This window comes from Chryseobacterium sp. MMS23-Vi53, from assembly GCF_047651245.1.
Lineage (GTDB): Bacteria > Bacteroidota > Bacteroidia > Flavobacteriales > Weeksellaceae > Chryseobacterium.
This window is the reverse complement of record NZ_CP180265.1, coordinates 2,939,333-2,997,003: the sequence shown is the minus strand read 5'-3', so window position 1 is coordinate 2,997,003 and position 57,671 is coordinate 2,939,333. Positions and strand designations below refer to the sequence as shown.

Sequence of the window (57,671 nt, the reverse complement as noted above, 5' to 3'; positions counted from 1 at the left end):
TCACTCTAACGCCTGCAGACTCTCCTGCAAGAGCTTGACTTACTGAAGAAACGTTTTTAGAGTCAATAGCCTTAGCATCTACTTTAGAAGCTGTTCCAACATATGCTTCTTTCGGAACAGAGCTATATCCTACAAGTACGACTTCTTCAATACTCTGTTCTTTCGCTACAGTATCATTTTTTGACTTTTGCGCAAAAGCAGATTGTCCCATGAAGAATAGTACACCTACACTTAATACACTTAATTTCACATTCATATTAACAAATTTTAATATTTAAGAAAGCAAATATGTTAATTAATTTTAACATTAACAAATTTTTAACTATACCAAAGAAATTATTAAAATGAATAAGCTTTTATTATAAAAAAACAATTTGATATAATATTACTTATCGCAAATATAAACCACGAAATTATAACTATAAATTTACATTTAACATTTTTTTAATAGATATTAAAAATTTATTTAGAACAATTATAAATTTCAATAAATAAAAAAAAATAACCCCCGCTTTTTAAGTGGGGGTCTAATTTTATATCAAAAAAGTAGAGTTATTTCAATTTCTTTTTAACAGCTACCTCTTCGTAAACTTCTAGAATATCACCAACTTCGATGTCGTTGTAACCTTTAAGGTTCAATCCACATTCGTAGCCTTTGGTAACTTCTTTTACGTCGTCTTTGAAACGTTTTAAACTTTCAAGTTCTCCGTCGAATTTCACGATACCATCTCTTAATAGACGTACTTTCGATTGTCTCGTAACCTTTCCGGTAAGAACCATACAACCTGCAATTGTTCCTACTTTAGAAATCTTGAATACCTCACGGATCTCAACGTTACCGATTACCTGTTCCTGAATTTCCGGAGAAAGCATTCCCTCCATCGCTTCCTTAACCTCATCGATAGCTTTATAAATTACAGAATATGTTCTGATCTCAATTTCCTCACGATCCGCAAGATCTTTCGCATTTGCTCCTGCTCTTACGTTGAATCCAATGATAATTGCATCAGATGCAGCCGCTAAGTTAATATCAGATTCAGTGATCTGTCCAACACCTGAGTGAAGGATTTTCACGCTAATTTCTTCTGTTGATAATCTCTGTAGCTGATCAGAAAGTGCTTCCACAGAACCATCCACGTCACCTTTAAGGATAATATTCAATTCTTTGAATTCTCCTAAAGCAATACGTCTACCCAATTCTTCAAGGGTCGTATGCTTCTTGGTTCTGATCGACAATTCTCTCTGTAATTGCTCTCTCTTATTAGCAATAGCTTTACCTTCACTTTCGTCAGCATATACACGGAATTTATCCCCTGCTGTAGGCGCTCCGTCTAATCCTAAGATTGTTGCCGGAATTGAAGGACCTGCTTCTTTAAGATTTTTACCTCTTTCATCAAGCAAAGCTTTAACCTTACCATGGTTTTTACCTGCCACAACATAATCTCCAACTCTTAAAGTTCCGGTTTGTACCAACATGGTTGCAACGTATCCTCTACCTTTATCTAAAGATGCTTCAATAACAACACCATTTGCAGCACGGTTAGGATTAGCTTTTAATTCAAGCATTTCTGCCTGCAATAATACTTTTTCTAATAAAAGATCCATATTATTACCCATTTTGGCTGAAATTTCCTGAGCCTGTACATTACCTCCCCATTCTTCTACTAGAATATTCATTCCGGAAAGTTGCTGACGGATGTTATCAGGATTTGCATTCGGCTTATCAACCTTATTGATTGCGATAATCATTGGAACTCCTGCAGCTTGTGCGTGAGAAATTGCTTCTTTAGTTTGAGGCATAACATCATCATCGGCAGCGATTACGATAATTGCAATATCTGTAACCTGTGCTCCTCTCGCTCTCATCGCTGTAAAGGCTTCGTGACCTGGTGTATCTAAGAATGTAATTCTCTGACCGTTTTCCAATTTCACGTTATAAGCTCCGATGTGCTGTGTAATCCCTCCGGATTCACCGGCAATTACGTTAGTTTTTCTGATGTAATCTAGCAATGAGGTCTTACCGTGGTCAACGTGACCCATTACCGTTACAATCGGCGCTCTTGGAAGAAGATCTTCTTCGTTATCGATTTCGTCTTCTGAATCTGTATCTTCAAGATCAGCATCAGAGAATTCAATTTTATAACCAAATTCATCAGCAACCAATAATAATGTATCAGCTTCCAATCTTTGGTTCATGGTAACCATTACACCAAGTGAGAAACAAGCAGAAATTACTTCTGTTGGCGAAACGTTCATTAAACTTGCCAATTCACCAACAGTGATGAATTCTGTTACCTTTAATGTTCTGTCTGCTGCATCAATTTCCTGCTGACGCTCGTCTTGCTCTCTACGGAAGTTTCTCTTATCTTTTCTGTGTTTAGCCGATTTAGACTTACCTCCTTTATTTGTTAATTTCTCAAGTGTTTCCTTGATCTGGTTTTTAACTTGCTCGTCTGTTAATTCAACAGGCATCGTTCTTTGCCCAGGTCTGTTGTTGTTACCAAAACGGTTTCCACCACCTTGTCCACCCGGACGGTTTCCACCTTGACCTTGAGGACGGTTTCCTTGGTTATTGTTACCAAAACGGTTTCCACCACCTTGTCCACCTTGACCCTGAGGGCGGTTTCCTCCCTGCCCTTGAGGACGATTCCCTTGGTTGTTGTTTCCACCTTGTCCGCCGTTGTTCTGACGGTTTCCTTGGTATCCTCCACCTTGGTTGTTATTATTGTTATTTCCGCCTTGCTGATTATTGTTTCCACCTTGTTGGTTGTTATTACCTCCAGGTTTCTCAATTCTCTTTCTTTTCTTTTTAGCACCAGGACCTTTAGATTTATCAGCAAATTGGCTTAAGTCAATTTTTTCACCTACGATCTTAGGACCGTCAAGCTTTTGATAAACTGTTTCAATTTTTTGAGGCTCTTGTAACTCTTCTTCAGTTTTTGCAGGCTCTGCAGCTTTTGCCTCAACAGGCTTAGCCGGAGTTTCCACAACTGGTTTTGGAGTTTCTTTCACAGTCTCTATTGGTTTTTCTACAGGTTTTTCCTCTGCTTTTTTCTCCTCCACTTTAGGTTTATCTTTTTTAGTTGGTCTATTTCTAGATTCTATTTGAGATAAATCTATTTTATCCAGAACTTTAAATTCCTGCTTTTCAGGAGTTGCTTTCACTTCAGGTTCAGACACTACTACTTCTTCTTTTTTCTCTTCAACAACAGGTGCTACAGGAACTACCGGAGTTTCTTCCACTTCAGGTTTTTTAGGCTCCAAGTCTATTTTACCTAAAATTTTAGTTTCTGGTTTATTAGCTTTAGCTCTTATTACTTCAGGGGTTTTCTTTTCTTCAATTTCCAGCTTTTCTTCCGGAACTTTTGTGATCACCACCTCATGGGAAGCCTTACGTTGCTCGCCATCCTTGGCAAACTCAGCTTCCAATGCAGAATATGCCGCTTCTTCTAATTGAGCGTTAGGATTGCTTTCAACCTCAATACCCTTAGCTTGTAAAAATTCTACTAACCTGGACATCGAAATGTTGAATTCCTTAACCGCTTTATTTAATCTAATTTTTGGCATCTATATTATTTACTGTTTTTTAATTCTTAAAATTAAAGTATTTCTTTTTTTACTGTTTATTAAAATTTATTTAAAATCTTAATCTTCGAATTCTTCTCTCAGAATACGTTTCACATCTTCAATAGTCTCCTCTTCAAGGTCAACCATATTCAATAAACTCTCAGTTTCTTTATCCAGTACTGATTTTGCAGTAGTAAGACCTACTTTCTTAAATTCATCCAAAATCCATTGCTCGATATCATCATTAAATTCTCTTAATTCAACGTCATCATCTTCGCTGGATTCTCTGTGTACATCAATCTCATAACCTGTCAACCAAGAAGCAAGTCTGATATTCTGACCTTGTTTTCCGATCACTTTAGAAATCTCTTCAACCGGAGTGTACACTAATGCGTAAGTACTGTCCTCGTTGATGTCAATTTTATTGATGGTAACATTACCTAAAGCTCTCTTCACCAAAATCTCAGGGTTTTTCGACCACTGAATAACATCGATGTTCTCATTTCTCAACTCTCTTACCACGCCGTGAATTCTTGAACCTTTCACACCCACACAAGCTCCTACAGGATCTATTCTGTCGTCGTAAGCATCTACTGCAATCTTCGCCTTCTCACCAGGAATTCTCACTACCTTTTTCAACATGATAGTTCCATCCTGAATTTCAGGGATTTCCAGCTCTAATAATTTCTCTAAGAATTTAGGTGCAGTTCTGGAAATAATAATCTGCGGTTTTGAACCTTTGAAGTCTACTGTCTCCACAATAGCTCTGATATTCTCACCCTTTTTAAAGAAATCGGATGGGATCTGATTTTCTTTAGGCAAAATGAATTCGTTTCCTTCATCATCCAACAAGATTACATGCTTGTGACGGATGTGGTGGATTTCTCCTACTACAATCTCCCCGATTTTATCTTTAAACTGCTCGTACAACATTGCGTTGTTATGTTCCTGCAATTTAGTCGCCAAAATCTGTTTCAAAGTAAGAATATTTCTTCTTCCTAACTGTGCAACAGGAATTTCCATTGTAAAATCTTCACCCACTTCGAAAGTAGGGTCGATTTTCTTAGCCTCAGAGATCTCGATTTCCAAATCATCATCTTCAGACATCTCGTCCTCCACGATTGTTTTATTTAAAAATATCTGAAAATCTCCTTTATCAGGGTTTACAATCACATCAAAATGATCATCCGAATCGTATCTTTTTCTCAAAAGAGTCTTCAGTGAATCTTCAATAATTGCCATAAGATCAATCTTACTGATCCCTTTTTCGTCTTTAAAATCACCAAAGGATTCAATCAACGCTATATTGTCCATTTATTCTTTTTTCTTTTTAAAATTTAATTGTTACTAATGCTTTCTTAATCTCAGAGTACGGAATTTCTTTTTCCTCCTCCACATCTACTTTTCCTTTACCGATATCTTTCGGTTTGCGATAACGCAGGATAAGAGTGATCTTTTCTTCATCTACTTTTGCCAATTCACCTTCAATTTTCGTAGAGTCATTTAGTAAAACCTCAATTTCTCTTCCGATATTCTTAGCAAACTGTCTTGGAGTTGCCAGAGGTTCGCTTAATCCCGCAGACATTACCTGTAAGCTGAAATCATGCTCCTCACGATCCATATTGAATTCTATTGCACGGCTTGCATCAAGGCAGTCCTGCAAAGAAACTCCGTTGTCACCATCCAAAATCACTGTGATGTCATCCCCTGCAGAAAATTTTAATTCAATAAGAAATAAATCTTTTCTGGTTTCAAGGAATTCATTTAATAATTCTTCAATTCTTTTTCTAAACTCCATAAATTGTATAAAATCTTGATTTACTGTACGAAAAAAGGCTTTCTTCCGAAGGCCTTCCCATGTTTTTCCGTAAATCCATTGCAAATATACAAAATTTTATTAAAAATGCAAAACATCTTATTATCAAGTGAATAAGTTAATTTTTATTTACATTAAATTAAAAGTGGTAGTGATAGTATTTTTATTATTTTTGTCATTGAATTTTTAAAAACATACATTTTGAATATTACCATTGTAGGAACAGGTTATGTAGGATTGGTAACAGGTACTACCCTAGCAGAACTTGGAAATTCAGTATACTGTGTAGATATTGATGAGAAAAAAGTAGAAGGTATGAAAAACGGCATAGTTCCCATCTATGAGCCGAATCTTGAAGAAATGTTTCTGAGAAACATCCAAGCGGAGAGATTATTTTTCACAACCAATTTAAAGGAAGCATTAGATAAAAGTGAAGTTATCTATTTGGCTTTGCCTACTCCGCCGGGAGAAGATGGATCTGCGGATCTTTCTTATGTTTTAAAGGTGGCCAACGATATCGGAGAAATGATGACTGGATATAAAGTTGTCGTTAACAAAAGTACCGTTCCTGTAGGTACAGCCGACAGAGTAAGTGAGGTGATTGCATCCAAAACTCAGATTCCTTTTGATGTTGTTTCTAATCCTGAATTTTTAAGAGAAGGTTTTGCCGTTGAAGATTCTATGAATCCTGCAAGAGTAGTTGTAGGATCGAGTTCTGATAAGGCTAAAGATATTATGGCTAAAATTTATCAGCCATTTACCAACACCGGAACTCCGATCATTTTCATGGACGAAAAGTCTTCTGAACTCACAAAATATGCAGCCAATTCATTTTTAGCTGTAAAAATTACGTTTATGAATGAAATCGCCAACTATTGCGAAAAAGTAGGCGCAGATGTAGACAAAGTAAGACTTGGAATGGGTAGTGATGACAGAATCGGTCACCGATTTTTATTCCCAGGAATCGGATACGGAGGAAGCTGTTTCCCGAAAGATGTGAAAGCATTAATAAAATCTGGAAAGCAGGAAGATTTTAATTTCCAGATCTTAGAGGCTACAGAAAATGTGAATGTTGCTCAGAAAGTGATCCTTGTTTCAGAAATTGAAAAATATTTCGGAGGAAGTATAGCAGGAAAAACAATCGCGATGTGGGGATTAGCCTTCAAAGCAAATACAGATGACATTCGTGAAGCCTCTTCATTAGACAATATCGCATTACTTTTAGAAAAAGGCGCGAAAATTGTAGCGTATGATGCCATTGCAGAAAATAATGTACAAAAACTTTTAGGAGATAAGATTCAGTACGCGAAAAGTATGTATGAAGCATTGGAAGATGCAGACGCATTATTCGTCGCTACAGAATGGCCGGAATTTAAAAATCCGAACTTCGAATTGATGGCTCAGAAAATGAAAAATAAAGCTATTTTTGATGGAAGAAATATGTATCCATTGGAAATTCCTGAGCAAAATGGATTCTATTATAAAAGTATCGGACGTAAAACAATTGTAAATTAATCAGATGAAAAATATAATTATTACGGGAGGAGCAGGTTTCATTGGTTCCCACGTTGTTAGGGAGTTTGTAAAAAACAATCCAACTACAACAATCATTAACCTAGATGCTCTTACCTACGCAGGAAATCTTGAAAACTTAAAGGACATCGAAAATGAGCCTAATTATGTTTTTGAAAAAGCGGACATCACAAAGCCGGAAGAATTAAGAAAGGTATTTGAAAAATACAATCCGGATGCTGTGGTACATTTGGCAGCTGAAAGTCACGTGGACAGAAGCATTACAGATCCGATGGCATTTATCAATACCAATGTAAACGGAACTGCAAATCTTTTAAATTTATGTAAAGAATTCTGGACGCTAAACCCAGATCATACGCACGGAAGATTTCCGGATGAAAAGAGAACAAACCTTTTCTATCATGTTTCAACAGACGAAGTTTACGGAAGCTTAGGAGAAACAGGATTCTTTTTAGAAACAACCTCTTACGATCCACAATCTCCATATTCAGCTTCAAAAGCAGCATCTGATCACTTAGTGAGAGCTTATGGAAATACTTATGGAATGCCATTTATCGTTTCCAACTGTTCAAACAACTATGGGCCAAATCATTTCCCTGAAAAATTGATTCCTCTTTGCATTTCAAATATCATTAATGAAAGACCTTTGCCAATTTACGGTGACGGAAAATATACAAGAGACTGGTTATTTGTAATCGATCATGCAAAAGGAATTCATCAGATTTTCAATGAAGCTAAAACTGGTGAAACTTATAACATTGGAGGTTTCAACGAGTGGCAGAATATTGACTTGGTGAAAGAACTAATTAAGCAAATGGATGCAAAATTAGGAAGAGAGGAAGGCTACTCTGAGAAATTGATCACATTCGTAAAAGACAGACCAGGTCACGACAAACGTTACGCAATCGACGCTACAAAACTAAATTCAGATCTTGGATGGAAACCATCAGTAACTTTCGAAGAAGGTTTAGGAAAAACCATCGACTGGTATCTTGAAAACAAAGAATGGCTGGAAAACGTAACAAGCGGTGATTACCAGAAATACTACGAAAATCAATACAATTAATATTAAAACACAAATTTATAGATGAAAGGTATCATTTTAGCCGGAGGTTCCGGTACAAGACTTTACCCTCTTACGATCGCAGTGAGCAAGCAATTGATGCCTGTTTACGACAAACCAATGATTTATTATCCGCTGTCAACATTGTTGTTGGCTGGAATTAAAGACATTTTAATTATCACAACTCCGCATGACCAAGCCGGATTCGTTAAGCTTTTAGGAGACGGATCTCAAATTGGTTGTAATATTGAGTATGTGGTTCAGCCAAGTCCGGACGGATTGGCACAAGCATTTATTTTAGGAGACAAATTTATCGGAGACGATGCTGCCGCATTAGTTTTAGGTGATAATATTTTCTATGGTTCGGAAATGGGAACTTTGCTTCAAAATAAAACAAATCCAAATGGAGGTGTTGTTTTTGCTTACCATGTTTCAGATCCTGAAAGATATGGTGTTGTAGAATTTGATGATAATTTCAAAGCAGTTTCTATTGAAGAAAAACCCGCAAAACCAAAATCAAATTATGCGGTTCCAGGGTTGTATTTTTATGATAATGATGTTGTGGAAATTGCAAAAAACATCAAACCGTCTCACAGGGGTGAACTTGAAATCACCGATGTGAATAATGTTTATCTTCAAAACGGAAAACTGGAAGTTGGTGTTCTAGACAGAGGTACAGCATGGCTGGATACAGGAACATTCGATTCCCTTAACGACGCTTCTGAATTTGTAAGAGTAATTGAAAAAAGACAAGGTTTCAAAATTGGATGTATCGAGGAAATTGCTTTCCGAAACAAATTCATCAATGAAGAAAAATTGTTGGAAACAGCCACCAAATATGGCAAAAGCGGTTACGGTGAATACTTAAAACAATTAGTTAACAAGTAATCAAACTTAAATTAATAAAATTCAAAACTATTGGCTTTATGGCTAATAGTTTTTGTTTATAATAACAATTATTAATATATTAGTTGTTAATTTTCCGCTTTATATGAATAATAATTCACAAAGCAGAAAATACGAAATAAATTAAATATTATAAATTTGCAATAAAATTTTTACACAGATGAATGAACCACAACAAAAGTGGACTGAAACGATTGAAGCCAACCATTCTTTATTAGACTTAAAGCTAAAAGAAGTATGGAGATATAAAGATCTTGTTTACATGTTTGTGAAAAGAGACTTCATATCCAGTTTTAAACAGACGATCTTAGGACCAATCTGGTTTTTTATTAATCCCATTTTGACGACCATTACCTATCTTATTGTCTTTGGAAAAATAGCCAAACTATCTACAGATGGTGTTCCTCCTGTACTCTTTTATCTTGCCGGAGTTACTTTGTGGAATTATTTTTCAACTTGTTTACTAGGAACATCATCCACGTTTGTAGGAAATGCAAGTATTTTCGGAAAAGTATATTTCCCAAGATTGGTGACACCATTATCCATTGTAATTTCCAATCTGATGCGATTTGGTGTGCAGTTTTTATTATTTATAATAGGATGGGCATATTTTTTAGCAAAAGGAGAAATTCACCCTAATATCTGGATTTTAGCAACACCATTCCTTATTATTCTGATGGCATTATTTGCTTTGGGAGTCGGCATGATTTTCTCGGCACTAACAACGAAGTACAAAGATCTAAGTATGCTATTGGGATTTGGTGTTACCCTTTATATGTATGCTACTCCGGTTATTTACCCAACCTCTGCCTTACCAGGCTTTGTTAAAAAATTGGCATACTATAATCCTTTGACAGGTATTTTTGAGTGTTTTAAATACTCTTGGCTGGGCGCGGGAGATTTTTCTCCGGTAATGCTGCTGATAAGTACCGGCATTATCCTTTTACTCTTAGCAATCGGAACAGTGGTTTTCAACAAGGTTGAAAAGACTTTCATGGACACAGTTTAAAAAAAATTTATAACTTCCCTTAAATTTAATTAAAAAATGCTGGCTTTAAAAGCAGAAAATATATCAAAACAATACCGCTTAGGACAAGTGGGAACAGGAACTTTATCTCATGATCTCAACAGATTCTGGCATAAAGTGAGAGGTAAAGAAGATCCATATCTTAAAGTAGGAGAAGCAAATGACAGAACCCAAAAAGGAGACTCCGAATACGTGTGGTCTCTTCGTGATATCAACTTTGAAATTGAGCAAGGAGATGCTGTCGGAATCATCGGAAGAAACGGAGCTGGAAAATCCACACTTTTAAAACTTTTGAGTAAGGTAACAAAACCTACAACCGGACAAATATTAACCAACGGAAGAATTGCTTCTCTATTAGAAGTTGGAACAGGTTTTCACCCTGAAATGACAGGTCGCGAAAACGTTTTCCTAAACGGAGCTATTCTTGGAATGACAAGAAAAGAAATCAAACGAAAATTCGATGAAATTGTAGCTTTTTCAGGCGTTGAAAGATATATTGACACACCTGTAAAAAGATATTCTTCGGGAATGTATGTGCGTCTTGCCTTTGCCGTTGCAGCACACTTAGAATCTGAGATTCTTATCGTTGATGAGGTTTTGGCTGTTGGAGATGCAGACTTTCAGAAAAAATGCCTTGGAAAAATGGGCGATGTTACGAAAGGCGAAGGAAGAACAATCCTTTTTGTAAGTCACAATATGGCCGCTATAAAAGAACTTTGCACAAAAGGAATTTTAATGCAGCAGGGAGAGATTATTCATCAGGGAAACATCATCGATACTGTAAAAAAATATCAAAGTACATTCAGCTTTACAAGAAATTATTTTTGGCAGGAAAATAAAACTTCTTTTATCGGAAATGATAACATTCAGATGATAAAGTTTGAAGCACAGCCTTTACACGGGGAAATTCTTACGATTTCATCAGGAGTAAAAATCTCAATTGCATTTAAAAATAACGTTGTAAACGAAAATATCGACATTTCTTATATTTTGAAAAATGCAGAAGACGTAGAAATTTTTGCATCCGGAATTATCATAACAAGCAATAAAGATTCGGAAAATAAAACTTATAATCTTGAATTTGAAATTCCGCAAAACTTATTAAATGAGGGGGATTATTATTTTAAATTAATTTTCGGAAAGAATGGTAAAGATCTTCTCTTCCATCACGACGATTTCGGTTTTGAAATCGAAGGCGAAATGATGAATGGAATTTTCCAAAGAAACCCAGGAATTATAAGACCTCAATTAAGCTATAAAATTTATTAAAAATGTCTGTAAGTATAATAATACCATTTTATAATGCTGAAAAGTTTGTAAATGAAACGGTCGGCTCTATCGTTTCCCAAACACATCAGGATTTGGAAGTGGTTTGTGTAAATGACGGCTCTTCAGACAATACAATAAATTTATTACAAAACTGGGCAGAAAAAGATTCTCGAATAAAAATCGTAGATAAAGAGAATGGTGGGATAGAAACCGCATTGAAAAGCGGTCTTTCTTATCTTACAAAAAAATATACTTTTTTGATTGGTCATGATGACACATTAAGTCCTGATGCCATAGAAAAAGCAGTAAAAGAAATTGAATCTGATGAAGATATCGACGCTGTAAGAATGAAGCTCGTCATTATTGATGAGAATAAAAATGTGAGCAGCGTAATGGATGATACCAGAATTCTTACCGGTATTGAAGCCATAAAAGACACCATCATTCAATGGAAAATTCACACTTTTTGTTTGTGGAAAACTGCGATATTCAAAAAAATAAATAATATCACAACCGGCGGATTGATGAATTTTGACGAAGTTGCTACAAGATATTTATTTACGCAATGTAGAAAAGTAAGTTTTTGTGATGGTGAATATCTTTATTTACAACACTCACAGTCGGTTACTCATAAAATTTCTCCAAGATTACTGGATAACTTTGCCGTAGATTTTTATATTAAAAAATTACTGATCGACTCCAAAATATATCCCGAATTCAAAGCTGCTTTCGAGCGATATATGCTTGAAAGACTAAAAAAAATGACAACACTTTATTTTGACTTAAAATCAAAAGATCATAAATTGTCTGAAAAAGATTTAAACAAAGTAAAGATGTTGTACGAAACAATTGATTTCAAATTTTTAAAACATAAAGCTTCATTGCTTGATAGTTTTAAGTATGATTTGATGCATCAGTTTTTCCCAATTTATTATTATTCTAAAAAACGTTTGTATGACAGGTCCACAAATAATAACATATAACAAAATAGGCTCTTCCGAACTTGGCTATATCACGATTGCTGAGGCTCAAAAAAATGTGCCTTTTGATATCCAGCGTGTCTATTGGACGTACTATACTCCGCAAGATGTAATCCGAGGTGGACATGCCCATAAAGTACTTCAACAGGTTATTTTTGCGGTTTCCGGAACAATTACTTTCAACACGGAAGATAAAGACGGAAACAAAGAAACTTTTGTTTTGGATCATCCTACAAAAGGATTATATATCCCGAAATTGATCTGGAGAGATATTCAGTTTTCGCACAGTGCTGTTTTGCTTTGTTTAGCATCGGAATTATATGATGAGAACGACTATTTCAGAGATTTTGAAGAATTTAAAAACTATTAATAAATGATACACCCTCTTGCGGACGTGCAGTCTTCCAATATCGGTGAAGGCACCAATATATGGCAGTTTTGTGTAGTTTTAAAAAATGCTCAAATAGGCAATGATTGTAATATTAATTGTCAGGTTTTAATAGAAAATCAGGCAATTATCGGAGACAACGTTACCATAAAACCCGGAGTACAAATCTGGGATGGTATCACGATCGAAGATGATGTCTTCATCGGTCCAAATGTTACATTTACCAACGATTTATTTCCAAAATCTAAAAATAAAGATTTTAAACTCGAAAAAACAATCGTAAAAAAAGGAGCTTCAATCGGAGCAAATGCAACTATTTTGGCAGGAATTACCATTGGAGAAAATGCACTTGTCGGCGCAGGAAGTGTTGTAACCAAAAATATTCCCGAAAATGAAATCTGGGTTGGGAATCCCGCAAAATTTTTAAAGAAGAAACAGTGATGATAAAATTTCTTGACTTACAAAAAGTAAATCTTACACATCAGCAGGAAATCGAAAATGCTTTGTTGCAGACATTTCGTTCCGGATGGTATTTATTAGGCGAAAAAGTAAAAACTTTTGAACAACAATTATCCACATATTGCAATGTTCCTCATGCAATAGGAGTTGCGAATGGTCTTGACGCTTTAAGATTAATTTTCAGAGCTTACATAGAGCTGGGAATTATGAAAGAAGGTGATGAAGTTTTGGTTCCTGCCAATACTTATATTGCTTCTGTTCTTGCTATTACGGATAATAAATTGGTTCCCGTTTTGGTAGAACCGGATCTTGAGACTTATAATATTGATATTGCTAAAATTGAAGAGAAAATTACTCCTAAAACTAAAGCGATCCTTGTCGTGCATCTATACGGAAGCATTGTTTTCTCCGAAGAACTTCAAAAGCTTTCAGAAAAGCACAATTTAAAAATTGTCGAAGATAATGCTCAGGCAATCGGCGCTGTATGGAATGACAAAAAATCAGGAAGTTTGGGAGATGCTGCAGGATTTAGTTTTTACCCTGGAAAAAACTTAGGAGCTTTAGGAGATGCAGGAGCTGTGACTTGTAAGGATGATAGTCTTGCAACTTGCATCAGAACATTGGCAAATTATGGCTCACAGAAAAAGTATGTTAACCAATATCAAGGTTATAATTCTCGTTTAGACGAAATTCAGGCTGCTGTTTTGTCTGTGAAATTGCCTCATTTAGATTCAGAGAATCAAAGAAGAAAAGATATTGCGAATCGATATTTAGCAGAAATTTCAAATACTAAAGTTATACTTCCTGGTCATAAATTGGATAAAAACAGTCATGTTTATCACCTTTTTGTCATCAGAACCGAAAATAGAGATACACTTCAAAAGCATTTGGAAGAAAATGGAATTCAAACACTTATCCACTATCCTATACCACCTCATCACCAGGAGGCATACTCGGATTTAAAGGATCTTCAACTGCCTATCACGGAGAAAATTCATAATGAAGTATTGAGCTTACCGATTTCTCCTGTAATGACGGATGATGAAGTTTCAGCGGTTATCAATTCTATAAATAACTTTTAAAAAAATTATTTTGGACAAAAAATTGGTCAGCATAATTGTTTGCAGTTACAATCATGAAAAATATATTCCGGAATGTCTGAACAGCATTAAAGCTCAGACCTATCCTAATATCCAGTTGATTGTTGCTGATGATGCGTCTCAGGACAACTCATCTCAAACTTTTGAAAACTGGCTTAAAGAAAATAATTATCCCGCTAAAACCAATTTTCATCAGAAAAACACAGGTTTATCCACTGTTCTGAACGAATGTGTGAAGCTTGTAGAAGGAGACTTTATCAAAGTAATTGCTGCAGATGATTTTTTGCATCCTGAAGCCATAGAAAAATGTGTCACTAAACTGGAAAATTCTGGTGAAGAATTTGGAATGGTTTATACAGATACATTTACCATCAATGATGCTTCGGAAATTGTAGAAGATATCGCTGATTATAATAAAACAGGAAATCTCGATCCTCATGTTTATAGAAAAGAGATTCTTAAAGGTAACCGAATTCCTGCTCTTACAGTTTTAATGCGAATCAAGGCTTTAAAAGAAACCGGAAAGTACGATTCTAAGCTAATTGTGGAAGATTATTACAGATGGTTGAAAATCAATGAAAAATATCTGATCTGTTATATTCCTGAGAAATTGGCATATTACAGAATGCATACAGAAAATATATCAAAAACCAAGGCTGAACGGGTAGATCTGGAATTTGCAATGCTTCAAACTATGTTTGATAAAGAAGGAATTGTAAGAGATAAGATTAATGGATTTATTCAGGAAAAATATTTAGCAAAAAAAGAGATTCCAAAAGAGTTTTTTGAGCTTTACAAAAATTATCCTTTTAATGTAAAAAGATTGGTTTTTTGTATTCAAAATAATATTCCGCCTTCAATTTATAAGACAGTTTGTAAATTTATTTAATAATATTTTTATAGATTTAAGCTTAAGATACAATGATGAAAGAAAGAATTAAAATTAATAATTTATGCTTCCTCCTGTAAAATATCGCGAAATACTTTGGGGCACCGGAGAAGGTACTACGGAACCTATTCCCAAAATAATATGGTCGTTCTGGGATTATCCTACAGAATCTCCTTTGGTGAATGCCTGTATTCGAAATGTAAAAAAATATCTTCCGGAGTTTGAAGTTCATGTTCTAAACAGAGAATCTGTAAAAAAATTCCTGCCGGAAGCCGAAATACAAATTCGACAAGATATTTCCTTTGTAAATTATACAGATCTTGTAAGACTAAATATACTTGACGTATATGGCGGTTTTTGGCTGGATGCAAGTATCATGCTTACTGAAAATCTTGACTGGATTTTTAAATTAAAGTCAGATTACAACACAGATCTAATTGGTTTTTATTCTGATTTAATTACCAATGATTTTGAATATCCGATCCTCGAAACATGGTTTTTGGCAACTCCTAAAAACGGTAAAATGATTCATGATTGGCACGTAGAATTCAGAAAGTGCTATTATTCTGCAGATCCTCACAATTTTTATCCTGAGATAAAAAATGATCCAGCAAAAAGACAAAATATAACAGAAGACTGGTTATTGGATTATCTTATTGCTTATCAGGCAGCAATGACCGTGATGAGAAGATCAAAAGATTATCGCCTTATGATGATATCCGCGAGTGATATGGCTCATTTTTATAATTTCAATTTGCAGATAAAAGGAAAAGATCTAAGTCGTTTATTTTTACAAGGATTAACTCCGGAACATTATCCTAAGATGATAAAATTTGAAAAAAACGGACGAAATGTAATGGATGCCGATATCGCATACGGAAGATATCATAAAAACTCATTTTTGTTTTCAATTGCCAATGACCCGCAGTATTATTTCAACAAAATAAAAAGGAGAAAAGCTTATGCATTCTTTATATTCAAGAATCTTGTAAGAAGGGTGTATAAAAGATAAATACAATAAACAAATGATTATAGGAAGCGGACTTATTGCCAATTCATTAAAAAATATAGACTCGGACGAAAATCTTTTTTTTGCTTCCGGAGTCTCCAATTCCCTCGAGACAAGAAGTGCTGAGTTTGAAAGAGAGTTCTCTCTTCTTAAAAATAGTATTGAAAAAAGCAGCAATAGTAAGCTTATCTATTTTTCTACATTAAGTGTAAATGATTTGTCTAAACAAAACAGTCATTATGTTCTTCACAAGCTGAAAATTGAAGATTATATTAAAGCCCACTGCAAAAACTATCTCATCCTGCGAATAGGAAATATTGTAGGAAATGGGGGAAATCCCAATACACTATTCAACTATCTTAAAAATCAGATTAAAAATGACAGCAGTTTTGTAGTTCATACCAAAGCAAGAAGACTATTATTGGATATTGATGATATTCCAAAATTTTTGGCTTCCAATTGTGCTTTTGTAAAAAATAAAACAATCAATTTTGCCTATCCTTATTACTATGATCTAAATGAGATAACATCTGCAATAGAAGACAAATTACAAAAAAAAGCTTTGTATGAAAATTCTGATGAGGGAGACTTTTACAGAATTTCTTTTGATGAAACCACAAACGACTTTTTCACAGGAATAAATCCTGATGAATATTTAAGAATTTTGACCCAAAAATATATTTAAAACAGAAACACAAATGCCCAAAATTTATTTTATTATCGTTACCTACAATGCCATGAAATGGGCAGAAAGATGCTTTACCAGTTTAAGGCATTCTTCCGTTCCTGTAAAATGTATCGTCGTTGATAACGGTTCCACAGATGGTTCTCAAGATTATATTAAGATAAATTTTCCGGAAGTAGACTTTATTCAATCTGAAGAAAACCTAGGCTTCGGAAAAGCGAATAATATCGGATTTGAAAAAGCGTATAAAGAAGGCGCAGATTTCTTTTATTTAATGAATCAGGATGCATGGTTGTATGAAGACAGCCTTGAAATATTATTAAATGTTTATAATTCTCATCCCAATAAAGACGAAATAGGCATTCTAAGTCCTGTACATATCGACGGTACAGAAAAAAAACTGGATATCTTTCTTGATAAATATATTTCTTACAACTGCGATAAGACAAGGCTAATTTCAGATCTATACTTTCAAACTTTGAAACCTATATATGAGCTAGATTTTATGAATGCTGCGCATTGGTTTTTACCAAAAAAAACGATAGAAATTGTAGGCGGATTCAATCCTTTTTTCTTTCACTATGGTGAAGACAATGAATATGTAAACAGACTACATTACCATAAAAAGAAAATCTTCCTTGTTCCAGAAAGTAAAGTTGTGCATGATGGCAAGCAATCTTTAGAAAAAATAGATTATAATAAATATAAGGATACAACGATAGAAACCAAAATTCTAAATCCTAATTTACCTAATTCTTTACAACAGGAAAAAAAGGCATTGCTTCAGAGTATTTTTAAAAATTTTCTTATCGGAAATATCAATCAGGCTAAAAAACATTTTAAAACTTATCAAAATATCAAGAAAAACGCTATTAAATTTTCAAAAATTAAAGAAAAAATAATAAAAGAACCACATTGCTTTCTTAATCTATAATAAAAAAATATTATTTTTATCTGCCAAAACTTGGTAGCAAAAAAAATTGAAAAAAACTTATTGTCCCTAAAAATTCATGATTAGTATCGTTAGTCCTGTTTATCGTGCAGAGAAAATATTACCTCTGCTGGTTTCTGAGATTTCTAAGGTTGCTCAGAAAATCGGTGAAGATTATGAAATCATTCTTGTTGATGATCGAAGCCCTGATAATTCATGGGAAGTAATGAAATCTTTAGCCAAAGAAAATCCTAAGTTAAAAATATACCGATTGAGCCGAAATTTTGGTCAACATCCTGCTATCATGGCAGGTTTAAGCAAAACCAAAGGCGATTGGATTGTTGTAATGGACTGTGACATGCAGGATCAACCCAAAGAAATCGAAAAAATGTATCATAAAGCTCTTGAAGGGTATGATATGGTACAAGCAAAAAGAAAAGAAAGAAAAGATAATGCAATCAAAAGGCTAACTTCACAATATTTCATTCGTACATTCAATTATCTTACTGATATGAAGGTAAATGAAGAAGTAGCCAACTTCGGGATTTACCATAGAAAAGTCATCAATAGTATTTTGGATATTAATGATTATATAAAAGCTTTTCCTCTTTTTGTCAATTGGGTCGGTTTTAATCGTTACGAAATAAGTGTTGAGCATAGCGGGAGAATGGAAGGAAAAAGTAACTATAGTTTTAGTAAACTGTTTTCATTGGCATTTAACATCATCGTATCTTTTTCTAATAAACCTCTAAAAATATGTGTAGGTTTTGGGGGAGCAATATCACTTTTATCTGTTTTTGTTGCCATATTCTTTTTAATTCAAACTCTTCGCGGAAAAATTACTGAACCGGGATATAGTTCATTAATATTATCAATTTGGTTTTTATCTGGGGTAATTATCTGCTGCATTGGTATTGTAGGATTGTACGTCGGAAAAACTTTTGACGAGGTAAAAAACAGACCTGTATACATTATCGATGAAGAAATAAAAACAGAGCAAAGATGAATAAAATACTAATACTACAATCCAATTATATTCCATGGAAAGGATATTTTGATCTCATCGAGACCAGCGATATTTTTGTGATATACGATGATATGCAATACACAAAAGGTGACTGGCGAAATAGAAATATGATAAAAACGGATAAGGGGTTGAAATGGCTCACTATTCCAGTTGAAAAAACATCTTTATCTCAAAAAATAAATGAAACGAAAGTTGTTCAGAACAAATGGAATAATTCTCATTGGGAAACGTTAAAACAAAATTATAAACACGCAAAAAACTTTGTTGATGTAAAAGATTTTGTTGAAGATCTGTATGCAAATGCTACACAGGAATATCTTACCGACGTAAACATTTATTTCATGGATCATTTGTGTAGATTTTTAGATATCGATTTTAATATTAAATCATCAAAGGAATTCTATTTGGTTGAAAATAGAACCCAGCGACTTGTAGATATCTGTACACAACTCAATGGGAATGAATATATTTCCGGTCCTGCCGCAAAAGCCTACATGGAAGAAAATATATTTAACGAAGCTGGAATCAACCTTCATTATTTCGATTATTCTGGATATCCGGAATATTCACAGCTTTATCCCCCTTTTGAACATGGGGTCACGATTTTAGATCTCATCTTTAATGAAGGAACAAATGCCAAAAACTTTTTAAAAACCAAATCATTACAAAAATGAAAACACTTGCTATAATTGGTTCAGGAGAATTGGGAATGCAGATTGCCAATTTTGCGATTCAGGACAATCATTATCAAAAAGTTGTATTTTTTGATGATTTTGAAACCAGTTCTGAAAAAAGCGGCTATGAAGTTTTAGGTGGCACTGAAAAAATAGAACAGGCTTTTGAAGACAAAAAGTTTGATGAACTTATGATCGGGATTGGCTACAATCATTTAGAAAAAAGAAAAGAAATTTATCTGAAATATAGTACAAATATTCCTTTCGGAAAAGTTGTTCATTCAACGACAATACAAGACAGTTCTTCCAAAATTCTTGATGGAACAGTCATTTACCCGGGAACAATTCTTGATAAAAATGTTGTAATTTCTGAAAATTGCCTTCTCAATCTAGGGTGTATCATTGCCCATGACAGTAAAATAGGGGGCCATTCATTTTTTGCTCCAGGAGTAAAAATCGCTGGGTTTGTAACGACAGGAGAAAAATGCTTTTTAGGCATAAACTCTACAATTATAGATAATAAAAATATAACAAATGATGTAAAACTGGGTGGAAATACTACAGTAACGAAGGATCTTGAAGAATCCGGAACATATGTAGGAAGTCCCGCAAGAAAAATTAAATAAAATGATTCCTTTTAATAAACCCTTCCTTACAGGAAAAGAAACAAAATATATAGAAGAAGCTGTTGCTACCGGAAAAATTTCAGGAAATGGTGTTTTTACACAGAAATGTCAGCAGTTTTTTGAAGAAAAATATGGGTTCAAAAAAGCCTTACTTACTACATCTTGTACGGATGCATTAGAAATGTGCGCAATTCTTGCGGATATACAATCCGGAGATGAGGTTATCGTTCCGAGCTACACTTTCGTTTCTTCAGCATTAGCTTTTGTGAGACAAAATGCACACATAGTTTTTGCCGATTCGTATGCAGATAATCCCAATATTAATGCGGATAGAATTGAGGATTTAATTACAAATAAGACCAAAGCAATCGTTATCGTACATTACGCAGGAATTGCCTGTGATATGGAAAAAATTCTTGAAGTTGCGGAAAAACACAATATCATTGTAATTGAAGATGCTGCACAAGCTATTGATAGTTATTATACCTTTAAAGATGGAACAAAAAAAGCATTGGGCAGCATTGGTCATCTAGGCGCATTTTCTTTTCATGAAACTAAAAATATTATTGCAGGAGAAGGTGGAATGTTGACTATTAATGATGAAAGATTCATAAACAGAGCAGAAATCATTTGGGAAAAAGGGACAAACCGTTCTATGTTTTTCCGTGGTGAAATCAACAAATATGGTTGGGTAGATACAGGATCTTCATTTCTTCCAAGCGAAATTATTTCAGCATTTCTTTGGGCTCAGCTGGAAAATATTGATCTTATTCAGGAGAAAAGGCTGGCAATCTGGAACAAATATCATGAAGGTTTAAAGGATAATAAAAATATTTCTTTACCGCTAATTCCTGAATATGCTACAAATAATGCACATATGTTTTATATAGTTTGCAAGGATCTAGAGTCTAGAACCCAACTTATAAAAAAGCTTAAAGAAAATGATATTTTAGCTGTATTCCACTATCTTTCTTTACATAAAAGTGAGTTTTATGCTCAAAAACATAAGAATGGAGAACTTCTAAATTCGGATCATTTTGAAGATTGTCTGCTAAGACTTCCTTTATATTATGAATTGAACGAGGAGCAACAGCAAAAGATTATTAACACAATAAATGAATTTTAAATTTATATTTTAAGATGAAAAAAATCAATACAGAATTATTTAAAGATAATTTTCACGAAAAGAATGGGAAATACATTTTTGTACCTGTTCAGGAAGAAGTTGTAACAGATTTTCTTGATAAAATTAAATATAAATTGAAAAAATTCGGGAAATTTTATAATCTGCTTATAGAATTTATCAGTCCTGTTTATCCTCAACCATTATTTGATATCAGAAAAATTATTAAAAATGAGATCAAAGGAAAAAACGTTGTTGCCCTAAATTTAGGAAGCGGAAGTTCAGATCTTGGAGAAGATCTTCTGAATGTAGATCTTTTGCCTTACGAAAATGTAGACGTCATCTGCGATATAGAAAATATTCCTTTTAAGGATAATTCTGTGGATTATATTATCAATATTGCGGTTTTGGAGCATGTTCCCAATCCACAAAAAGTAATCTCCGAAATTCATAGAATTTTAAAACCAGGAGGAAAAATTTACTGTTTTATTCCTTTTATGCAGCCTTTCCACGCTTCGCCGTATGATTTTCAAAGGTTTACTTATGAAGGGATGAAGCATCAATTCAGAGAATTTGAAATTTTAAAATTGACACCCATTGGTCCTACTTCCGGCATGCTTTGGGTAGTGCAGGAATGGTTTGCCTTGATTTTTTCTTTCGGAATTAAACCTCTCCATACGATATTATATCTTTTGTTTATGGTTCTTACCTTTCCGATAAAGTTTTTGGATGTAATATTTCAGTTTTATCCAATGAGTAAAAATGTAGCTTCCGGATTTAGTATTTGGGCTCAAAAAAAATAGTTCATGGAAAAAGTTCAATACAGATATGAAAATATAGTAAGCTGGATTTTTGTTATTGGTGCACTTTTTACTGGCTTTATTGTTTATTCAAATCTTGATAAAGGTTTCATTTTCAATGATGAAGCTTTTTATCTTTTTTTATATAAAGACCACGAAAGTTTACCCACGGTAGATTCCACCAATTTCTATCGGATTTTCAAGTTCCTTTTTACCGAGAATATTTATAAATTCAGACTCATAACGTATGGATTATTAAATATTTCTACGTTTATATTTTACTTTTTGGCAAGTAAATATTATAAATTAAAAGTCAGTCCTTTCTTTATTGGTATTCTCGGAATAACCATTAATTTTTTCACTTGGGGAATCAGTAATATTGCAATACATCAATATATTGGAAATACAATTTTAATTAATATCTCCCTTTCACTGCTGCTTATTTATCTGATTTATAGAAAATTATTTCCACTAATCATTTCAGGATTTTGTCTTGGAATATTACTATTTAACGGAATTCCTCACACAATAGTTGTTATTCCTATTGGTGCGTTTCTATTCATTAATTTTTGGAAAAAAGATAAAAGACCAGTCTTCTACATTATTGCAGGCGGCTTATTGGGAATTGTTTTTTATTTTACTTTCATTGAAAGTTTTTCAAAATTTGTTTCCCAGTTTGAATGGATTAAATACTATAAGGAATTTCACACAAAACAGCACCCAAAAAGATTTTTTATATTTTGGATTTTAAAAGTTGTAGGTTTTATATTTATTCCGGCAGGAATGCTGATTGGATATTTGCATAAATTTTCAAAAAATAAAATTCAGCAGTTAAATTATATTTTAATGATTTTAGCTGTAATTTTTGTGATTTCGACCCTTTTCTATCCGATAATTTTTATTAATTATGTTCTTTTAGCATTATTAATTTTCAGGTATTTTTTAGAAGATATTAGTCTGGAAAAGAAAACAATGCTGGTTGTATTTTCACTGATTCCTTTTGCCCTTTCATTCGGCTCAGGCGCTTATTTTGAAGCAAGAGGAAATCTGTATGACATATACTATTATATTGCTTTAGTAGCCATAATTTTATCTTTGTATAATATTCGGTTTTACTCTATTTTTATTTCACTTTTCATTTTCCAATGTCTTATTTTTCCTGATAGATTAAAGGATAAAGGCTGGAAAGATTTTGTTTTTGTAGAGCAAACTGAAAAAGTAAACGTAAATGGCTCTGATTTATACTTAGATAAAGGAAGAAAAAAAGATATCGAAGATCTGCGACCCTATTTGGAAAATCAGCCTAATGTAATTTATTCTAGTAATCACCTGATGGGTTATTTGTATATTTTAAATGCAAAACCTCCTATTTATTATTATTTTACATTAAAAAATTATATTTCATTTATTATTAAAAAAGTAGGAAAAACACCCGACGATTATATTTACATAGAAAGCAACGATTATCCTTTCTATCCAAAAGAAATTGTACCTTTAAAATTCGTAAGGAATCCGGAAAAATATAAAGTTGTAAAAACCGGAAGATTTACATTGTACCTTCCCTCAAATTTTCAAAAAAAATAAAAACAGATGTGTGGAATAGCCGGAATCATAGCTAATAATGCCCGAAACTATCATGAAGAACTGAAAAAAATGACCGATGCAATGGCGCATCGTGGTCCAGATTCTTCGGATTTTGAATTTTATGAAAATGCAGCTTTAGGTCACCGCAGACTTTCCATTATCGATCTTTCGGAAAACGGAAAACAGCCCATGTTTTCTAGTACAAAAAACGAATGTATCGTCCTGAATGGTGAAATTTATGGTTATCAAACCATCAAAGCGCAATATCCCGAATATCCATATCACGGAAGTTCCGATACGGAGGTTATTTTGGCAATGTATCAGAGAAAAAAAGGAAACCTTATCCACGACCTTCCCGGAATGTTTGCTTTTGCGATATGGGACAATGAAAAACAGGAACTTTTCTGTGCAAGAGACCGATTTGGGGAAAAACCATTTTTCTACGCCATCGGAAAAAACAATGAGTTTATTTTTGCTTCTGAAATCAAGGCTATTTTAGCATCCGGACTTATTCAGCCAAAAGTAAATCAGGAGGCTATTTCTTATTATTTACAATATGGGTATGTGAATTCTTATCACAGCATTTACGAAAATATTCATACGCTCCCTCCCGCTCATCAACTGATTTGGAAGGATGGCAAAGTACATATTTCAAGATATTACAGCTTACCGGCAAAAGACAGGGTTTTGAGTTTATCTGATGCAAAGGAAGAGTTTACTTATCTATTAAAAAATGCTGTAAAAAAACAACTCATTGCCGATGTTGAAGTTGGAAGTTTTTTAAGTGGTGGTTTAGACTCATCATCAATTGTTGCATTGGTTTCTGAGTTTTTACCGAAACAAACAACCATCAGCTTTGGATACGACCACGAACACAGCGAACTAAAATATGCTAAAGAAATTGCAGATAAATACAATACCAATCATATTGAAGTTCATGAAAAAAAGGAAGATTTAGCAACATCATTATTAAAAATTTCACCTTATTTCGATGAGCCTTTTGCTGATATTTCTTTTATTCCTCATTTTGAAATCTGTCGAAATGCAAAGAAAAATCTTACCGTTGTTCTTTCTGGAGATGTTGGAGATGAATTATTTGGTGGTTATAATTTTTATCGAGTTGAAAATCAATTAAGAAATCATTTCAGTTATAAAAATATCATTGCTAAGTTTGGTTTAAATTTATATCAAAAAATAAAACCAATTTCTTTCGTATCTCAGAAGAATTTGGCTCATGAAAATATTTTGGATTTCCATCAGAATTTTGTGAGAAATGCATTTAATTCAAAAGAAAAAAATGCATTGGGAATTACAGCAAATTATACGCAACCTTATAGTTTCGCACCAAATCCTGATTCTTTGAATGACATTATGAGAGTAGATCTGGAAGGCTATGTTCCGAGTAATATGATGGTAAAATCTGATAGAATGGCGATGGCAAACTCTTTAGAAGTAAGAACTCCTTTTCTTGATCTCGATTTTGCTGAATTTTGCATTCAACTTCCTGAACAACTGAAACTGGATAACGAAAACGATAAAATCATTCTTCGTGAAGCGATGGGATCTTATTGGACAGAAACCATCAGAAAACGCCACAAACAAGGTTTTGGAATGAGTGTAGAAAGTTGGTTTGAAGAAGAAAATCTGATCAATTTATCCAACGATTTATTGAAAGATCAGAATCAGAAAATATTTAATTATATTGATTTTAAAGCAACACAACAATTTCTTAAAAAAGACCATAAACACTGGAATCTTTTACAAATGGCGCTTTGGGCTCACAACAATCAAAACTTTTTATAATGCTTGATATTTCAGTAATTATTCCGGTTTATAATGCTTCGCAATTTCTGGAAAAATGTGTAGAATCTGCGGTTCGTTTTGATGAGGTGAAAGAGGTCATTTTGGTTGAAGATAAATCTACTGACAACTCGTTAGAAATTTGCGAAAAACTTGCTTCTGAAAATTCCAAAATAAAATTATTTCAGCATCCTGATAAAGGAAATCACGGAGCCGGAGCAACAAGAAATTTAGGTATTGAAAAAGCAACTGGAAATTTCATCACATTTTTAGATGCAGATGATTACTACCTTCCGAACCGATTCGATGCGGAAAAAGAGATTTTTAAAGATCCAAAAGTTGAAGGAGTTTTCAGCGCAATAGGTGTAGAGTATTTAACGGAAAAAGGAAGGCTAGAATATCAGAAAAAATTTAACGATGCTCCACTTACCACCGTAAATTATCCTGCAGAAGGAGAAGAGGTTTTCCGTGGTTTATTAAGTTTAACACCCCAACCTTTCGGTACATTTTTTCATTTAAATGCTTTAACAATCAGAAAATCTGCTTTGGAAAAAAACAATTTAAGATTTAATGTAAACCTTCGTGTTCATCAGGATTCGGATTTTAATATAAAACTGGCTTATCATTGTTATTTAAAATCCGGAATTATTGATAAGGCTGTCGCTATGCGAGGAATACATGATGATAACAGAATCACAAAAATTGTACAATATTCTCAACAATATAATGAAAGACAGCATATTTACTGGAAATCTTTGTACGATTGGGCAGATAAAAATCATCTTAAGAGCGAATATAAAAATAGATTTTATCTAAACTATAAATCATTCGATTTGTCTTTGAAAAAAGGATTAGATAAATATTTGAATATTGCTCTTGAAGCTCTTAAAAATCCAATTATTCTAAAGACAAAATATAGGTTTCATTACTATAAATAATCGTCTAGTTTATTCAAAATGAAGCTCAATAACTTACAAATATTAAGAGGAATTTCAGCACTATTGGTTTGTTGTTATCATTTTCGAGAATATATAAATTTTGAAAATCTAAAACTGGGTAATATTTTATTTATTAACGGAAGTATTGGGGTTCAAATTTTTTTCGTGATTAGCGGTTTTATCATGGCTTTTACGACCAAAAACTTAGATGTAAGTAAAAATATTTCCACTAAAGCTTCATCATTCTTTAAAAAGAGAATAATCAGAATTGTTCCTTTGTATTATTTACTCACCCTTGCATGGATGGTTATTGGCGGGAGTTTTTTATTTTATTTTGAAAGAGAAAATTTCTCCAGATTGTTCTATTCGGTTCTGTTTCTTCCACAAAAAAACACTTTTCCTGTTCTGTATTTAGGCTGGTCTCTCAATTATGAAATGTTTTTTTATTTTATTTTTGGGTTATCACTATTTTTTAAAGAAAAAAGATACATTTTCATTGGTTCATTTTTCTTTGTGTCTTATTTGTTTGGACTTATTTTCAACTTAGAAAATGCTTATTTACAAATGGTCACAAGCAATCTGAATCTTTTCTTTGTTGCCGGTATTTTATTATTCTTTATTTTAAATAAATATCCAATCACAAAAAAATGGGGAGCTATCATTTCCAGCATCGGAATTTTATTCTTTTGTCTCATGTTTTTTAATATAATTACAGTTACAAATCAATTGTTATTATTAATAATCATTACTCTTTTTGTTTTATCATTTTTAATGTTCGATTATACTTTTCAATTTAAGGGGAACAGAGCGCTTATTTTTTTAGGTGATATTTCCTTTTCTCTTTATCTTTCACATCCTTTTGTCGAAATATTTTTCAGACATTTTAAAATTGAGGGATATCTTAATATTCCTTATTTAATTTTTAAAATCTTTGTTGTCATTTTTGTTGCCGGAGTTTTATATTATTTTGTTGAAAAAAAACTTACCGATTATTTAAAGTTAAAATTGAAAGCATAACCTGAGTTCATTATTCATAAAAAAGATCAACTTTATTGAAATTTTTGTCGTAAATATTTCAATTTCTTTGTATCTTTCTCATCCATTTATGCATGCAGCTTTTAGAAGTTTACACCAAATTAATATTTTTATGTACCTCATTCTATTTTTAGAAACCTAGTTACTATTTTTGTAACCAGGTTTTTTAAGATATTTTACAGTTGACAATGGTAAAAAATAAAAAAATTTAAAAGCATAAAGATGAAAATTTCCGTAATCGTTCCCGTATACAATGCCGAAAAGTATGTAATTCAGGCTGTAGAATCTGCTCTTCAGTTTGAAGATGTATATGAAGTAATTTTAATTGAAGATAAATCGCCGGATAATGCGTTGGAGGTTTGTCAACAATTAACTCAAAAATACGACAGAGTAAAGCTTTTTCAACATCCAGACAAAGGAAATCATGGAGCGGGCTCAACTAGGAATTTAGGCCTTGAAAATGCTACCGGAGATTTTATTGCATTTCTTGATGCAGATGATTATTATCTTCCCAATCGGTTTGATGCCGAAAAAGAACTTTTTAAAGATCCAAAAGTAGAGGGCGTTTATGGTGCTTTAGGTGTTCATTATTATTCTGATAAAGCAAAAGAGCAATATTATCACCTTTTTCAAGATAATTTAACAACTGTTTACAAAAAACATGAGCCTAAGGAAGTTTTTCCCGGGCAAATTAATATGCGAGGAAGCTTTGGTCTTTTTAGCATCGATTGTTTGACAATAAGAAAAGATGCATTAATCAAAAAATTAAAACCTTTTTTCAAAACTCATTTAAGGCTTCATCAGGATACTGAATTTTTGTTCAGACTATCCTATTATCTAGATCTTTATCCCGGTATTTTAGATAAAGCTGTTGCAATGAGGGGAGTGCATGAAAGTAATAGAATAACTGTTATTGATACAAAAAAAGTAAAACCTGCCACAACAAAGGTTTTACTGTGGCGAGAAATTAACAATTGGGCACAAAATGAAAAAACGCTTCCGGAAGATGTAAAAATACATATCAACAGAATGCACAGAAGTTTTGAGATTGCTCTCGCACCGACGATTAAAAAGTGGAGCATGATCGCAAAATATATCATTACGGATTATCCAAGTATTCGTTCAGGTGTTTATAATATTAATTTCAGGGATTATCTTATATGAAAGTAAGCTTTTGTCTGAAAAGAAAAATCACTTATTCTACTTGAAAATTTCGCAATAAAAATAATAAAAAAAACTCCGACATTTTTTTTATATAACATGTCGGAGTTTTATCTTTTATTCTTATTATTTTTACTTTATAAAAACACCAATGTATTTACCTTCGTATTCTACAACAGTAGTTTCAATATTATTTTTTTCACAAAAATCCTGATAAGAAGAATTGTCACCAATATCATCGCTGATAAACACCCCTCCTCTATTCAGTCTCTTATAAACTTCCTCATAAGCCCATAATCTACCATTATATGCTTTATCAGAATCATAATGCAAAACATCGAAATTCGAACTTTCAGCAAAAATTTTAGGTAAAGACTCTTTGTCCGCAAAACGGAATAATTTCCAATATTTTCTAAGATTTTCGGGAACTACATACCCTACATATTGATCTCCGTCTTGCGCCAGATATGGCATATCCGAACTATACAAAGTACCTTCTCTTTTCTCCAAAGATAAAAGTGCTGCCAAAGAAGACCATCCATACGCTACTCCTGTTTCAATTACGTTTTTAGCATTCGTAAATTCACAAGCGTAATAGATTAATTCCAATGCTCCCGGACCTCCCATTTTAATAGGACAAGCTTTTTCTTTTTGATCCGCGGTTTTTAAAATATCAGCGTATGTACTTCTGAAAGGTTCAATATCAATTCCGAAAAGTTTCTTAACAGCTTCTTTTTGAGAAACTGCTCTGGAAGCTGCCCAGGAATTGGTTTTTTCTTTTCCCTTGAAAGCATTTCCCCTGTTTACGGTGTTTTTAATGATTTTCCTTCCTAGTTCCGGATACAAATCCGGTCTTTTAAGATACGCGACAAATGTTTTGAGAACTCTTACTATTTCACTCACTGTGTTAAATTTAAGACACAAAAATAAAGATTTTTCCGTAATCTTTAAGATATAATTATATTTGTAAAAATTTATTAACACAAATAGATGAAATTTTCTATTCTAATTGCTAATTACAACAACGGAAAATTCTTTAAAGACTGTTATGATTCTATTATTGCTCAGGAATATAAGAACTGGGAAGTAGTTATTATAGACGATCGGTCTACGGATAATTCTGTGGAAATTATTAAAGAAATCATTGAAAACGACGAAAGATTTAAACTTTATGAGAATGATGCCAATTATGGAGTTGGTGTTACAAAAGCCAAATTAATCGAAGATGCAACTGGTGATATTTGTGGATATTTGGATCCTGATGACATTATAAAACCCAATGCCTTGAAAAGTGCAGTAGAAGTTTTAGAAAAAAGAAAAGATGTTGTTCTTACCTATTCGAGGCTGGCAAAATGCGACCAGAATCTGAATATTTTATCTGAATTTCAATCTGCAATGCAGGTTCCGAACGGACAAGATACATTTTTTAATTTTCCTATTCAGATTGCTCCTTTTGTAGCTTTTCGAAGAAATGTTTATTTAAAAGGAAAAAAAATAAATCCGGAACTTAAGATAGCTGAAGATCAGGATCTGTATTTCAAAATGTACGAAGTGGGCAAAGTACATTTTATCAACCAAACCGATTATTTGTACCGAGCCCATTCAGGCGGAATTTCACAAAATGACAATAAGGCAAAATCTTATAATTATTACGCTCGTTCCATTTGGGAAGCAATGCAAAGAAGAAATTTAAAATATATCAATGGAAAACCTGTTCCTGAAAAATATACAGATCCACAGGAAATTTTTTCGTTGTTAGAGTATCAGAATAAAATACTTTTCCGCATTAAAAAGAAATTAATTATTATTTTACAAAAACTTTTCAGTTAATGTCAGATAACAAAAAAATAAAAGTCCTTTTCAGACACCGTTCTATGGAAATGGGAGGTGTGGAAAAGGTGGTTTTAAGCATGTTTAATAATCTCAGCCGAGATAAGTTTGATTTTACAATTTGTCTAAATATCAATCAGGGAGAACTTCGCAATGAGTTTCCTCCTTATGTAAGAAAAGTTTTCATTACAAAAGGCAGAGAAGATCTTTCTAAACGTCCGTTCATTCAGAAAATACAATTGGTCAGAAGAAATCTTAAACTGAAACAAGCTGAAAAAGATCCAAGAATTGCAGATAAATTATTAGGTGAAAAATACGATGTAGAAATTGCTACAACCTATGCAATTTATAAGGCTGTACTGAATTCAACCAACAAAAATTCAAAAAAAATTGCATGGCTTCATTCTGATCTTACGCTTCCAGGATTCAATCCATATCGTGAAGAGATCTTCAACAATATGAAGCAATTCGATTATATTATCTATGGTTCTCAACAATGCAAAGATGCTTTGGATGAAAAATTTCCTAATGAAAAATTTCCTCCCGGTCAAGTTGTTTTAAATGCAATTCCGATTGAAGATTTAAAGTCAAAAGCCAAAGCATTCACTCCCGAATTTGGAGATACTCCAACTTTTGTTTCTGTTGGAAGGCTTCATTTCCGGAAAGGCTATAGAACCCTTTTAGAAACTCACAAAAAATTGTTGAATGACGGTTTTATCCACAATATCAATATCATAGGTGATGGTGAAGATTATGAATTGCTTTCAAAAAGAATTGAAGAATTGGGAGTACAAAATTCTTTCAAACTTCTTGGTACACAGATGAATCCTTATCCTTATGTAAAAAATGCAGATTTTTATGTAATGCCTTCGGAAAGTGAAGGATGGCCATTAATTATTGCAGAAACATTGATTCTCCAAAAGCCAATTTTGGCAACAAATGTGGGCGGAATTCCAGAAATGATCGATCATAACATTACCGGTTATCTTACAGAATATTCTGAAGAAGGTTTATATAATGGAATAAAAGAATTCTTAACCAAAAAAAACACGGTTGAAAATATTCAGGAAAACTTAAAAAACATTGAAGAACGTTTTGATAACAAGAAAATTTTTGATGCTGTAGAAAAAATTATTGAAACAGTTGTTGCCAAATAAACCATTCTATCTCTTTACTTTTTATAAATTTGATAGAAATAAAATATAACATTACACAAATATTCGTCGATGAATACCTTTATAGAAAATTTATATCAATCGTTTTTACAACACAAAACAAACGACTGTTTCCAAATTGAGGACAAAACTTTTTCCTATGAAGAAGTTTTAAATATATCCAGCCAAATCAGGCATCAACTTCATACAATAAATTCTCAAAATGTCGGAATTTATCTTACAGATGATGTTTATATGTATGCTTCAATTCTAGCTATTTGGTTTGAAGGTAAAACATATGTTCCCATTCATCCTGATTTTCCTTTAACTAAAAATTTAAGTGTAATTCAACAAGCTGATATTGATACTATTTTAAGTTCAATTGAAACCAAAGAAGATTTTGGAGTATACATTATCAATACAAAAAAAACATTTGAGGTTGAATTTCTTTCACCAAAAGAATCTGCATTAACGAGCAATGCATATATTCTGTTTACTTCTGGAAGCACAGGAAATCCTAAAGGTGTTCCTATTCAGTTTTCAAACTTGTTTTATTTTTCAGACTCCTTTCATTCAACTTTTGGAAAACTGACTTCTGAAGATTGCGTTTTGCAAATGTTTGAACTTACTTTCGACCTTTCTGTAATGAGCTATTTAATTCCTTTTTTAAATGGGGCTAAAGTTGTAGGTCTTCATAAAAAGGAAATGAAATTTTTGCAGATTTTGGATTTACTAGAAGCCAATGAAATTACTGTCGCATTGATGGTTCCAAGTATTTTAAATTTAATTATTCCATATCTTGATCCTTCTATTATAAACGAAAGTCTACGTTTAAACCTTTTTTGTGGGGAGGCATTATTGGTAAAACAAATTGAAGGCTGGAAAAGTTTTATTCCAAATGCGTCTATTCATAATGTTTACGGTCCTACTGAAAACACTATTTTTTGTACCAATTACACTGTTGAAGAACCAATTAAAGAAAAGAAAGGCATCATCAGCATCGGAAAATCTATGGAGCACAGCAATATGAGTTTCATTGATGAAAATGCAAATGAAGGCGAGCTTTTACTTTCAGGAAAATTTCTTACACAATCATACTGGAAAAATGAGGAAAAGACAAATGAAGTATTTATTCAAAAAGACGGAAAAATATTCTACAAGACCGGAGATTGGTGTTTAAAAAATGAAGATGGAGATTACTTTTATATAAATAGAATTGATTTTCAGGCTAAAATCAATGGTTTTCGTGTAGAATTAGCAGAAATTGAATATTTTGCCAATCAGAAACTAGAAAACGCAATTAGTGTGGCTGTTATTCATAAAGATCAGAATGATAATGATAACCTAATTCTTTTTATTAATGACATTAACTCAAATGAAGAAGAGGTAAATAATCATTTAAAAAATAATTTGCCGGATTATTGTATTCCATCAAAAATTATAAAGCTGGAAAATTTCCCAACAAATACTTCAGGAAAAATTGATAGAAACGAATTAAAAAAATCTCTTGTATGATTATAAGAAAAGCAACTCAGGAAGATATTCCATTTATCATTAAAGGAATTTTTGCCATTGAAAACACAGGAGAAACCAATACTTTCAGCAATATGTTTGAGACAGATAATCAAACAACATACAATTATCTGGAGCAATTTTTCTTGGATGAAGAAAATTTCGATACAGAGTTTTCATTAAACAGCTATACAATTGCCGAAGTTGACGGAGAACCAGCAGGAATGTGCGCACTGATTTTTACCGATTCAAATTATTATCAGAATAAAGGAGAATTGTTCCCTATTCATTTGAATGGAGCACATTTGAGCTCATTTATTAAAAATGCAAAAATTTTACCCGAAGTTCGAAGTCATCAGGAAAATAAAAAATTTCTTGAATATCTCTTTGTGGATGATAAATTTCGTGGAAAAGGTGTTGCTGATGAAATCATAAATCATTTAGCATTAGAAGCTAAGAAAACCAATAATAAACTATTTTTAGACGTTTTGGAAAGCAGTCCGTTCTTATTTAAGTTTTATGCTAAATTCGATTTTGTTCCAACAGAAACCTTCAACATAGACAATCCTGAAAACAAGATTTATCCTTGCATTCAGAAAACTTTGTTGTGTAAAAATTTAGAAAATTAATCGAATTTTTCTGATCCTATAGCTTCTACAAGATCACTGATTGTATTTACGCTTCTGAAACCTCTTGGATTCAACTTTACATCAAACTGATTTTCAACCAACTGCATTACCAAAACAGCAGATAAAGAACCATAGCTTTCCAGTTCTTTGAAATTGGTTTCAGGAGTAATGTTGGTTGTTTCGTTTAGTTCTTGTTTTAGCAGGTCACAAAATTGCTCGATCTTCATTGTGTTTATAATTATGTTAATATATTAGAACGAGCAAATTTATAAAATAATTTCTATTTTTGTTTCACTATGATGATTTATAAAATTTTAAATAAAATCTCCACTACAATTCAAGATATCCAGCATTCCATTTATGTGAAAGTTTGCATAAATAATGGTTTAAAATTGGGTAAAAATGCAGTGGTAAGAAATAATGTTTCCTTTGGTTCCGAACCTTTTCTTGTTGAAATTGGTGACGAAACAAGAATCGCTTCAGGAGTAACTTTCGTAACCCATTCCGGAGCCACAATTAATATCAGAAAGCTGGAAGGCTACGAAAATGTAAGAAATTTCGGACGTATCAAAGTTGGGAAAAACTGCGCAATCGGCAGTAATTCTGTGATTTTACAGGATGTAGAAATTGGAGACAATTGTGTCCTAGGAGCCAATTCCGTCCTATCTGAATCTATGCCGGAACATACTGTTTATGCTGGAAATCCTGCAAAATATGTATGTGAAATTGAAGATTATGCCGATTTCTTGAAAAAAACAACTGTAGATTATCCTATCGAACTGGAAAAAGATAGAAAAAAATTAAATCAATGGTTGATTCAGAACTTACCCGAAAAATTCAAAACTGCAAGATAGTGGCGAAGAAAAAAATCCTCATTCGTATTGGTTCTCTGCGCCATGGCGGTGCCGAAAAAGTTTTAGTAACGTTTTTAAAGAACCTCCCAAAAGAAAAATATGAGATTGATTTATTATTAAATCTTAATTCGGGAAAATATCTACCAGAAGTTCCTGAATGGATTAATATTTTACACCTTCATAAAGGAGAAATGATTACCACGAATCGCCCTCACGAAATCCCCCGGAAAGCTGCGAGAGTACTTCATGAAAAAGTCCTGAAAAAATTTCCGAATATTTTATATAAAGGAAAATTAAAGGATAAAAAATACGATATTGAATTTGCAGCAATCCACGGAATGCGTGATGAAATCCTGGGTTCACCATTAAAAAACTCAAAAAAAATAGTATGGATTCACAATGATCTTTCGCAAGTGAAAGATTATACGAACGATGAAATCCGTAAGTTTTTTGGTTTTGATAAAATCATGGTAATCTCTGAAAAAATTGAACAGCTTTTTCATAGTTTAGCTAAAAATGAAAACGAAAAACAAAAGATTGTAAAAATTTATAATCCTTTGGACACAGAAGAATTTATTCATAAAGCCGAAAAACCAATTCTTAATTATCAGTTTGATGAGGCTGTTCCTACTTTTATTTCCGTTGGAACGGTTTTCCCACAGAAAGGTTTTGACCGGTTATTGAGAGTCCACAAAAGACTTCTGGATGAAGGTCTCAATCATAAAGTTCTGATTGTGGGAGACGGCTATGATTTTGAAAATATTAAAAAATTAAAATCAGATCTTGGAGTTGACAAAACGGCTACCATGCTGGGTTTTACAGACAATCCCTATCCTTATTTTAAGAAAGCGGATTTCTATATTTTAAGTTCGAGATACGAAGGTTTTCCAACAGTATTATTTGAAGCAATAACCTTAAAAAAAAGAATAATTTCCACTGTGGTTTCAGGATCAAATGAAATGCTGAATGATGGCGAATTGGGTTTGATTGTTGAAAATTCCGAAGAAGGAATCTATCAAGGAATGAAACAAGCATTGACAAACCCGGAAAGTTTTGAAAAATATTCTGAAAAACTGAAAGATTACGAAATGCCTTTCAATCTGGAGAATTCGGTGGATAAAATCAGTTCTATTTTAGACGAATTATAATTAAATTTAATCATCTCAAAAAACGTAGATTTTCTACATTTGTTTATGGCAGATCAATATTCTACTCTTCAAAAAGACTTTTACCGAGAAAGTGGAAAATGGCTTTCTACAATTCAGATTTGGAAAAAATGCATCAATCCGAATCTTCATTTTATTTATATTTTAAGGAAAGCACAACAATCAGGAAAAAAGTCATTACCCGGGATTTTTTGGAGAATAGTTTTAAGGCATTATCAAATCAAATATGGTTTCCAGATTTACCCTGAAACCGAGATTGGGGATGGTTTTTATTTGGGACATTGGGGAAGTTTGGTCATTAATCCAAAAGTTAAAATTGGTAAAAACTGCAATATTGCTCAAGGTGTAACAATCGGACAACAAAATCGTGGAGGCAAAGCAGGTTTTCCAGTTGTTGGCGATGAAGTATGGATAGGTACTAATGCTGTAATTGTTGGCGGAATTACAATTGGAAACAATGTTCTTGTTGCTCCAAATGCTTATGTAAATTTCGATGTTCCGGCAAATTCTGTTGTTATGGGAAATCCTGCGAAAATTTATGAAACTAAAAACGCAACGGAGTCTTACATTAACAATAAAATATAATTATCCCTCATTTACCTTCCATTAAAATATTAAAACAAAACACCCAAAAGAGTTCAAAATTTTAACACAATCAACTTATTTACAATTAAATATATAAGTGTTTTTATCCACCTCTTGTGATATTCAGACTTTTATTGCACCTTTGCCATCGAAATTATTTCAAATTAATAACATAATAAAATTCACTTTAAAGAAGTGAAAAAAAACAAACACAAATCTATAAACACAGCAATGAAAATCATTCTTACATTCTGCAATCTTTTGTATTGTAACACCTAACATTATACTCTTATTTTTCACGAAAAATAATTTTACAACCAGTTAAAGGCATACTGAATTATAATGTCATTTCTTTTTATTAATCAAAAAAATTAATGAAAGGGCATTTTCTATATGTCATTCAGCTTAAAAAAAACACTTTTTTAATTTATAACACGTATGAAAAAGAAATCGATTTTAATGATTTTTGCGACGGCATTTTCTGTCGCCACGGTTCATGCTACTCCAAGTGACTATGGAGGTAAAACAGCAATGAACAACCATGCGGGGAAATTTTCTCCACCGTATGTCTATGATCTCGATCCGGGCTTTGTTCTTCAGCAAACTGCGAATCAAAAAGGATTAGTTCTAATTGAAGGAAAACTTACTAAACCATTCATGACTGGCAATGTAAAGCTTTCAGTTAAATACAAGGATTCCGCCGGAAACTGGGTGACCGGATGGTGTAAGACATTATACTCTTACAACCAATATAATGAGACACTTAGAGCTAGTTTCGAATTACCTGCAAGTACTGCAAGTTCGTACAATTTAAAAATTGAACTTAGCTCTGATACCAACTTGTCTAATTTTAGTGGTGTTACTTGGGACAAATCAATAAAGCATTATAAACAAGGTGACTACGCAGGTACAAGTTGCGATTTGGATGAAAACGAATACACTATTCTTCTAACACCTAAAAAAGATGGTACACTGATTACTGATTCAAATGGCAAGGTAACAGGAATAAAGGACAGGGTAACTTCTGCATATTCATGGAACAAAATTGGAAATGTTCAGATGGATAATAAAAAGAATGATGTTGTCTTTTCTCCGGCTAGTCCTGCTGCTTTAATATCTGCTACAGGAGCAAATAGCAGCTCGAAATCCGTAAAGATGACCAATCAGGGAACAACAACTTCGGTTTTAGGGTCAACCCCTGAATTCATTTATAATGTTTCGACGGGACATCCAAGTCCTTATTTATATAGTTATAATGATCCTGTATATATGTTTGCAGGTAAGTTTTCTATCAATGGGTTAATGATGAAATTCAGTCAATGGTCCGGAGATACTAATGGGCAGGGATATCATAATTTTAAAAATCCTAATCAATTGGAGAGCAGGTACTTTAACACTTATAATTCCTTACAAAAAAAGCTTTCCGAATTTATGACAGATCAAGAACCTATTGTAATTGTATCTAGCCAAGCAACAGGTTTAAGAATTTACAAAAGCAATGGAAGTTTTATTAACCTAGAAGCTACCAGTAATTATGGAGCAGCATTTTTTGGGTATGGTAATGACCAAGGAGGAGCAAGAAGAGGTCCTGGTTCAGAAAATTTAATTATTTCAGATACTCCTGAAATGACTTTGTATGGAATGGGAGCATTAAGAAATGATGCTACAACAACATCTCAATCTATTAGATCTTCAGAAGATATTAATTCTGAAATAGCTAAGTTTATCAACTATGTTGGAATTTTTGGTGACACAAAATTGGATACCGGAGTTTGTGCGAATTCTTGTTTTACATTAAATAATGGTGCGCTTCCTGATAATAATGTTGTGGATTGGACAAAAGCTCCTAATAGTTATATTTTTGTACCAAACCAAGAGAATGATGGATTATACATCCCTATAAAGAAAGCATATGTAATGTGGAAAAATGGTTCTCAAATGGGTGGAAGTAATATTCCAAATGGCAATATTTCAGCAGATGTATTTTGGGAAGATGTACCAGGTTTGATAAAATCGGGAGTAAACTATAGTCTAGAAATTGTTGGTACTGGTGAAGATGCTAAAATTAAAGTTCCAATAAATAAATCAAAAGAAGGGAATGCAGTTGTAGCATTAAAAGGTTCTGATGATAAAATTTATTGGTCTTGGCATATTTGGGTAACAGATGATCCTAGAAACGGAACTAAATACAAAAGTTTTGATGGCGTAACAAGAGAAAGAAATGATGGCATAATAGAACCAATTCCCGATTCTGATTGGGGATGGATGGATAGAAACTTGGGAGCTTTAACAAATAGTATTACTTCCGATGATTGGAATAGATCAGGAGGGTTACTTTATCAATGGGGAAGGAAAGATCCTCAACCACCCTTGGTATTTAAAAATGATTTTTATGAAGTTACAGGTACTGTAGGAAGGGTAAGACATCAAGGTTTTATAGATAATACAAACAGTACGACATGGCAAAAAATTAATACATTTACAAAATATATTAAATTGTCAAATGCTACTGTAGCAAACAATATACGTTTAACGGTTAATAACCCTTTAGGATTAGTATATATAAATAAAGATGAAAATAATACACAAGCATATTATAAACTTAGTAATGGAGCAGACAATCTAAACGCTCCTATTAATTGGTTTGGTAGTTCTTCTTTGTTATCCGCTGATAGATTAAGTGAATTGAATTTATGGTCTGACAATTCACAAGGAATGTCCATTATAAATTATAATGAAGATGCAGCTGCTGCACCTTACAGAAATAAATCATCTTATGACCCATGTCCTAATGGATGGAGAATCCCTTCTTTATTGGTAGCTACTTTAAGTGATAATATAAGATTAGACTTTAGTCCTTTCGGTATCAAAAAGAATATTAAACTAAACGAGCTTGATTTTATTCAGAATCCAAATTCGAATACAGGAACATACCTATACAAGATAAGACCAAATGATTCGAATGTTCCGGACTATTTTAAAGGATTTAAAGTTTACTCTAATTTTGGTATTGATATGTCAAATGTTGGAGGAAACAATATGGGAATATTCCCAGGAACAGGAGCAATGCTTAGAGGATTTCATGAAGGAGAGTATACAGATCAACATCATATTGCTCTTTGGACATCAACTATGCAAAAATCAGGAAACAACCTGCCAGTAACTGGTGCAGCTTCTTTAAGTATGATTCCTGATAAGGATCAGTCTGATGCAACTGGCTTAGCAAATGTTACTGGAAGATATTGGTATAACCCACTGAATGGAGCAACAACAAGTGATGTTGCTGCGTGTAGATGTATTAAAGATCCACTTTATAAAATAAATCAATACGATTTTCCAACAGAGTTTTTTAATGAAATTGATTATTCTGAGGGAATAAATAATCCTAATACTTATAATTTGACTAAATCTTCTACAGCATTAGACTTAAACATTCCCATCAGTAAAGCTTTTTCTGTACAAAGTAAATTGTTGAATAATAATGAAATCTTAAACCCAGCTAACTTTGATAACCTAAAGGTTAACGTGTTGTGGACAGACAATAAAAATTTAATTAACAATGTTAAACTGTCTAACTCTCATCCAGTTTCATTAAATGATCTTTCAAATACTAATATTAATTTAAAAATTAATGCAAATAATGCAGGAAATGCAATAATTACTTTACATAATGGGAGCATTACAAATCCTGTTTATTGGAGTTGGCATATCTGGGTTACAAATACGAACATTGAAACTGTTAGATATAAGACGGATCAGCCTATAACTGAAGCGACTAATTATGTTAATTATATAAAACAAGGAAGGATATTAGATACTGAATTTATGGATCGAAACTTAGGAGCACAGGATATGATGCCTGCTGTTTCAGGGACTCCAAATGCTACAGACTTAGCAAAAATTAAGCTATCAGGAGGTATGCATTATCAATGGGGGAGAAAAGATCCGATTCCTTCTTTTATAAATATTGGAGGATCAACATATAATATTTATCTAGGTAACGTAGACAATGATGGAAATGTAACATATCCAACAACAATTTCTTCAGCTACATACGATACAGCGTATATTGTAGAATCAGATATATATAGAAATTCTGCTAATTCTAATATTTTGTCAACAGACAAAATTTCTGAGAAAACAGCAAAAATATTAGCATATTCAGTTAAGAATCCATTAGTATTTATGAAACCAAGTACAAAACAACCATATAAAGCAGGTTTAACTAATGGATCAGACTGGCTAAGTAATGAAACAAATATAGCACCAGACAGATGGGGAAGAGGAGGGAATAAATCACCATTTGATCCATGTCCTCAAGGATGGCGAATTCCAGATGTAACTTCTGTTGTTTTAGCGAATACAAATTATGGGTTTACTCCATTTTACAAAAAAGGTATAACAGAATCTTATTATTATAAAATGGCAAATGAATACCAAGGTAGAGTATTTTCTTACAGTGGACACTGGGGGTATATTTTTGATAATGATGCTTATAAAATAGGCAATTATCCGATAGCAGGAGTAAGAGGTCTAAGAACAGTAATAGGAAGTTCTACTTCTGTTATTAACTCAACTGTTGACAGAGGATTTTTTAGAATGTGGATGGCAGGTTTGTCCAATACTTATGGTCGTCCAATTTCAATGGGAGCAAATATAAGTGCATCGAATCTTCAAGTTTTTGAAGAAGATAATGATCCATATTTTGGCGCCAGTTGCCGTTGTGTAAAAATAAAATCTGACGGGGCCAATGAAGCAGGACCATTACCTAGACTACAAGTAACAACAACTTCTACAGCAAAAGCAACAAATGTTTTAGCGAAAATAGCTATCGAAGAAAAAGTAGTTCAGAATAAACTTGAATTTTTCCCTAATCCAGTGAAAAGTATTTTATACATCAAAGGAAATGATAAAGTAAAAGATTACTACTACCAACTTTACAATATGTCTGGTCAGCTGGTAAAATCTGGTAAGTTTGAAAACGAGCAAACAGATCTCTCATCTTTAATTTCTGGAGCTTATCTATTAAGAATCAATAATGCAGAAACTGTAGTGAAAATTATTAAAGAATAAACTTTTTATAATTAAAATTATTAACGAAACCGTCTCAACTGAGGCGGTTTTTATATTTATCAAAACTTTAGTTTCCAGATTGATTGCTTTTCAATGATTTGTTTGTAATTTTATTCCGAAATCAAAGAGAGCTTTCAATTATCAAAAACAGCAAAAACTTGATTTTAACAATATTGACATAGCTTTTAATCTTTTATTCATTTATGATTTTAAGCATATTTTAATATTAAAATTTGTTAAAACACGTTACTATTGAATCAAAAATTATATTTTTGTACAATTATCGATTTGGTCTATTGAATTTGAAAATAATTTAAACGAAATAAATAATTGTAAAATCTTAAATTTTATTTTATGTCACAGTCGTACGAGAATATTTTCGAAAACAATAAAAAATGGGTAGAGTCTAAAATTGCTCAAGATCCTGAATTCTTTCACGAATTAGCAAAAACTCAGCATCCTGATTATCTATATATCGGATGTTCAGACAGTAGAGCTACCGCTGAAGAATTGATGGGTGCAAAACCAGGCGAGGTTTTCGTTTATAGAAACATTGCCAATGTAGTCAATACTTTAGATATGAGTTCTACGGCAGTTATTCAATATGCGGTAGAACATCTGAAGGTAAAACACATTATTGTTTGTGGACATTACAACTGTGGTGGTGTAAAAGCAGCGATGACTCCTCAAGATTTGGGATTATTGAATCCTTGGTTGAGAACGATTCGTGATGTTTACAGATTGCATCAGACAGAACTAGATTCTATCGAAGATGAAGGAAAGCGTTATGACAGGCTTGTCGAGCTGAATGTTCAGGAGCAGTGCATCAACGTTATCAAAATGGCTTGTGTGCAGGAACGATATATTTTAGAAGAATATCCTATTGTTCACGGCTGGGTTTTTGACCTTAGAACGGGTAAAATTATAGATTTGGAAATCGATTTTGAGAAGATCTTAAAAGACATCCAGAAAATCTATAACCTTACAAGTTCGGATTGGGTGATGAGCCGAAAGAAAGACTAATTGTTTCTAAAAAAGGGATTGAAATGAAACTTTGGAGTATTGTTACATTACTGTTTTTTCTCAACTTTACAGCGCTACCAAGTATTGCTGCTGTTTTTGGTTGGGATCTTACAAGAACAAATGTAATAATCAATGAAGAAGAGCCACATTCTCACCCGACATCTTTTACGGTGTACGAAAAGACACTTCCGAAAACTTTGGACGTATTCGACTATCTGAAGTTTTTTGAACCTTCCATTGAAGGCAAATCTTTCGTATTAGTAGATGATTCGTTTCATTTATCACCTTTACTTACCATATTTTCTCCGCCTCCGGAAGCTTAATTTTTTACATTTAGATTTTTTTGATACGATTCTTTATCTTTTTTTGATATTGAATACATTCATGCTTTAAAAATTAAATTTCCAATCTTTTATAATCAACTTATTTAAAGACAAATATGTTGGTTATATCACACAGCTTCACATCATGAAAAAGACATCATTAATAGGAGGAATAAAGGAGAATTTCCCTTCAGGACTCGTGGTATTTTTAGTAGCACTTCCACTATGTTTAGGAATTGCTTTGGCTTCAGGCGCTCCCCCATTATCCGGAATCATAGCGGGTATTGTAGGAGGCTTGGTTGTAGGAACAATCAGTAATTCTAATATCTCGGTTTCCGGACCTGCAGCTGGATTAACGGCGATCGTTTTAACGGCGATTACAGATCTTGGCGCATTCGAGCTTTTTCTTTGTGCGGGGATCATTGCAGGACTTATTCAATTGGTTTTGGGGTTTGTAAGAGCTGGAAGTATTTCCAATTATTTCCCGAATAACGTGATTGAAGGAATGCTTGCAGCTATCGGAATCATTATTATTTTAAAACAGATTCCACACGCATTAGGATTCGATAAAGATTATGAAGGTCACGAATCGATTTTTGATAATGGTCTAAACTTCGGATATTTCACAGAATTATTCGGAGCTGTTCATCCGGGTGCGATTATCGTTACGTTGGTTTCTGTAGGCATTCTTATCGCGTGGGACAGAATTCATGCATTAAAAAGAATGAAAATGCTTCCGGGAGCTTTGGTTGCGGTGGTAACAGGAATTGTTTTAAATCAGATATTTAAATTAACGGGAAGTTCTTTAGCCATTCAACCTCAACATTTGGTTTCTTTACCTGTTCCTCAGTCTTTGGATGATTTTAAAAATTTGGTCACATTGCCGGATTTTAACGGATTTACCAATTTAAAAGTATGGATTGCAGGAGCAACGATCGCTATTGTCGCTTCCATCGAAACCCTACTTTGCATTGAAGCTTCCGACAGATTGGATGTACAAAGAAGAATTACGGATACCAACCTGGAATTAAAAGCTCAGGGAATAGGAAATCTGGTAAGCTCGTTTATTGGCGGACTTCCCATGACATCGGTGGTCGTAAGAAGTTCTGCCAACGCCAACTCGGGTGCGACTTCAAAATTATCAACGATTATTCACGGAGTTTTATTATTAATCTGTGTACTTTCGATTCCCGTAATTTTAAATTTAATTCCTTTGGCAACTTTGGCAGCGGTCTTAATTTTAGTTGGCTATAAATTGGCAAAACCAGCTACATTTAAGCATTTCTGGCATCTGGGAAAATTCCAGTTTATTCCTTTTGTGGCGACTGTTGTAGCTGTTGTGGCAACAGATTTACTGAAAGGTGTGGGAATTGGTCTTGCGATTTCGGTTTTCTATATTCTTCAGGGAAATATGAAGAGAGCTTATTATTTAAGCCGGGAAAAGCTGGACGATGCCGATGGAATCAACATAAAACTGGCGGAAGAAGTTTCTTTTTTAAATAAAGCAGCCATCAAAAAAACACTTAAAAATATTAAACCTAATTCAACTGTAACCATCGATGCGAGAGGAACTTCATACATCGCGACAGATGTTCTGGAAATGATTCAGGATTTTGCCAATATTCGAGCAAAAGAGGAAGATATTACCGTGGAACTTCTGGGTTTCAAAACCTCATACAGAGATTATGAAAGAGATGAGGATTCTCACATTTTGGTTACGCACAGACGGGCGATGTAAAGCTCAGTTTTATCATAAATAATTTTTTTTAACTTTAAAATTCGAAAAACAACTCAATTATATGAAAGCACATACGTACGAAACTCAGTCTACGATTACTCCTGAAAAAGCTTTAAACTTTTTGAAAGAAGGAAACCAAAGATTTGTAAATAACCTAAAGGCAAACAGAGACCTTTTGGAGCAGGTAAACGCAACTCGTGAAGGACAGTGGCCTTTTGCAGTAGTTTTAAGCTGCATCGACAGCCGTACTTCTGCAGAACTTATCTTTGATCAGGGATTGGGAGACGTTTTCAGCATCAGAATTGCCGGAAACTTCGTAAATCAGGATATTTTAGGATCTATGGAATTTGGATGCAACGTGGCAGGTTCTAAGCTTGTTGTCGTTTTAGGACACACAAAATGTGGTGCATTGAAAGGAGGTCTAGATGCTGCTCAAATCGAAGGTTTGGGAATGGATAACTTAAACCATTTGATCAATCATTTCGATCCGATTATCAATGATGTTATTGAAGAGGGTGAAGAACGTTCTTCTAAAAATGCTTCTCTTTTGGAAAGACTCAATCAGCAAAACGTAAAAAGCGCAATCGAAGATATCCGTAAGCAAAGTTCTACATTGAGAACCCTTGAAGAGGAAGGAAAAATTAAGATCGTTGGTGCAAACTACGATGTTGAAACAGGTGTTGTAACTTGGTTATAATTTCTGATTTCAAAACTGTAAAATAAAATATGTTATAGTTAGATAAATTGATCTGAAATCAATTTTAATCTTGAGACCATCGATTTTCGGTGGTCTTTTTTGATTATTTCTGCTAACGTCGAAATGACATTAATTTTGTGTCATTTATGATTAGAATTAACTTTCAAAATACCTACATTTGATATTCAAAAAAAATGATTCAAAATCAGCTTATGAAACTTCAGATCAATATATTTTTAATTGGATTTTTCCTTTTATTAAACGGATTTATTAATGCACAGAAACCGGTAAGTGACACCTTAGCGTATGCCAAAAAATTTGCCATCAACAAAGATAAATACATCGGAAGACCTTTTTCTTTATTAATGAAAGATATGACGCAATTGCAATTTAAAAAAGCAAAATCGGACATTAAAGAAGATGAAAACAATCCTTTGCCAAGTACAATATTCAGATTTTCTGATAAGGATTTCAGTGTTGGAAATGAAGTAACTTTTGTAATAAAATGGAAACCGGATCCTACCTCAACAATTCCATTGGAACTTTTTCAGGAAGAGCATAATTATGGTTTTACGGTAAGCGAAAGAAACTTTTTCGACAAAAGAATAATTCAGGACATCGTCGTTTACAAACAATAAAACCTCCATTTTTAGGAGGTTTTTTTTATGTATAACTTAAATTTAGCTTAAATTATTTTCCGTTAAACGCAGACATTGTGTTATTAATTCCAGCAAATACAAACGATAAAGATGCTTTTGCAAACTTTTCAATTCTTTCGGACAACTTTTCATTTTCCTCTTCATTCCACGTTCCTAAAACGTAATCGACTTGTCTTCCTTCTGAAAAATCTGCTGAAATTCCGAAACGTAACCGTGCATAATTTTGTGTTTGTAAAACTTCATTGATGTTTTTTAATCCATTATGACCTGCATCTGAACCTTTTCCCTTCATTCTTAAAGTCCCGAAAGGTAAAGCTAAATCGTCTGTTACAATTAACACATTTTCCAACGGAATGTTTTCTTTCTGCATCCAATATCTTACTGCATTGCCGGAAAGATTCATATAAGTATCCGGCTTTAAAACCAGCACTCTTCTCCCCTTATATTTTCCATCTGCCATCCATCCGAAATTGGTTGTATTGAAAGAAACTTCCATCGTTTCGGCTAATTTATCTGCAACTTTAAAACCTATATTGTGACGTGTATTTTCGTATTCTGCGCCTTTGTTTCCAAGACCTACAATTAAATATTTCATTGAGAAATTTTTTGCAAAATTAAGGCATTAAAAATAAAAACTCAACCTATAAAAGATTGAGTTTTAAATATTATTAAAATTTGTTTTTTACAATGGTTTGTAAATGTAGTTTATTCCGAAACCTTTCGTCATATACGTCTGCTTGTCGTAGCTGTAATCTGTTGAAAATATCGTTGGAGTAGGAACCGGTAACATAAGATCTGTTACGGATAATCTTTTCGGACTATTTGGTGAGAAGATCCAACCTTGAATATCGTTATCTTCCGTAGATAAAAGTCTTGAAATTTTATACGCATTCGGAATTAAAGTGAATGGACTGATACTCGCATCATAACTAGAGAAACCATATGATAACTTAGTAACCGGAGCTCCATATACGGCAGTATTACCACTACCCGTCATTGGTCCGTAATGTCTTACAATTGATGTAACATTATCTCCTGTATACTGAATTTTAGTTTTAGAATAATCTGTATAAGAAAATGAAGGTCCCGAAATATCCGGCCCGTTGTGCATAAGGATTGAATCTAATTTTGCTGTAGTTGCAGAATACATTAATTTATAAAGAGTCTTCGTCTTTTTATAAAGTGTCTGCGGACCAGGAGTTATTGAAGGTGGTACGGCAGGAGTTCTCTTAAAGAAAGAACGGTTTTCAGAAATCGTTTCCAATCTTCCTGTACTTCCGTAAGTGAATTGCTGGGTATAATAAATACTGTCTTTATCCAGTTCACCGTCTCCATCAATATCCAAGAAACCTTTAAAGTCTATTCTACTTACTTTATCTCCACTCCAAGCCACATCTGTAACAGATGCACTATCTGTGATTACTTTATTTAGCTGTAATCCGTTGTAATAATACGTCGCTAAAGTATCGGAATCAGTAATTTCTCTGTATAAAGCTCTAGGACCATTCAGCCCGCTATTGTCGTTGATATCTAGCAATGGATTTCCGTCTTCATCTAATAAATCTTTACAAGAATGGATCGTAGAAACACCTACTAAAAGTAAAACAAAATAAAAAAGTCGTTTCATTCCAAATGGGGATTATTTATTTTTTGACAAATATAATTTTTTTTTGAATAAAAAATATATATTTATTCATATTCTCATTAAACTATCAAAAAATGATTATATCTTATAACGGTTTGTAGGTATATTTTATTTGCGCCTGATCCGAAATAGGATAATTCTGAGAATCATATGCATATGATTTCGGATAAGAAATCGCTGGTCCTGCCGGGTTTTGTATTGTTACTTTACCAACATTATTTGTAGAAATATTATTAAAATTAATCGGGAAAAGAGTTCCTGTCACCATACAATATTCTTTTGGTAAAGTTGTGTATGGGTTAATTTTACTATCATAATTTTCGTAAGCATATGTTGTTATAGACGATGTAGAAGTATCTGGATTTCCTCCATTCATCAACATCGAGATCTGATCCATTTTTACAACATTACTTGCAGAGAAAGTAAATTTATATTCCTTATAATGCGTATAAGTTGTACTTCCACCCATTTTTATCTTTTCAATAATTCTGTACAATTGTCCATTTGCATCATAGATCACAGAAAAATCACTATGATTCGTTGTCCCCATTGTAATCTGATCCATTGTGATCGTAGATAATTTTCCACTTGTATATCCAAGTGAATATGTGTTATTTACAACGTGTACAGATTTATTATCGATATATTTTATTTGTGTAATCTTGTCTGCATTATAAGTAATGGTTGCAGACAATTCATCGCTAGAAGCGACATCTCGGATAAAAGCCTGATTAAGAGCTCCTCCTACAGCAGTAATATATTCTTCAATATCTTTAGTTCCGCTTGTTACTTTACTTAAAATTCTTGGGCCTGTAATTGTTGTTCCATTTCCGGAATTATTTTTATTCTGATTTGGCGGATCATCCGTTGTATTATCACAAGATACTACAAATCCAAGAGCTAAAGCTGCAACAGCAGAAAGAAGGTATTTTTTCCCCATGTTTTCAATGATTTTAAATGCCGTCAAATATAATTGATTTTCTTTTACGAATGAATTAAAATTTTTAGATAAATTTTAGAATTACATAAAAAAAGCCTAAAAACATTCGTTTTTAGACTCTAAATTATCACTTATTATGAAAAATTTAATATGGCTGTATCACCGATGTCGTTAATACAGACTGAGCCATATCTGCATTCAGATATGTTGTGTTCACAGCAGTTCCTATTCCCAAAGTCCCGTTGTTCAGGTTTCTTTTTGCACAAGCGACCTTTACGCTGTAATTGGATTTTACAGGAATATCGGTAAGGGTTGCGTTCAGGTTGAAAATTTTATTTGTTCCGTCTGCACCAATTACTACATCTGATCTTACCGCCCTCAATTTATCATCAACAAAGACTCCGCAAGCGAAACTAATTGATAAATTTCCGTTGGTAGATTTCTGCGCAATTGTCTGGAAACTAAATACTACTTTATTTGTCGTACTGGTTACCGAAAAAGTATTTACCGCTCCTGGGATTACTGTCCAAGTATTATCCAGAGCTGCATTTTCTGAATATGGAGCAATTAAACCGTTTGATCCTGAAAAAGTAACTCCTACTTTATCAATCACCGTATCCATAAAAAATAACGCATTACTTCCTTGTCCGTCTGCAACTCTTATGCTTTTCCAATCGTTTGCATTAAGACTAGAGTTGTTATGATAGATTGTATTGGCAATACCTACAGTACTTGCGATAGAATTACTTCCTGCAACTCTTAATTCTCCTCTTACGTTTAAGTCTCCATTAATATCAAGCATATTAACAGGATTAGAAGTTTTTATTCCCACTTGCGCAGATAATAAAACTGCCAGAAAAAGGGATGCAATTGAAAATATTTTTTTCATCGTTTTAATTAAAAATTGTGTTAAATTTTTCAGGAACTTCATATACATCAACCTTCAGAGAAGACTGAGCAATGAAAGCATCAATATTCGTAGAAGTAGAAGTTTGAATACCGATCGAAAGTTCTGCATTGTTTGCAGTATTGTAAGATTTTAATCTAGAACAGGCTACACTTACCGTATGGGCTCCTTTAGAAAGATTTGGCATAATACCAATTTGGTTGTGTGTAAGGAAAGGATTATCTGAATTGATTGCCTTTAAATTTCCTTGTCTAAGGTTTACCAATTTATCGTCAACAAAAATTCCGCAAGCATAATCGATAGAAGTATCTGTGTTTCCTACGTTTGCAAAGTTCGCCTGAACCACAGTTTCAAACATAAAATAAGTTTTACTTACTGCACTGTATACATTTATAGTCTGAGACAATCCCGGAATTTTCTTAAAACCATTCATTTGGCTAAAAGCTTTATCCTTAGTAAATGTTGCAGATCTTGAAGAAATTGTAGAGTTTTCCGAAGCGGTAAATCTTACCCCTGTTTTATCAGAGAATGAATTATTATAAATTAAATAAAACATATTTGTCTCATATTCAGGGATTTTCAAAGATTTCCACATGGGTGGTTTTCCTTCACCCTGAGAAGTAAGGATCTGATCATTTGTGCCTTCGTATAATTGAGTGTCTGTTGGGTTTAATAAAACCAATTTACGTCTGAAAGCAGTTGTTCCGTTTACATCCAGAGTAGCTTTGGGTTTATCTGTTTTTATTCCGATTTGAGCGTATGAAGCTAATCCTATTGATAAAAATAGGATAGAAAATATTTTTTTCATTGTAATGAGTAGATTAGTAGGTTACGAATTCGATTACATCAATTTTAAAATCTGATTCGAGAGTAAATGCATTCGAAACCGTATTGGAAGTCGAAATATTTTTTCCGATCGTGAATTGAGAATTATTATTAGATGCCACAATTTTCCTACATGCTACTTCAATTTTTTGAGAACCAGCAGGAACGTTTTGCTCCGTATAATTCAATGTAAAAATATAATCCTGAAAACCTTCCCTTTCGGAATTGTTCGTAGTAGAAATTTGATCCGGACGTACCGCAACAAGTTTACTGTTTCTAAAAACTCCACAAGCAAAACTTACATTTTCCGAAGTTGTAGCAGAAGTAGACTTCATTTCAACTCCCGTTTGGAAGTTGTAAACCAACTTGTTTTTTGCATTTTTGATGGTAATGGTATTTTCAAGACCTGAAATTTTCATCCATTTACCTTTAGAAGTATCATTAATGTCATCTCCGGTACTATTTTTCAGAACCGCATCTCCTTGGATCCCATTAGAAAGAGTAGTAACTCCATTTTGATCTGTAGACAGGTACGAATTTACTAATTTGTACTGTCCTCCCTCCACGAAGGGAACATTCACAGTTTTCCAAACAGGTGGCAAACCTGCTCCTTGGGAAACTAACACTTGGCCATTCGTCCCGGCATTTCCTACCTGGGTTGAAGTACCGCCGACTCTAAGTTCTTTTCTTAAGGTGGTTTTCCCGTTTACATCGAGGGTTGAATTGGGGGTACTTGTACCAACTCCCACCTGGGCATAAGTCTGGATAGAACACAACAGTCCAGCTATACCGCAATACACAGTTTTTTTCATAATAAGGGTGCTGCAAAGATAAAGAAAAAAAATTCGAAAAAATTCCACCTATTTTTTGTAAACCGATAGAAATAAGCAATTTACAGGATTTTTTTAATCAATAAAAAGTAGAATTATTTCATTTAAAGTGGAATTAACTCTTATTTTTTAATATTAAAATAACACAATAATTCACCCTAAAGATATTTATCGCATCCTCTTTTCTCAACATGGAGTGATTTTAATTTATTTGGAATTTTACCCTCAGATGACCTCTAGAGCCTTTTTATAGTATTATGAAAAATTCAGTTTTTTAAATTATTCTTGAAGAAAATATAAAATATAATTTATCAGCAAATAGTGAAAAAAAAGCTTTTAAAACAACTATTAATCAAAAAACCATGAACTATAAAATATCTATTAATTTAATATTATTTTAATAAAAATTTTAATTAATTTTGAAAATACATGATGAAGATCATTTAAAAAATAAAAATTTCAACAAATTTTATTCGCTTTCAATCTTAAAAAAGTTACGTTTGTTGAAATTTTGTATAAAAAAGAAAAAACCACCGACTTTACGGTGATTTTTTTATCTCTTTAAATTGAATTAAACTTCACTTCTCAAAATAGTTTTTAAAAGATAATTCACTTCGTCGACATTTATTACTTTGTCTTTTCTCATCATGAGGTGATTTCCATCTTTTCCTGTTTTCTCCTTCAGTTGGGCTTCTGCAGGGTTTTTGGTTAAGTAATTAATAATAGTTTTAAACTTATTCGTCTGATAAAACTTATCTTGAGAGTTACTTGGGAAATACCCTAAAAACACACCATTTTTCATTACAATTTTCTCAAAACCTATATCTGCAGCGAGCCATTTTAAGCTTACACTTTTCAATAAATTGATAGCTTCTTTCGGTAATTCACCAAATCGGTCGATCAACTCCAATTCAAATTTTGATAAATTTTCTTCACTATCAACCTCAGCTAATTTTTGATAAAGTAATAATCTTTCTTCCGTATTTGATATGTACCAATCTGGCAACATCAATTCCAAATCGGTATCAATATTCACATCTTTTGTCGATTTGAATAATTTATTTCTGTCTTCTTCATTTTCGAAAAGATTTTCAAATTCTTCATCATCCTTCAATTCTTCCAAAGCTTCCTGCATCAATTTCTGATAAGTCTCAAATCCCATTTCATTAATGAAACCGCTTTGTTCCGCCCCCAACAAATCTCCTGCACCACGGATTTCCAAGTCTTTCATCGCGATTTGGAAACCACTTCCCAAATCCGAAAACTGCTCAATAGCTTCCAGACGTTTTCTCGCATCAGAAGTCATCATATCATAAGGCGGCGTAATCAAATAACAAAATGCTTTTCTGTTGCTTCTTCCGACACGACCTCTCATCTGGTGAAGATCCGCCATCCCGAATCGCTGAGCATCATTAATGAAAATCGTATTTGCATTCGGAACATCTACCCCACTTTCCACAATGGTGGTTGAAACCAAAACATCATATTTTCCTTCCATGAAATCCAACACGTTTTTCTCCAACTGTTTTCCTTCCATTTGTCCGTGACCGGTAATGACTCTTGCATCGGGAACCAATCTTTGAATCAATCCTGCGATATCTTTCAGGTTCTCTATCCTGTTATTGATAAAATAAACCTGTCCGTCACGCTGAAGTTCGTAGGAAACTGCATCACGAAGAATTTCCTCGTTAAAACCAATTAATTGCGTATCAACAGGCTGCCTGTTTGGTGGTGGTGTTTTAATGACAGATAAATCTCTTGCAGCCATCAAAGAAAATTGTAAAGTTCTCGGAATTGGCGTTGCTGTTAATGTTAATGTATCAACATCAGTTTTCAATGTTTTTAATTTATCTTTTACCGAAACTCCGAATTTATGTTCTTCATCAATAATTAATAATCCTAAATCTTTGAACTTAACCGAACTGCTCGCAAGCTGATGTGTTCCTATTATAATATCAACTTTTCCATTTTTCAAAGCTTCTAACGTTTCAGATTTTTGTTTTGCGGTTCTGAAACGATTCACATAAGCCACATTTACAGGAAAATCTTTCAATCTGTCTTTAAAACTTCTGTAATGCTGAAATGCCAAAATCGTTGTCGGAACCAAAACTGCGACCTGCTTTCCATCCGTCGCCGCTTTAAATGCCGCACGAATCGCAACTTCCGTTTTACCAAAACCAACGTCTCCGCAAACTAAACGATCCATTACTGTATCGGCTTCCATGTCTTTTTTCACGTCGATGGTTGCTTTTTCCTGATCCGGAGTATCTTCGTAAAGGAAACTTGCTTCTAATTCATTTTGTAAATAAGAATCCGGAGTGTACGCAAAACCTTTCGCCGATTTTCTCTGCGCATATAATTTTATTAAGTCGAAAGCCAATTGTTTTACTCTCGCTTTTGTTTTTTGTTTTAAAGATTTCCAGGTTGGCGATCCCAACTTGCTTAGAACAACTTCTCTTCCATCCGGTCCGTTGTATTTGGAAATTTTATGAAGTGAATGAATACTTACATATAATAAGTCTCCATTTTTATAGGTCAGTTTAAAGCATTCCTGAATTTTACCATCGTTATTCACCTTTACCAATCCCATGAATTTTCCGATTCCGTGGTCTATGTGAGCGATATAATCTCCAATTTTTAATGACATCAAGTCTTTCAATGTTAACTGCTCCGATTTTGCAAAAGTATTTTTGGCTTTATATCTTTGGTACCGGTCGAAAATCTGGTGATCTGTATAGACCAATAATTTATGATCGTTATCTACAAAACCTTCATGAAGTTCAGATTTAAAACTTTTAAAAGGAAGCTTATGCTCCAGTTCTTCAAAAATTAATTCTAATCTTTCTTTTTGTTTTTCGGTAGAGAAAGAAATCCAGGTGTCAAAACCTTCGTTTTGTTTTCCTTCCAGATCTTCAATTAATAATTCGAAGTTTTTATTAAAGGCGGGTTGCGATGTCTGATCGACTTTCATTTCCGACAACTCAATCAATCCTTCAATCGAAACGCTTCCGAAATCAACGGTTTTAAATTTTTTATAATCAAACAAAAATTCCTGATCCGAAATAAATAGTTCCTGTGGAGCTCTGTGGGCAATATCTTTGCTTAATGTTTCATATTTTTCTAAAGACTTTTCGTAGAACGATTTAAGCCTCTGCATTCCGACGATCCCGTTTTTAGAAACAACAAAACTTTCCTTAGGTAATAGTTGAAGTAATGAAACACGGCTTCCAGTTACCGTAAAATTCATATTAGAAACAAGTTGAAAATCATTTACTTTATCTACTGAGAGCTGCGTTTCTATATCAAAAGTTTTAATGCTTTCTACTTCATTTCCGAAGAATGTAATACGATAAGGTTTTTCATTTGAAAAAGAAAAAACATCGACGATTCCTCCTCTCACTGAAAATTCGCCAGGTTCGGAAACGAAATCTGCCTGTTGAAAATTATAATGATTCAGTAATTCGTCGACAAAATCAAAGTCAAGCTGATCGCCTACTTTAATATGATGCGAAATAGCTTTAAAATCTTCTTTCTTCAAAACCTTTTCCGATAAGGCTCCCGCATAAGCGACAATCACGGTAGGGGATTTCGTAGAAGTAATTTTATTGATTACATCTGTTCTTAAAACCAAATTGGCATTCTGTGTTTTTTCAACCTGGTACGGTTCAAGATGAGTTGCCGGAAAATACAGCACCTTATCTTTTCCCAACAGATCTTCCATTTCGGTGTTGGCATATAATGCATCTTCCTTGTCATCAACAACATAAAGAATATGTTTTTTCTGCGTAAGGAAGAGTTCGGCAACAAAAATCGAAGCCGCAGATCCCGCACTACCCTTCACAGAAATGTGTTGATTATGTTCCAATTGAATAAAAATCTCCTTTCCAAATTCTTTTTGAAGCAAGTCCGGAAGGAATTTTTCGCTGATGGTTTTTAATTGCATAAATTATATGGTGTAAACGACAAAAGCGATTTCGGGAGTTTTCCGAAACCGTTTGATCTATACAAAGATAAGGATAAATATTTGTTTTAAAGAAGATTAAGGACAATTCAAAATTTTAAAAAAATCATTAAAAACCTTATAAATCTTAATATTTTACTAAAAAATTTAATAAAAAGTTAAAATATTTTTTAACCTACCACATGGCATCGACTTTGAATTATTCTACTTATCAAACCATTAAAGAAATAATATTATGAAAAAAGCAATTAAAATCTTAGGATTGTTCCTATTGGTATTTTTTACAGTCACGTCATTAGCATCATGCAGCGATGATGACGACCCTACGAATAACGATTTTTTCGCAGGAACTTACAGAGGAAGCGTATCGTATAGTGACAGCGATAACAACATCAGTTCGGATCAGGGAAGTGTTTTTGTAACAAAAATTGCAAGCGGAACAAAATACAACTTTGCGTTCTCGAACGGAATTCCGGACCTGAACGGAGTCGAATTTAATCAGGAAGGAGATCATACGCTAGTTATGGTAGGGTCTACAGCCACTTCTTATATCAGAATTGATAACAATGAATTGAAAATTTTATACATTAAAGACGGTAAAACCTGGACAGCCAACTGTACTCGTTAAACCAACTTTTCATACATATGTTAGGACCTGCTTTCTTTTTTAAGGGAAGCAGGCTTTTATTTTTATGAATTCTTATTTTACAAATTAACCTTGTGAGTCTTTACACGCCGACATCTTCAACACCATTTAATATTTTTTTAATCTGTAATAAACTTTAGTTAAGTTTCAAAAACAGGTATTTTCAGTCTGATTTTTGTATAACTTTGAATCAAGAAAACAAACAAAATCAACTTTATGAAAAAATTATTATCTGCAATGTCTATTGTTTTAGGACTTGGACTTGCAACAGCTCAGCAAACTGCTCCTGCAACAACAAAAGCTGCCCCTCATCCAACTGCGAAGACTGCACAGGTAACAAAACCAGCAGCAACCGCTAAACCTGCAACAGTTGCAAAACCTGCAGCAGCCCCAACGGCAGCAAAACTAAAAAAAGACGGAACTCCGGATAAAAGATATAAAGAAAATCAAAAACTGAAAAAGGACGGTACTCCAGATAAAAGGTACAAAGAGAACAAGTAAAAACTCAACATTATAGTTGTTATTTTCATAATCAAATTTCGAAGAACCGATGTACACTCATTCATCGGTTTTTTTGCGCGTTATTTTCTAAAAATGATCTCCAATTCTTCAGTTATTTATAAATTTGAACCATGTTAAACTTCCTAAAGAAAAATGCGGCATTGGTTTGGGCAAAAAAACACGTCCAAAAGGCTGAAGAATTCAAGAAAAATTCTGAGAAAAATCAAGAAGAATTGCTGTTGTCATTAATAGAAACAGCCAAAAAAACACTTTTTGGAAGAGAGCATGATTTTGAAAATATTAAAACTATTCAAGATTTTCAGGAAAAAGTAAGAATTGCCGATTACGAAGATCTTAAACCATATATCGAAAGAGTAAAAAAAGGACAGGCAAATATTCTTTGGACGGAAACTCCGGAATACTTTGCAAAAACTTCTGGGACAACTTCAGGTTCAAAATACATTCCTATTTCGAAAGAGGGCATGCCGTTTCAGGTGAAAGGAGCCCAGAGTGCACTTTTCCATTATATTGCTAAAAAAAATAATGCTGATTTTGTAAAAGGAAAAATGATCTTTTTGCAAGGAAGTCCAGAATTGGAGGAAGTTTTTGGCATCAAAACAGGTCGCCTTTCAGGAATCGTAGCGCATCATATTCCTAAATATTTACAGAAAAACAGACTTCCGAGCTGGGAAACCAATATGATGGAAGACTGGGAAGCAAAAGTTGATAAAATTGTTGAGGAAACTGAAAAGGAAAACATGACCTTAATTTCAGGAATTCCACCTTGGTTAATCATGTATTTTGAGAAATTAATTGAAAAACATGGCAAAAAAATTAAACAGATATTCCCTAATCTTCAATTGATTGTTACGGGCGGGGTAAATTATAAACCTTACCGTGACAAGATGGAAGAACTGTTGGGCGGAAAAGTAGATATTGTACAAACTTTTCCGGCTTCGGAAGGTTTTTTCGCTTTTCAGGATGATTATACGAAAGAAGGATTATTGCTTTTAACCAATCATGGGATTTTCTATGAATTTATTCCGTTGGAAGAATATGGAAAACCGAATGCCAAAAGATTAACCTTAAAAGATGTTGAATTAAATAAAGATTATGCTTTAATCCTGACAACAAATTCAGGACTTTGGGCGTATTCCATTGGCGATGTGGTAAGATTTATCGATAGAAATCCGTACAGAATATTGGTGAGTGGAAGAACAAAACATTTCACCTCTGCTTTTGGAGAACATGTAATTGCGTTCGAAGTTGAAGAAGCAATGAAAGCCACTTTGGAAAAATTCCCTGCTCAAATTACAGAATTCCATCTTGCTCCTCAAGTAAATCCGAGTGAAGGGCTTCCTTATCACGAATGGTTTATAGAGTTTGAAAAACAACCTGAAAATTTGGATCAGTTTAAAAATGAACTGGACGATCAGCTGAGAAAACGTAATACTTATTATAATGATTTAATCTCAGGAAATATTTTGCAGAAACTTCATATTTCAACCTTAAAGAAAAATGCATTTCATGAATATGCAAAATCTCAGGGGAAGTTGGGTGGACAAAATAAAACTCCAAGACTTGCAAATGACAGAAAAATAGCAGATTTGTTAGAAATTTATAAACTTTAATCACATTTTTTCAATTCCGGAAACGTATATTCGAAAAAAATTATAAATTTGGAAAACTAAAAAATAATAATGAAAGCATCTGTACTTTTAAAATCATCTTTATTGACTTCGTTATTTGTAATTTCATCTTGTGCAACAACAAAATACACAGA

The 57,671-nt window shown here is 33.2% G+C and carries 53 protein-coding genes (2 of these 53 running past the window's edge); 40 read left to right on the top strand and 13 right to left on the bottom strand.

What is annotated here, in order from left to right:
* From ACKX2A_RS13345 to rimP, 4 genes are all read right to left on the bottom strand, one after another.
* A protein-coding gene (locus ACKX2A_RS13345; RefSeq protein WP_415325266.1) for a SusC/RagA family TonB-linked outer membrane protein crosses the window boundary here: on the bottom strand, positions 1 to 256 show its start. The gene continues 2,759 nt to the left of window position 1, outside the view; only the first 256 of its 3,015 coding nucleotides appear in the window; its start codon is at positions 254 to 256; its stop codon lies off the left edge, out of view.
* A 296-nt stretch (positions 257 to 552) separates the two neighbouring features.
* A complete protein-coding gene (gene infB / locus ACKX2A_RS13340) occupies positions 553 to 3,567 on the bottom strand; it encodes a translation initiation factor IF-2 (RefSeq protein WP_415325265.1) in 3,015 nt (1,004 codons plus the stop codon).
* A gap of 78 nt (positions 3,568 to 3,645) precedes the next feature.
* Positions 3,646 to 4,881: a transcription termination factor NusA gene (nusA, locus tag ACKX2A_RS13335; RefSeq protein ID WP_415325264.1), complete on the bottom strand. Its 1,236-nt coding sequence runs from the start codon at positions 4,879 to 4,881 to the stop codon at positions 3,646 to 3,648.
* Positions 4,882 to 4,897: 16 nt separating this feature from the next.
* Complete coding sequence (rimP, locus tag ACKX2A_RS13330; RefSeq protein ID WP_415325263.1) at positions 4,898 to 5,365, bottom strand: ribosome assembly cofactor RimP; 468 nt, start codon at positions 5,363 to 5,365, stop codon at positions 4,898 to 4,900.
* Between the two features lie 219 nt (positions 5,366 to 5,584).
* Here rimP and ACKX2A_RS13325 point away from each other — a divergent pair, with 219 nt between their 5' ends.
* From ACKX2A_RS13325 to ACKX2A_RS13215, 23 genes are all read left to right on the top strand, one after another.
* Positions 5,585 to 6,898, top strand: a complete 1,314-nt coding sequence (locus ACKX2A_RS13325) for a UDP-glucose dehydrogenase family protein (RefSeq protein WP_415325262.1) — start codon at positions 5,585 to 5,587, stop codon at positions 6,896 to 6,898.
* Positions 6,899 to 6,902: 4 nt separating this feature from the next.
* Positions 6,903 to 7,982 (top strand): dTDP-glucose 4,6-dehydratase, encoded by a 1,080-nt coding sequence (gene rfbB / locus ACKX2A_RS13320; protein WP_415325261.1) that lies wholly within the window; start codon positions 6,903 to 6,905, stop codon positions 7,980 to 7,982.
* Between the two features lie 21 nt (positions 7,983 to 8,003).
* Positions 8,004 to 8,867, top strand: a complete 864-nt coding sequence (gene rfbA, locus ACKX2A_RS13315) for a glucose-1-phosphate thymidylyltransferase RfbA (RefSeq protein ID WP_415325260.1) — start codon at positions 8,004 to 8,006, stop codon at positions 8,865 to 8,867.
* Between the two features lie 178 nt (positions 8,868 to 9,045).
* Positions 9,046 to 9,894 carry an ABC transporter permease gene (locus tag ACKX2A_RS13310; RefSeq protein WP_415325259.1) on the top strand — a complete coding sequence of 283 codons (849 nt, stop codon included), beginning with the start codon at positions 9,046 to 9,048 and terminating at the stop codon, positions 9,892 to 9,894.
* Positions 9,895 to 9,930: 36 nt separating this feature from the next.
* Positions 9,931 to 11,181, top strand: coding sequence for a polysaccharide ABC transporter ATP-binding protein (locus tag ACKX2A_RS13305; protein ID WP_415325258.1), 1,251 nt, complete (start codon positions 9,931 to 9,933; stop codon positions 11,179 to 11,181).
* A 2-nt stretch (positions 11,182 to 11,183) separates the two neighbouring features.
* On the top strand, positions 11,184 to 12,164 hold the full coding sequence (locus ACKX2A_RS13300) for a glycosyltransferase family 2 protein (protein ID WP_415325257.1): 981 nt from the start codon (positions 11,184 to 11,186) through the stop codon (positions 12,162 to 12,164).
* A complete protein-coding gene (locus ACKX2A_RS13295; protein ID WP_415325256.1) occupies positions 12,136 to 12,531 on the top strand; it encodes a sugar 3,4-ketoisomerase in 396 nt (131 codons plus the stop codon). The genes ACKX2A_RS13300 and ACKX2A_RS13295 overlap by 29 nt, the downstream gene beginning before the upstream one ends.
* A 3-nt stretch (positions 12,532 to 12,534) precedes the next feature.
* The gene (locus ACKX2A_RS13290) at positions 12,535 to 12,990 is read left to right on the top strand and encodes an acyltransferase (protein WP_415325255.1); all 456 of its coding nucleotides are present in this window, start codon (positions 12,535 to 12,537) and stop codon (positions 12,988 to 12,990) included.
* Positions 12,990 to 14,090 carry a DegT/DnrJ/EryC1/StrS family aminotransferase gene (locus ACKX2A_RS13285; protein WP_415325254.1) on the top strand — a complete coding sequence of 367 codons (1,101 nt, stop codon included), beginning with the start codon at positions 12,990 to 12,992 and terminating at the stop codon, positions 14,088 to 14,090. Before ACKX2A_RS13290 ends, ACKX2A_RS13285 begins: the two co-directional genes overlap by 1 nt.
* A gap of 10 nt (positions 14,091 to 14,100) precedes the next feature.
* Entirely contained in the window at positions 14,101 to 14,997 is an 897-nt protein-coding gene (locus ACKX2A_RS13280; RefSeq protein WP_415325253.1) for a glycosyltransferase family 2 protein, read from the top strand.
* Positions 14,998 to 15,061: 64 nt separating this feature from the next.
* Positions 15,062 to 16,009: a capsular polysaccharide synthesis protein gene (locus ACKX2A_RS13275; protein ID WP_415325252.1), complete on the top strand. Its 948-nt coding sequence runs from the start codon at positions 15,062 to 15,064 to the stop codon at positions 16,007 to 16,009.
* Positions 16,010 to 16,022: 13 nt separating this feature from the next.
* Complete coding sequence (locus ACKX2A_RS13270) at positions 16,023 to 16,691, top strand: hypothetical protein (protein WP_415325251.1); 669 nt, start codon at positions 16,023 to 16,025, stop codon at positions 16,689 to 16,691.
* A 13-nt stretch (positions 16,692 to 16,704) separates the two neighbouring features.
* Positions 16,705 to 17,625: a glycosyltransferase family 2 protein gene (locus tag ACKX2A_RS13265; RefSeq protein WP_415325250.1), complete on the top strand. Its 921-nt coding sequence runs from the start codon at positions 16,705 to 16,707 to the stop codon at positions 17,623 to 17,625.
* 76 nt (positions 17,626 to 17,701) lie between these two features.
* Positions 17,702 to 18,628 (top strand): glycosyltransferase family 2 protein, encoded by a 927-nt coding sequence (locus tag ACKX2A_RS13260; RefSeq protein ID WP_415325249.1) that lies wholly within the window; start codon positions 17,702 to 17,704, stop codon positions 18,626 to 18,628.
* The gene (locus ACKX2A_RS13255; protein ID WP_415325248.1) at positions 18,625 to 19,323 is read left to right on the top strand and encodes a WbqC family protein; all 699 of its coding nucleotides are present in this window, start codon (positions 18,625 to 18,627) and stop codon (positions 19,321 to 19,323) included. Before ACKX2A_RS13260 ends, ACKX2A_RS13255 begins: the two co-directional genes overlap by 4 nt.
* A complete protein-coding gene (locus ACKX2A_RS13250) occupies positions 19,320 to 19,949 on the top strand; it encodes an acetyltransferase (RefSeq protein ID WP_415325247.1) in 630 nt (209 codons plus the stop codon). Before ACKX2A_RS13255 ends, ACKX2A_RS13250 begins: the two co-directional genes overlap by 4 nt.
* Before the next feature lies 1 nt (position 19,950).
* A complete protein-coding gene (rffA, locus tag ACKX2A_RS13245; RefSeq protein WP_415325246.1) occupies positions 19,951 to 21,075 on the top strand; it encodes a dTDP-4-amino-4,6-dideoxygalactose transaminase in 1,125 nt (374 codons plus the stop codon).
* Between the two features lie 14 nt (positions 21,076 to 21,089).
* Positions 21,090 to 21,875 carry a class I SAM-dependent methyltransferase gene (locus ACKX2A_RS13240; RefSeq protein ID WP_415325245.1) on the top strand — a complete coding sequence of 262 codons (786 nt, stop codon included), beginning with the start codon at positions 21,090 to 21,092 and terminating at the stop codon, positions 21,873 to 21,875.
* A 3-nt stretch (positions 21,876 to 21,878) separates the two neighbouring features.
* Positions 21,879 to 23,456, top strand: a complete 1,578-nt coding sequence (locus ACKX2A_RS13235; RefSeq protein ID WP_415325244.1) for a hypothetical protein — start codon at positions 21,879 to 21,881, stop codon at positions 23,454 to 23,456.
* A 6-nt stretch (positions 23,457 to 23,462) separates the two neighbouring features.
* The gene (gene asnB, locus ACKX2A_RS13230; RefSeq protein ID WP_415325243.1) at positions 23,463 to 25,259 is read left to right on the top strand and encodes an asparagine synthase (glutamine-hydrolyzing); all 1,797 of its coding nucleotides are present in this window, start codon (positions 23,463 to 23,465) and stop codon (positions 25,257 to 25,259) included.
* A complete protein-coding gene (locus tag ACKX2A_RS13225) occupies positions 25,259 to 26,194 on the top strand; it encodes a glycosyltransferase family 2 protein (protein WP_415325242.1) in 936 nt (311 codons plus the stop codon). The genes asnB and ACKX2A_RS13225 overlap by 1 nt, the downstream gene beginning before the upstream one ends.
* Positions 26,195 to 26,212: 18 nt before the next feature.
* On the top strand, positions 26,213 to 27,211 hold the full coding sequence (locus tag ACKX2A_RS13220; protein WP_415325241.1) for an acyltransferase family protein: 999 nt from the start codon (positions 26,213 to 26,215) through the stop codon (positions 27,209 to 27,211).
* A 240-nt stretch (positions 27,212 to 27,451) separates the two neighbouring features.
* On the top strand, positions 27,452 to 28,393 hold the full coding sequence (locus ACKX2A_RS13215; protein ID WP_415325240.1) for a glycosyltransferase family 2 protein: 942 nt from the start codon (positions 27,452 to 27,454) through the stop codon (positions 28,391 to 28,393).
* 129 nt (positions 28,394 to 28,522) lie between these two features.
* Here ACKX2A_RS13215 and ACKX2A_RS13210 read toward each other — a convergent pair whose 3' ends face one another.
* On the bottom strand, positions 28,523 to 29,293 hold the full coding sequence (locus tag ACKX2A_RS13210; RefSeq protein WP_415325239.1) for a class I SAM-dependent methyltransferase: 771 nt from the start codon (positions 29,291 to 29,293) through the stop codon (positions 28,523 to 28,525).
* Positions 29,294 to 29,380: 87 nt separating this feature from the next.
* Between ACKX2A_RS13210 and ACKX2A_RS13205 the strand changes: the two genes are divergently transcribed.
* The 4 genes from ACKX2A_RS13205 to ACKX2A_RS13190 all read left to right on the top strand — a co-directional run bounded on the left by ACKX2A_RS13205 (position 29,381) and on the right by ACKX2A_RS13190 (position 33,515).
* Entirely contained in the window at positions 29,381 to 30,220 is an 840-nt protein-coding gene (locus ACKX2A_RS13205) for a glycosyltransferase family 2 protein (protein ID WP_415325238.1), read from the top strand.
* Positions 30,220 to 31,377 (top strand): glycosyltransferase, encoded by a 1,158-nt coding sequence (locus ACKX2A_RS13200; protein WP_415325237.1) that lies wholly within the window; start codon positions 30,220 to 30,222, stop codon positions 31,375 to 31,377. The genes ACKX2A_RS13205 and ACKX2A_RS13200 overlap by 1 nt, the downstream gene beginning before the upstream one ends.
* A gap of 69 nt (positions 31,378 to 31,446) precedes the next feature.
* The gene (locus ACKX2A_RS13195; protein WP_415325236.1) at positions 31,447 to 32,889 is read left to right on the top strand and encodes an AMP-binding protein; all 1,443 of its coding nucleotides are present in this window, start codon (positions 31,447 to 31,449) and stop codon (positions 32,887 to 32,889) included.
* On the top strand, positions 32,886 to 33,515 hold the full coding sequence (locus ACKX2A_RS13190; protein WP_415325235.1) for a GNAT family N-acetyltransferase: 630 nt from the start codon (positions 32,886 to 32,888) through the stop codon (positions 33,513 to 33,515). Before ACKX2A_RS13195 ends, ACKX2A_RS13190 begins: the two co-directional genes overlap by 4 nt.
* Here the strand turns inward: ACKX2A_RS13190 and ACKX2A_RS13185 are convergent.
* Positions 33,512 to 33,742 (bottom strand): acyl carrier protein, encoded by a 231-nt coding sequence (locus ACKX2A_RS13185; RefSeq protein WP_415325234.1) that lies wholly within the window; start codon positions 33,740 to 33,742, stop codon positions 33,512 to 33,514. The two genes, ACKX2A_RS13190 and ACKX2A_RS13185, sit on opposite strands and share 4 nt — an antisense overlap.
* Positions 33,743 to 33,811: 69 nt before the next feature.
* On the opposite strand from ACKX2A_RS13185, the gene ACKX2A_RS13180 reads away from it, so the two are divergent.
* The 9 genes from ACKX2A_RS13180 to ACKX2A_RS13140 all read left to right on the top strand — a co-directional run bounded on the left by ACKX2A_RS13180 (position 33,812) and on the right by ACKX2A_RS13140 (position 45,612).
* Entirely contained in the window at positions 33,812 to 34,369 is a 558-nt protein-coding gene (locus ACKX2A_RS13180; RefSeq protein ID WP_415325233.1) for an acyltransferase, read from the top strand.
* A complete protein-coding gene (locus ACKX2A_RS13175; RefSeq protein WP_415325232.1) occupies positions 34,324 to 35,517 on the top strand; it encodes a glycosyltransferase in 1,194 nt (397 codons plus the stop codon). The genes ACKX2A_RS13180 and ACKX2A_RS13175 overlap by 46 nt, the downstream gene beginning before the upstream one ends.
* A 45-nt stretch (positions 35,518 to 35,562) precedes the next feature.
* Positions 35,563 to 36,120 carry a serine acetyltransferase gene (locus ACKX2A_RS13170; RefSeq protein ID WP_415325231.1) on the top strand — a complete coding sequence of 186 codons (558 nt, stop codon included), beginning with the start codon at positions 35,563 to 35,565 and terminating at the stop codon, positions 36,118 to 36,120.
* 438 nt (positions 36,121 to 36,558) lie between these two features.
* The gene (locus ACKX2A_RS13165; RefSeq protein ID WP_415325230.1) at positions 36,559 to 41,193 is read left to right on the top strand and encodes a T9SS type A sorting domain-containing protein; all 4,635 of its coding nucleotides are present in this window, start codon (positions 36,559 to 36,561) and stop codon (positions 41,191 to 41,193) included.
* A 354-nt stretch (positions 41,194 to 41,547) separates the two neighbouring features.
* Positions 41,548 to 42,216, top strand: a complete 669-nt coding sequence (locus tag ACKX2A_RS13160) for a carbonic anhydrase (protein WP_415325229.1) — start codon at positions 41,548 to 41,550, stop codon at positions 42,214 to 42,216.
* 23 nt (positions 42,217 to 42,239) lie between these two features.
* Complete coding sequence (locus ACKX2A_RS13155; RefSeq protein WP_415325228.1) at positions 42,240 to 42,539, top strand: hypothetical protein; 300 nt, start codon at positions 42,240 to 42,242, stop codon at positions 42,537 to 42,539.
* Between the two features lie 145 nt (positions 42,540 to 42,684).
* Entirely contained in the window at positions 42,685 to 44,277 is a 1,593-nt protein-coding gene (locus ACKX2A_RS13150; protein WP_415325227.1) for a SulP family inorganic anion transporter, read from the top strand.
* Positions 44,278 to 44,338: 61 nt separating this feature from the next.
* Positions 44,339 to 44,974: a carbonic anhydrase family protein gene (locus ACKX2A_RS13145; RefSeq protein WP_415325226.1), complete on the top strand. Its 636-nt coding sequence runs from the start codon at positions 44,339 to 44,341 to the stop codon at positions 44,972 to 44,974.
* 212 nt (positions 44,975 to 45,186) lie between these two features.
* Positions 45,187 to 45,612 (top strand): hypothetical protein, encoded by a 426-nt coding sequence (locus ACKX2A_RS13140; RefSeq protein WP_415325225.1) that lies wholly within the window; start codon positions 45,187 to 45,189, stop codon positions 45,610 to 45,612.
* Positions 45,613 to 45,664: 52 nt separating this feature from the next.
* On the opposite strand, the gene pth is transcribed toward ACKX2A_RS13140, so the two are convergent.
* The 7 genes from pth to mfd all read right to left on the bottom strand — a co-directional run bounded on the left by pth (position 45,665) and on the right by mfd (position 54,723).
* The gene (pth, locus tag ACKX2A_RS13135; RefSeq protein WP_415325224.1) at positions 45,665 to 46,228 is read right to left on the bottom strand and encodes an aminoacyl-tRNA hydrolase; all 564 of its coding nucleotides are present in this window, start codon (positions 46,226 to 46,228) and stop codon (positions 45,665 to 45,667) included.
* Between the two features lie 87 nt (positions 46,229 to 46,315).
* Positions 46,316 to 47,260, bottom strand: a complete 945-nt coding sequence (locus tag ACKX2A_RS13130; protein ID WP_415325223.1) for a hypothetical protein — start codon at positions 47,258 to 47,260, stop codon at positions 46,316 to 46,318.
* Between the two features lie 103 nt (positions 47,261 to 47,363).
* Positions 47,364 to 48,218, bottom strand: coding sequence for a hypothetical protein (locus ACKX2A_RS13125; RefSeq protein WP_415325222.1), 855 nt, complete (start codon positions 48,216 to 48,218; stop codon positions 47,364 to 47,366).
* Between the two features lie 145 nt (positions 48,219 to 48,363).
* Positions 48,364 to 49,107 (bottom strand): hypothetical protein, encoded by a 744-nt coding sequence (locus tag ACKX2A_RS13120; RefSeq protein ID WP_415325221.1) that lies wholly within the window; start codon positions 49,105 to 49,107, stop codon positions 48,364 to 48,366.
* A 4-nt stretch (positions 49,108 to 49,111) separates the two neighbouring features.
* Entirely contained in the window at positions 49,112 to 49,933 is an 822-nt protein-coding gene (locus ACKX2A_RS13115) for a hypothetical protein (RefSeq protein WP_415325220.1), read from the bottom strand.
* Between the two features lie 13 nt (positions 49,934 to 49,946).
* Complete coding sequence (locus ACKX2A_RS13110; RefSeq protein ID WP_415325219.1) at positions 49,947 to 50,762, bottom strand: hypothetical protein; 816 nt, start codon at positions 50,760 to 50,762, stop codon at positions 49,947 to 49,949.
* A gap of 589 nt (positions 50,763 to 51,351) precedes the next feature.
* Positions 51,352 to 54,723: a transcription-repair coupling factor gene (mfd, locus tag ACKX2A_RS13105; protein WP_415325218.1), complete on the bottom strand. Its 3,372-nt coding sequence runs from the start codon at positions 54,721 to 54,723 to the stop codon at positions 51,352 to 51,354.
* 253 nt (positions 54,724 to 54,976) lie between these two features.
* Here mfd and ACKX2A_RS13100 point away from each other — a divergent pair, with 253 nt between their 5' ends.
* The 4 genes from ACKX2A_RS13100 to ACKX2A_RS13085 all read left to right on the top strand — a co-directional run.
* A complete protein-coding gene (locus ACKX2A_RS13100) occupies positions 54,977 to 55,369 on the top strand; it encodes a hypothetical protein (protein WP_415325217.1) in 393 nt (130 codons plus the stop codon).
* Between the two features lie 234 nt (positions 55,370 to 55,603).
* A complete protein-coding gene (locus ACKX2A_RS13095) occupies positions 55,604 to 55,888 on the top strand; it encodes a hypothetical protein (protein WP_415325216.1) in 285 nt (94 codons plus the stop codon).
* A 131-nt stretch (positions 55,889 to 56,019) separates the two neighbouring features.
* Positions 56,020 to 57,519, top strand: coding sequence for a GH3 auxin-responsive promoter family protein (locus ACKX2A_RS13090; RefSeq protein WP_415325215.1), 1,500 nt, complete (start codon positions 56,020 to 56,022; stop codon positions 57,517 to 57,519).
* 69 nt (positions 57,520 to 57,588) lie between these two features.
* Positions 57,589 to 57,671, top strand: partial view of a hypothetical protein gene (locus ACKX2A_RS13085; RefSeq protein ID WP_415325214.1) — the start only. It continues 280 nt past the right edge of the window; 83 of the gene's 363 nt are visible here — the first part of the coding sequence; it begins with the start codon at positions 57,589 to 57,591; its stop codon lies beyond the right edge, outside the window.

Coding starts and splice junctions, on each gene's coding strand:
- asnB (WP_415325243.1), top strand. CDS start 23,463: ATGTGTGGAATAGCCGGAATCATAGCTAATAATGCCCGAAACTATCAT.
- ACKX2A_RS13125 (WP_415325222.1), bottom strand. CDS start 48,218: ATGGGGAAAAAATACCTTCTTTCTGCTGTTGCAGCTTTAGCTCTTGGA.
- ACKX2A_RS13285 (WP_415325254.1), top strand. CDS start 12,990: ATGATAAAATTTCTTGACTTACAAAAAGTAAATCTTACACATCAGCAG.
- ACKX2A_RS13175 (WP_415325232.1), top strand. CDS start 34,324: ATGGTTGATTCAGAACTTACCCGAAAAATTCAAAACTGCAAGATAGTG.
- ACKX2A_RS13180 (WP_415325233.1), top strand. CDS start 33,812: ATGATGATTTATAAAATTTTAAATAAAATCTCCACTACAATTCAAGAT.
- ACKX2A_RS13265 (WP_415325250.1), top strand. CDS start 16,705: ATGCCCAAAATTTATTTTATTATCGTTACCTACAATGCCATGAAATGG.
- ACKX2A_RS13205 (WP_415325238.1), top strand. CDS start 29,381: ATGAAATTTTCTATTCTAATTGCTAATTACAACAACGGAAAATTCTTT.
- ACKX2A_RS13215 (WP_415325240.1), top strand. CDS start 27,452: ATGAAAATTTCCGTAATCGTTCCCGTATACAATGCCGAAAAGTATGTA.
- ACKX2A_RS13150 (WP_415325227.1), top strand. CDS start 42,685: ATGAAAAAGACATCATTAATAGGAGGAATAAAGGAGAATTTCCCTTCA.
- ACKX2A_RS13155 (WP_415325228.1), top strand. CDS start 42,240: ATGAAACTTTGGAGTATTGTTACATTACTGTTTTTTCTCAACTTTACA.
- ACKX2A_RS13140 (WP_415325225.1), top strand. CDS start 45,187: ATGAAACTTCAGATCAATATATTTTTAATTGGATTTTTCCTTTTATTA.
- ACKX2A_RS13185 (WP_415325234.1), bottom strand. CDS start 33,742: ATGAAGATCGAGCAATTTTGTGACCTGCTAAAACAAGAACTAAACGAA.
- infB (WP_415325265.1), bottom strand. CDS start 3,567: ATGCCAAAAATTAGATTAAATAAAGCGGTTAAGGAATTCAACATTTCG.
- ACKX2A_RS13220 (WP_415325241.1), top strand. CDS start 26,213: ATGAAGCTCAATAACTTACAAATATTAAGAGGAATTTCAGCACTATTG.
- ACKX2A_RS13100 (WP_415325217.1), top strand. CDS start 54,977: ATGAAAAAAGCAATTAAAATCTTAGGATTGTTCCTATTGGTATTTTTT.
- ACKX2A_RS13165 (WP_415325230.1), top strand. CDS start 36,559: ATGAAAAAGAAATCGATTTTAATGATTTTTGCGACGGCATTTTCTGTC.
- ACKX2A_RS13260 (WP_415325249.1), top strand. CDS start 17,702: ATGATTAGTATCGTTAGTCCTGTTTATCGTGCAGAGAAAATATTACCT.
- ACKX2A_RS13225 (WP_415325242.1), top strand. CDS start 25,259: ATGCTTGATATTTCAGTAATTATTCCGGTTTATAATGCTTCGCAATTT.
- rffA (WP_415325246.1), top strand. CDS start 19,951: ATGATTCCTTTTAATAAACCCTTCCTTACAGGAAAAGAAACAAAATAT.
- ACKX2A_RS13120 (WP_415325221.1), bottom strand. CDS start 49,107: ATGAAAAAAATATTTTCAATTGCATCCCTTTTTCTGGCAGTTTTATTA.
- ACKX2A_RS13195 (WP_415325236.1), top strand. CDS start 31,447: ATGAATACCTTTATAGAAAATTTATATCAATCGTTTTTACAACACAAA.
- rimP (WP_415325263.1), bottom strand. CDS start 5,365: ATGGAGTTTAGAAAAAGAATTGAAGAATTATTAAATGAATTCCTTGAA.
- ACKX2A_RS13250 (WP_415325247.1), top strand. CDS start 19,320: ATGAAAACACTTGCTATAATTGGTTCAGGAGAATTGGGAATGCAGATT.
- ACKX2A_RS13110 (WP_415325219.1), bottom strand. CDS start 50,762: ATGAAAAAAACTGTGTATTGCGGTATAGCTGGACTGTTGTGTTCTATC.
- ACKX2A_RS13115 (WP_415325220.1), bottom strand. CDS start 49,933: ATGAAAAAAATATTTTCTATCCTATTTTTATCAATAGGATTAGCTTCA.
- ACKX2A_RS13200 (WP_415325237.1), top strand. CDS start 30,220: ATGTCAGATAACAAAAAAATAAAAGTCCTTTTCAGACACCGTTCTATG.
- ACKX2A_RS13255 (WP_415325248.1), top strand. CDS start 18,625: ATGAATAAAATACTAATACTACAATCCAATTATATTCCATGGAAAGGA.
- mfd (WP_415325218.1), bottom strand. CDS start 54,723: ATGCAATTAAAAACCATCAGCGAAAAATTCCTTCCGGACTTGCTTCAA.
- ACKX2A_RS13090 (WP_415325215.1), top strand. CDS start 56,020: ATGTTAAACTTCCTAAAGAAAAATGCGGCATTGGTTTGGGCAAAAAAA.
- ACKX2A_RS13290 (WP_415325255.1), top strand. CDS start 12,535: ATGATACACCCTCTTGCGGACGTGCAGTCTTCCAATATCGGTGAAGGC.
- ACKX2A_RS13270 (WP_415325251.1), top strand. CDS start 16,023: ATGATTATAGGAAGCGGACTTATTGCCAATTCATTAAAAAATATAGAC.
- ACKX2A_RS13190 (WP_415325235.1), top strand. CDS start 32,886: ATGATTATAAGAAAAGCAACTCAGGAAGATATTCCATTTATCATTAAA.
- ACKX2A_RS13310 (WP_415325259.1), top strand. CDS start 9,046: ATGAATGAACCACAACAAAAGTGGACTGAAACGATTGAAGCCAACCAT.
- ACKX2A_RS13145 (WP_415325226.1), top strand. CDS start 44,339: ATGAAAGCACATACGTACGAAACTCAGTCTACGATTACTCCTGAAAAA.
- rfbB (WP_415325261.1), top strand. CDS start 6,903: ATGAAAAATATAATTATTACGGGAGGAGCAGGTTTCATTGGTTCCCAC.
- ACKX2A_RS13170 (WP_415325231.1), top strand. CDS start 35,563: ATGGCAGATCAATATTCTACTCTTCAAAAAGACTTTTACCGAGAAAGT.
- pth (WP_415325224.1), bottom strand. CDS start 46,228: ATGAAATATTTAATTGTAGGTCTTGGAAACAAAGGCGCAGAATACGAA.
- ACKX2A_RS13130 (WP_415325223.1), bottom strand. CDS start 47,260: ATGAAACGACTTTTTTATTTTGTTTTACTTTTAGTAGGTGTTTCTACG.
- ACKX2A_RS13305 (WP_415325258.1), top strand. CDS start 9,931: ATGCTGGCTTTAAAAGCAGAAAATATATCAAAACAATACCGCTTAGGA.
- rfbA (WP_415325260.1), top strand. CDS start 8,004: ATGAAAGGTATCATTTTAGCCGGAGGTTCCGGTACAAGACTTTACCCT.
- ACKX2A_RS13240 (WP_415325245.1), top strand. CDS start 21,090: ATGAAAAAAATCAATACAGAATTATTTAAAGATAATTTTCACGAAAAG.
- nusA (WP_415325264.1), bottom strand. CDS start 4,881: ATGGACAATATAGCGTTGATTGAATCCTTTGGTGATTTTAAAGACGAA.
- ACKX2A_RS13160 (WP_415325229.1), top strand. CDS start 41,548: ATGTCACAGTCGTACGAGAATATTTTCGAAAACAATAAAAAATGGGTA.
- ACKX2A_RS13235 (WP_415325244.1), top strand. CDS start 21,879: ATGGAAAAAGTTCAATACAGATATGAAAATATAGTAAGCTGGATTTTT.
- ACKX2A_RS13300 (WP_415325257.1), top strand. CDS start 11,184: ATGTCTGTAAGTATAATAATACCATTTTATAATGCTGAAAAGTTTGTA.
- ACKX2A_RS13295 (WP_415325256.1), top strand. CDS start 12,136: ATGACAGGTCCACAAATAATAACATATAACAAAATAGGCTCTTCCGAA.
- ACKX2A_RS13275 (WP_415325252.1), top strand. CDS start 15,062: ATGCTTCCTCCTGTAAAATATCGCGAAATACTTTGGGGCACCGGAGAA.
- ACKX2A_RS13095 (WP_415325216.1), top strand. CDS start 55,604: ATGAAAAAATTATTATCTGCAATGTCTATTGTTTTAGGACTTGGACTT.